68 protein-coding genes and 2 pseudogenes (1 of these 70 running past the window's edge) are annotated in these 54,836 nt (G+C 45.3%); 18 read left to right on the top strand and 52 right to left on the bottom strand.

The window, feature by feature from the left end; translation table 11 throughout:
- From QTN95_RS14535 to dusA, 3 genes are all read right to left on the bottom strand, one after another.
- Positions 1-445: the 5' portion of a TIGR04219 family outer membrane beta-barrel protein gene (locus tag QTN95_RS14535; protein ID WP_331417949.1), read on the bottom strand. 209 nt of this gene lie to the left of the window's left edge; the window shows 445 of its 654 coding nt (coding positions 1-445); the start codon lies at positions 443-445; its stop codon lies beyond the left edge, outside the window.
- 131 nt (positions 446-576) lie between these two features.
- Entirely contained in the window at positions 577-786 is a 210-nt protein-coding gene (gene pspG, locus QTN95_RS14530; protein WP_138972806.1) for an envelope stress response protein PspG, read from the bottom strand.
- A 163-nt stretch (positions 787-949) separates the two neighbouring features.
- Entirely contained in the window at positions 950-1,951 is a 1,002-nt protein-coding gene (dusA, locus tag QTN95_RS14525) for a tRNA dihydrouridine(20/20a) synthase DusA (RefSeq protein WP_331417948.1), read from the bottom strand.
- Between the two features lie 68 nt (positions 1,952-2,019).
- On the opposite strand from dusA, the pseudogene QTN95_RS14520 reads away from it, so the two are divergent.
- The 3 genes and pseudogenes from QTN95_RS14520 to QTN95_RS14510 form a co-directional block, all read left to right on the top strand.
- Positions 2,020-2,341 (top strand): annotated as a pseudogene (locus tag QTN95_RS14520) (tyrosine-type recombinase/integrase); the annotation flags it as partial.
- Positions 2,342-2,465: 124 nt separating this feature from the next.
- A complete protein-coding gene (locus tag QTN95_RS14515; protein ID WP_331417946.1) occupies positions 2,466-3,605 on the top strand; it encodes an ImmA/IrrE family metallo-endopeptidase in 1,140 nt (379 codons plus the stop codon).
- On the top strand, positions 3,602-4,105 hold the full coding sequence (locus QTN95_RS14510; RefSeq protein ID WP_331417945.1) for a DUF4411 family protein: 504 nt from the start codon (positions 3,602-3,604) through the stop codon (positions 4,103-4,105). The genes QTN95_RS14515 and QTN95_RS14510 overlap by 4 nt, the downstream gene beginning before the upstream one ends.
- A 429-nt stretch (positions 4,106-4,534) precedes the next feature.
- Here QTN95_RS14510 and QTN95_RS14505 read toward each other — a convergent pair whose 3' ends face one another.
- Positions 4,535-4,747 (bottom strand): hypothetical protein, encoded by a 213-nt coding sequence (locus QTN95_RS14505; RefSeq protein ID WP_138972798.1) that lies wholly within the window; start codon positions 4,745-4,747, stop codon positions 4,535-4,537.
- 424 nt (positions 4,748-5,171) lie between these two features.
- On the opposite strand from QTN95_RS14505, the gene zur reads away from it, so the two are divergent.
- Together zur and QTN95_RS14495 are read left to right on the top strand one after the other, a co-directional pair.
- Positions 5,172-5,636 carry a zinc uptake transcriptional repressor Zur gene (zur, locus tag QTN95_RS14500; protein ID WP_331417944.1) on the top strand — a complete coding sequence of 155 codons (465 nt, stop codon included), beginning with the start codon at positions 5,172-5,174 and terminating at the stop codon, positions 5,634-5,636.
- A gap of 16 nt (positions 5,637-5,652) precedes the next feature.
- Positions 5,653-6,114, top strand: coding sequence for a chemotaxis protein CheX (locus tag QTN95_RS14495; protein ID WP_006878545.1), 462 nt, complete (start codon positions 5,653-5,655; stop codon positions 6,112-6,114).
- A 52-nt stretch (positions 6,115-6,166) separates the two neighbouring features.
- On the opposite strand, the gene cysC is transcribed toward QTN95_RS14495, so the two are convergent.
- Genes cysC through cobA form a run of 5 tightly spaced genes read right to left on the bottom strand, consistent with a single transcriptional unit; the run spans position 6,167 to position 11,821 of the window.
- Positions 6,167-6,784, bottom strand: a complete 618-nt coding sequence (gene cysC, locus QTN95_RS14490) for an adenylyl-sulfate kinase (protein WP_331417943.1) — start codon at positions 6,782-6,784, stop codon at positions 6,167-6,169.
- Positions 6,785-6,796: 12 nt separating this feature from the next.
- Positions 6,797-8,521, bottom strand: a complete 1,725-nt coding sequence (locus QTN95_RS14485; protein WP_138972795.1) for an SLC13 family permease — start codon at positions 8,519-8,521, stop codon at positions 6,797-6,799.
- Positions 8,522-8,545: 24 nt separating this feature from the next.
- The gene (cysN, locus tag QTN95_RS14480) at positions 8,546-9,973 is read right to left on the bottom strand and encodes a sulfate adenylyltransferase subunit CysN (RefSeq protein WP_138972794.1); all 1,428 of its coding nucleotides are present in this window, start codon (positions 9,971-9,973) and stop codon (positions 8,546-8,548) included.
- A gap of 22 nt (positions 9,974-9,995) precedes the next feature.
- A complete protein-coding gene (gene cysD, locus QTN95_RS14475; protein ID WP_276608347.1) occupies positions 9,996-10,928 on the bottom strand; it encodes a sulfate adenylyltransferase subunit CysD in 933 nt (310 codons plus the stop codon).
- 29 nt (positions 10,929-10,957) lie between these two features.
- A complete protein-coding gene (gene cobA, locus QTN95_RS14470) occupies positions 10,958-11,821 on the bottom strand; it encodes a uroporphyrinogen-III C-methyltransferase (RefSeq protein WP_331417940.1) in 864 nt (287 codons plus the stop codon).
- A gap of 260 nt (positions 11,822-12,081) precedes the next feature.
- On the opposite strand from cobA, the gene cpdB reads away from it, so the two are divergent.
- The 4 genes from cpdB (at position 12,082) to QTN95_RS14450 (ending at position 16,167) form a co-directional block, all read left to right on the top strand.
- Positions 12,082-14,043 carry a 2',3'-cyclic-nucleotide 2'-phosphodiesterase gene (gene cpdB / locus QTN95_RS14465; RefSeq protein ID WP_331417939.1) on the top strand — a complete coding sequence of 654 codons (1,962 nt, stop codon included), beginning with the start codon at positions 12,082-12,084 and terminating at the stop codon, positions 14,041-14,043.
- Between the two features lie 125 nt (positions 14,044-14,168).
- Positions 14,169-14,732, top strand: a complete 564-nt coding sequence (locus QTN95_RS14460) for a Crp/Fnr family transcriptional regulator (protein ID WP_331417955.1) — start codon at positions 14,169-14,171, stop codon at positions 14,730-14,732.
- A gap of 71 nt (positions 14,733-14,803) precedes the next feature.
- A complete protein-coding gene (locus QTN95_RS14455) occupies positions 14,804-15,256 on the top strand; it encodes a GNAT family N-acetyltransferase (protein WP_138972791.1) in 453 nt (150 codons plus the stop codon).
- 2 nt (positions 15,257-15,258) lie between these two features.
- Positions 15,259-16,167 carry a DMT family transporter gene (locus tag QTN95_RS14450; RefSeq protein ID WP_331417938.1) on the top strand — a complete coding sequence of 303 codons (909 nt, stop codon included), beginning with the start codon at positions 15,259-15,261 and terminating at the stop codon, positions 16,165-16,167.
- On the opposite strand, the gene QTN95_RS14445 is transcribed toward QTN95_RS14450, so the two are convergent.
- Complete coding sequence (locus QTN95_RS14445) at positions 16,113-16,682, bottom strand: LysM-like peptidoglycan-binding domain-containing protein (RefSeq protein ID WP_331417937.1); 570 nt, start codon at positions 16,680-16,682, stop codon at positions 16,113-16,115. The genes QTN95_RS14450 and QTN95_RS14445 overlap by 55 nt on opposite strands.
- A gap of 234 nt (positions 16,683-16,916) precedes the next feature.
- Between QTN95_RS14445 and QTN95_RS14440 the strand changes: the two genes are divergently transcribed.
- Both QTN95_RS14440 and QTN95_RS14435 read left to right on the top strand, forming a co-directional pair.
- Positions 16,917-17,537, top strand: coding sequence for an FKBP-type peptidyl-prolyl cis-trans isomerase (locus QTN95_RS14440; RefSeq protein WP_138972788.1), 621 nt, complete (start codon positions 16,917-16,919; stop codon positions 17,535-17,537).
- Between the two features lie 109 nt (positions 17,538-17,646).
- Positions 17,647-18,144, top strand: coding sequence for a DUF2780 domain-containing protein (locus tag QTN95_RS14435; protein ID WP_331417954.1), 498 nt, complete (start codon positions 17,647-17,649; stop codon positions 18,142-18,144).
- A 257-nt stretch (positions 18,145-18,401) separates the two neighbouring features.
- Here QTN95_RS14435 and rplQ read toward each other — a convergent pair whose 3' ends face one another.
- The 37 genes from rplQ to kefG form a co-directional block, all read right to left on the bottom strand.
- The gene (gene rplQ, locus QTN95_RS14430; RefSeq protein ID WP_005383141.1) at positions 18,402-18,782 is read right to left on the bottom strand and encodes a 50S ribosomal protein L17; all 381 of its coding nucleotides are present in this window, start codon (positions 18,780-18,782) and stop codon (positions 18,402-18,404) included.
- Positions 18,783-18,808: 26 nt separating this feature from the next.
- Entirely contained in the window at positions 18,809-19,801 is a 993-nt protein-coding gene (locus tag QTN95_RS14425; RefSeq protein ID WP_004410407.1) for a DNA-directed RNA polymerase subunit alpha, read from the bottom strand.
- Positions 19,802-19,825: 24 nt separating this feature from the next.
- On the bottom strand, positions 19,826-20,446 hold the full coding sequence (gene rpsD, locus QTN95_RS14420) for a 30S ribosomal protein S4 (protein ID WP_138972785.1): 621 nt from the start codon (positions 20,444-20,446) through the stop codon (positions 19,826-19,828).
- A 27-nt stretch (positions 20,447-20,473) separates the two neighbouring features.
- The gene (rpsK, locus tag QTN95_RS14415) at positions 20,474-20,863 is read right to left on the bottom strand and encodes a 30S ribosomal protein S11 (protein ID WP_001118870.1); all 390 of its coding nucleotides are present in this window, start codon (positions 20,861-20,863) and stop codon (positions 20,474-20,476) included.
- An 18-nt stretch (positions 20,864-20,881) separates the two neighbouring features.
- Positions 20,882-21,238: a 30S ribosomal protein S13 gene (gene rpsM, locus QTN95_RS14410; protein ID WP_005450559.1), complete on the bottom strand. Its 357-nt coding sequence runs from the start codon at positions 21,236-21,238 to the stop codon at positions 20,882-20,884.
- A gap of 147 nt (positions 21,239-21,385) precedes the next feature.
- Positions 21,386-21,499, bottom strand: a complete 114-nt coding sequence (gene rpmJ, locus QTN95_RS14405) for a 50S ribosomal protein L36 (RefSeq protein WP_000868186.1) — start codon at positions 21,497-21,499, stop codon at positions 21,386-21,388.
- A 27-nt stretch (positions 21,500-21,526) separates the two neighbouring features.
- The gene (gene secY, locus QTN95_RS14400) at positions 21,527-22,861 is read right to left on the bottom strand and encodes a preprotein translocase subunit SecY (RefSeq protein ID WP_004410423.1); all 1,335 of its coding nucleotides are present in this window, start codon (positions 22,859-22,861) and stop codon (positions 21,527-21,529) included.
- 20 nt (positions 22,862-22,881) lie between these two features.
- Positions 22,882-23,316: a 50S ribosomal protein L15 gene (gene rplO, locus QTN95_RS14395; protein WP_138972784.1), complete on the bottom strand. Its 435-nt coding sequence runs from the start codon at positions 23,314-23,316 to the stop codon at positions 22,882-22,884.
- Between the two features lie 5 nt (positions 23,317-23,321).
- Positions 23,322-23,498 (bottom strand): 50S ribosomal protein L30, encoded by a 177-nt coding sequence (gene rpmD, locus QTN95_RS14390; protein WP_000201159.1) that lies wholly within the window; start codon positions 23,496-23,498, stop codon positions 23,322-23,324.
- A gap of 7 nt (positions 23,499-23,505) precedes the next feature.
- Entirely contained in the window at positions 23,506-24,009 is a 504-nt protein-coding gene (rpsE, locus tag QTN95_RS14385; protein WP_138972783.1) for a 30S ribosomal protein S5, read from the bottom strand.
- A 14-nt stretch (positions 24,010-24,023) separates the two neighbouring features.
- Positions 24,024-24,377 carry a 50S ribosomal protein L18 gene (gene rplR / locus QTN95_RS14380; RefSeq protein WP_038175185.1) on the bottom strand — a complete coding sequence of 118 codons (354 nt, stop codon included), beginning with the start codon at positions 24,375-24,377 and terminating at the stop codon, positions 24,024-24,026.
- Positions 24,378-24,386: 9 nt separating this feature from the next.
- On the bottom strand, positions 24,387-24,920 hold the full coding sequence (gene rplF / locus QTN95_RS14375; protein WP_269377108.1) for a 50S ribosomal protein L6: 534 nt from the start codon (positions 24,918-24,920) through the stop codon (positions 24,387-24,389).
- 12 nt (positions 24,921-24,932) lie between these two features.
- A complete protein-coding gene (rpsH, locus tag QTN95_RS14370) occupies positions 24,933-25,325 on the bottom strand; it encodes a 30S ribosomal protein S8 (RefSeq protein WP_006878391.1) in 393 nt (130 codons plus the stop codon).
- 29 nt (positions 25,326-25,354) lie between these two features.
- On the bottom strand, positions 25,355-25,660 hold the full coding sequence (rpsN, locus tag QTN95_RS14365) for a 30S ribosomal protein S14 (protein ID WP_006963211.1): 306 nt from the start codon (positions 25,658-25,660) through the stop codon (positions 25,355-25,357).
- 17 nt (positions 25,661-25,677) lie between these two features.
- Positions 25,678-26,217 carry a 50S ribosomal protein L5 gene (rplE, locus tag QTN95_RS14360; protein ID WP_005450569.1) on the bottom strand — a complete coding sequence of 180 codons (540 nt, stop codon included), beginning with the start codon at positions 26,215-26,217 and terminating at the stop codon, positions 25,678-25,680.
- A gap of 23 nt (positions 26,218-26,240) precedes the next feature.
- Positions 26,241-26,558: a 50S ribosomal protein L24 gene (rplX, locus tag QTN95_RS14355; protein ID WP_004745885.1), complete on the bottom strand. Its 318-nt coding sequence runs from the start codon at positions 26,556-26,558 to the stop codon at positions 26,241-26,243.
- Between the two features lie 13 nt (positions 26,559-26,571).
- Positions 26,572-26,943 (bottom strand): 50S ribosomal protein L14, encoded by a 372-nt coding sequence (rplN, locus tag QTN95_RS14350; RefSeq protein ID WP_004745883.1) that lies wholly within the window; start codon positions 26,941-26,943, stop codon positions 26,572-26,574.
- A gap of 164 nt (positions 26,944-27,107) precedes the next feature.
- Complete coding sequence (rpsQ, locus tag QTN95_RS14345) at positions 27,108-27,362, bottom strand: 30S ribosomal protein S17 (protein WP_138972780.1); 255 nt, start codon at positions 27,360-27,362, stop codon at positions 27,108-27,110.
- On the bottom strand, positions 27,362-27,553 hold the full coding sequence (gene rpmC, locus QTN95_RS14340) for a 50S ribosomal protein L29 (protein WP_004410456.1): 192 nt from the start codon (positions 27,551-27,553) through the stop codon (positions 27,362-27,364). The genes rpsQ and rpmC overlap by 1 nt, the downstream gene beginning before the upstream one ends.
- A complete protein-coding gene (gene rplP, locus QTN95_RS14335; protein WP_005379577.1) occupies positions 27,553-27,963 on the bottom strand; it encodes a 50S ribosomal protein L16 in 411 nt (136 codons plus the stop codon). The genes rpmC and rplP overlap by 1 nt, the downstream gene beginning before the upstream one ends.
- A gap of 11 nt (positions 27,964-27,974) precedes the next feature.
- Complete coding sequence (rpsC, locus tag QTN95_RS14330) at positions 27,975-28,673, bottom strand: 30S ribosomal protein S3 (RefSeq protein WP_114787361.1); 699 nt, start codon at positions 28,671-28,673, stop codon at positions 27,975-27,977.
- Between the two features lie 19 nt (positions 28,674-28,692).
- The gene (rplV, locus tag QTN95_RS14325) at positions 28,693-29,025 is read right to left on the bottom strand and encodes a 50S ribosomal protein L22 (RefSeq protein WP_004410462.1); all 333 of its coding nucleotides are present in this window, start codon (positions 29,023-29,025) and stop codon (positions 28,693-28,695) included.
- A gap of 10 nt (positions 29,026-29,035) precedes the next feature.
- A complete protein-coding gene (rpsS, locus tag QTN95_RS14320) occupies positions 29,036-29,314 on the bottom strand; it encodes a 30S ribosomal protein S19 (RefSeq protein ID WP_004745876.1) in 279 nt (92 codons plus the stop codon).
- A 21-nt stretch (positions 29,315-29,335) separates the two neighbouring features.
- Positions 29,336-30,160, bottom strand: a complete 825-nt coding sequence (rplB, locus tag QTN95_RS14315; protein ID WP_138972779.1) for a 50S ribosomal protein L2 — start codon at positions 30,158-30,160, stop codon at positions 29,336-29,338.
- Positions 30,161-30,176: 16 nt separating this feature from the next.
- Positions 30,177-30,479: a 50S ribosomal protein L23 gene (gene rplW / locus QTN95_RS14310; protein ID WP_093278415.1), complete on the bottom strand. Its 303-nt coding sequence runs from the start codon at positions 30,477-30,479 to the stop codon at positions 30,177-30,179.
- Positions 30,476-31,078: a 50S ribosomal protein L4 gene (gene rplD, locus QTN95_RS14305; protein ID WP_138972778.1), complete on the bottom strand. Its 603-nt coding sequence runs from the start codon at positions 31,076-31,078 to the stop codon at positions 30,476-30,478. Before rplD ends, rplW begins: the two co-directional genes overlap by 4 nt.
- A 17-nt stretch (positions 31,079-31,095) precedes the next feature.
- Positions 31,096-31,725 (bottom strand): 50S ribosomal protein L3, encoded by a 630-nt coding sequence (gene rplC, locus QTN95_RS14300; RefSeq protein ID WP_138972777.1) that lies wholly within the window; start codon positions 31,723-31,725, stop codon positions 31,096-31,098.
- 14 nt (positions 31,726-31,739) lie between these two features.
- Positions 31,740-32,051: a 30S ribosomal protein S10 gene (gene rpsJ, locus QTN95_RS14295; protein ID WP_004410492.1), complete on the bottom strand. Its 312-nt coding sequence runs from the start codon at positions 32,049-32,051 to the stop codon at positions 31,740-31,742.
- A gap of 544 nt (positions 32,052-32,595) precedes the next feature.
- Positions 32,596-33,333 carry a 23S rRNA (guanosine(2251)-2'-O)-methyltransferase RlmB gene (gene rlmB / locus QTN95_RS14290; protein WP_138972776.1) on the bottom strand — a complete coding sequence of 246 codons (738 nt, stop codon included), beginning with the start codon at positions 33,331-33,333 and terminating at the stop codon, positions 32,596-32,598.
- Between the two features lie 21 nt (positions 33,334-33,354).
- Entirely contained in the window at positions 33,355-35,799 is a 2,445-nt protein-coding gene (gene rnr / locus QTN95_RS14285) for a ribonuclease R (RefSeq protein ID WP_138972775.1), read from the bottom strand.
- A 198-nt stretch (positions 35,800-35,997) separates the two neighbouring features.
- The gene (gene motX / locus QTN95_RS14280; protein WP_331417935.1) at positions 35,998-36,636 is read right to left on the bottom strand and encodes a flagellar protein MotX; all 639 of its coding nucleotides are present in this window, start codon (positions 36,634-36,636) and stop codon (positions 35,998-36,000) included.
- A 226-nt stretch (positions 36,637-36,862) separates the two neighbouring features.
- Complete coding sequence (locus QTN95_RS14275; protein ID WP_331417934.1) at positions 36,863-38,179, bottom strand: adenylosuccinate synthase; 1,317 nt, start codon at positions 38,177-38,179, stop codon at positions 36,863-36,865.
- A 172-nt stretch (positions 38,180-38,351) separates the two neighbouring features.
- Positions 38,352-39,293 (bottom strand): isoaspartyl peptidase/L-asparaginase family protein, encoded by a 942-nt coding sequence (locus QTN95_RS14270; RefSeq protein ID WP_331417933.1) that lies wholly within the window; start codon positions 39,291-39,293, stop codon positions 38,352-38,354.
- Positions 39,294-39,394: 101 nt separating this feature from the next.
- The gene (gene slyD / locus QTN95_RS14265) at positions 39,395-39,976 is read right to left on the bottom strand and encodes a peptidylprolyl isomerase (protein WP_138972771.1); all 582 of its coding nucleotides are present in this window, start codon (positions 39,974-39,976) and stop codon (positions 39,395-39,397) included.
- Positions 39,977-40,069: 93 nt separating this feature from the next.
- The gene (locus tag QTN95_RS14260) at positions 40,070-40,264 is read right to left on the bottom strand and encodes a YheV family putative zinc ribbon protein (protein WP_138972770.1); all 195 of its coding nucleotides are present in this window, start codon (positions 40,262-40,264) and stop codon (positions 40,070-40,072) included.
- A 16-nt stretch (positions 40,265-40,280) separates the two neighbouring features.
- On the bottom strand, positions 40,281-42,077 hold the full coding sequence (gene kefB / locus QTN95_RS14255) for a glutathione-regulated potassium-efflux system protein KefB (RefSeq protein ID WP_138972769.1): 1,797 nt from the start codon (positions 42,075-42,077) through the stop codon (positions 40,281-40,283).
- Positions 42,067-42,654: a glutathione-regulated potassium-efflux system ancillary protein KefG gene (kefG, locus tag QTN95_RS14250; protein WP_331417932.1), complete on the bottom strand. Its 588-nt coding sequence runs from the start codon at positions 42,652-42,654 to the stop codon at positions 42,067-42,069. The genes kefB and kefG overlap by 11 nt, the downstream gene beginning before the upstream one ends.
- Before the next feature lie 159 nt (positions 42,655-42,813).
- Here kefG and QTN95_RS14245 point away from each other — a divergent pair, with 159 nt between their 5' ends.
- The 6 genes from QTN95_RS14245 to crp all read left to right on the top strand — a co-directional run bounded on the left by QTN95_RS14245 (position 42,814) and on the right by crp (position 48,286).
- Positions 42,814-44,736 carry an ABC transporter ATP-binding protein gene (locus QTN95_RS14245; protein ID WP_138972767.1) on the top strand — a complete coding sequence of 641 codons (1,923 nt, stop codon included), beginning with the start codon at positions 42,814-42,816 and terminating at the stop codon, positions 44,734-44,736.
- Entirely contained in the window at positions 44,733-45,212 is a 480-nt protein-coding gene (locus QTN95_RS14240; protein ID WP_138972766.1) for a TIGR02444 family protein, read from the top strand. Before QTN95_RS14245 ends, QTN95_RS14240 begins: the two co-directional genes overlap by 4 nt.
- A gap of 9 nt (positions 45,213-45,221) precedes the next feature.
- Positions 45,222-46,199, top strand: a complete 978-nt coding sequence (locus QTN95_RS14235; protein WP_331417931.1) for a hydrolase — start codon at positions 45,222-45,224, stop codon at positions 46,197-46,199.
- Between the two features lie 41 nt (positions 46,200-46,240).
- A complete protein-coding gene (locus QTN95_RS14230; protein ID WP_138972764.1) occupies positions 46,241-46,453 on the top strand; it encodes a YheU family protein in 213 nt (70 codons plus the stop codon).
- An 88-nt stretch (positions 46,454-46,541) separates the two neighbouring features.
- Positions 46,542-47,411, top strand: coding sequence for a phosphoribulokinase (locus QTN95_RS14225; protein WP_138972814.1), 870 nt, complete (start codon positions 46,542-46,544; stop codon positions 47,409-47,411).
- Positions 47,412-47,653: 242 nt separating this feature from the next.
- Entirely contained in the window at positions 47,654-48,286 is a 633-nt protein-coding gene (crp, locus tag QTN95_RS14220) for a cAMP-activated global transcriptional regulator CRP (protein ID WP_004410522.1), read from the top strand.
- A gap of 248 nt (positions 48,287-48,534) precedes the next feature.
- Here crp and QTN95_RS14215 read toward each other — a convergent pair whose 3' ends face one another.
- The 5 genes from QTN95_RS14215 to QTN95_RS14195 form a co-directional block, all read right to left on the bottom strand.
- A complete protein-coding gene (locus tag QTN95_RS14215; RefSeq protein WP_331417930.1) occupies positions 48,535-49,326 on the bottom strand; it encodes a DUF1338 domain-containing protein in 792 nt (263 codons plus the stop codon).
- A 90-nt stretch (positions 49,327-49,416) separates the two neighbouring features.
- Positions 49,417-50,874, bottom strand: a complete 1,458-nt coding sequence (astD, locus tag QTN95_RS14210) for a succinylglutamate-semialdehyde dehydrogenase (protein WP_331417929.1) — start codon at positions 50,872-50,874, stop codon at positions 49,417-49,419.
- Positions 50,875-50,912: 38 nt separating this feature from the next.
- Complete coding sequence (gene astA / locus QTN95_RS14205; protein ID WP_138972761.1) at positions 50,913-51,932, bottom strand: arginine N-succinyltransferase; 1,020 nt, start codon at positions 51,930-51,932, stop codon at positions 50,913-50,915.
- A gap of 105 nt (positions 51,933-52,037) precedes the next feature.
- Positions 52,038-53,252: an aspartate aminotransferase family protein gene (locus QTN95_RS14200; RefSeq protein WP_331417928.1), complete on the bottom strand. Its 1,215-nt coding sequence runs from the start codon at positions 53,250-53,252 to the stop codon at positions 52,038-52,040.
- Between the two features lie 401 nt (positions 53,253-53,653).
- Positions 53,654-54,241, bottom strand: a complete 588-nt coding sequence (locus QTN95_RS14195) for an aminodeoxychorismate/anthranilate synthase component II (protein ID WP_138972813.1) — start codon at positions 54,239-54,241, stop codon at positions 53,654-53,656.
- A 335-nt stretch (positions 54,242-54,576) separates the two neighbouring features.
- Between QTN95_RS14195 and QTN95_RS14190 the strand changes: the two are divergent.
- Positions 54,577-54,836 (top strand): annotated as a pseudogene (locus tag QTN95_RS14190) (S-type Pyocin domain-containing protein); the annotation flags it as partial.

The following is a 54,836-nucleotide window of genomic DNA, read 5'->3' as shown; positions in this document are numbered from 1 at the left end:
CGATGACATCGAAATTGGTGTTAGGCACCGTGATTTCTGCATAACCGTACCAAGCCCAAATGGTTTTATCAAACGTTGTGCTAGCGCTATTTTCAGGGTTGATATATTTAGTATTACCTAGGTCACTGAACGTCATACCCGCATCAAAATGCATTAAATCATGCTCCATAACACGGTAGTACAAAGTTAAATCCAGTTTATCAAAAGCCATGTAATCAGCATCAACGCTCGTGTAGCGCAGACGTGCATCAGGCACATATTTGATACCGTGTTCAACCGCTACATAAACACTTGGTGTTGTATCACCATCTCGAGTGACCTCGTTCACTTTAGTGTCTGTTAGCCACGCTTCAGCGCCAAACTTAGTTGTTAGAGAGGACTCAGCGAAAGCTGACGCAGAAACGACTGCCGCGATGGCGAATGCACTGGCGGTTTTAAAACCCATGGGATTAGTTCTCCAAGTATTCACTTCAGACAGCCCCGAATCGAGCTGCACATGGCTAGATAAGTATGATGTTCGTCAAATTCTAACATAGACATACCTCTAGCCAGTAAATATTTCTCAGTAGAGTCCTGTTATCGAGGTTGAACCACATAGTTCTTGAAGAACCAAACGCCAATAGCAATCACAATCAACCATGGAATGAGCTTGATCACTGCGCCAACCATTCCTAAAAGCACCATGACTGCCAGAGAAAAAGCAACTCCGACAAACACGGTAACCATAGTCACTCCAGTGACCAGTAATGTTGCTACAAATACCAAAATAAAGATTAGCTCAAACATATCAATCTCCTTTGTTGTTACTAACCTCTATTTCAGGATGCGTGCCAACCTTGACCAACATGCTAAGACATTGAAAATATAGAAAAATAAAAAAGAGCGCTATTAAATAGCGCTCTTTTCTTCGATAGATAATGGTAATTTTCACCAACCCCGTTGGTAATTTTTACACATTCAACTCTTTTGGAATTTTCGCTAGTGCCGCTTCGACCACTTCTATGCCCGATCCTGGCTTATGAGCGTTTTCACTAATATGGCGGCGCCACTGACGAGCACCCGGCATGTTCTGGAACAAACCCAACATATGACGAGTAATATGACCTAAGTACGCGCCATTCGAAAGCTGCTGTTCAATGTATGGATACATTTCTTCCACAACCTGAGTACGCTTTTTAATTGGCTTATCTAATCCAAAGATCTGTTGATCGACCTCAGCTAAGATATAGGGATTCTGATATGCTTCGCGCCCTACCATCACACCATCAAGATGCTGCAAGTGCTCTTTAGTCTCTTGCAGAGTTTTAACGCCACCATTCACAGCGAACACTAAATGAGAGAAGTCTTTCTTTAGTTGATATGCGCGTGGGTAGTCCAGTGGTGGGATCTCACGGTTCTCTTTTGGACTAAGGCCAGAAAGCCAAGCTTTACGGGCATGGATAGTAAATTGCTCACAACCGCCTTTCTCTGAGACGATCGAAACAAAGTCTGTCAGGAATTCATACGAATCTTGATCATCAATACCAATACGGGTCTTTACTGTTACAGGTACATCAACCACATCACGCATAGCTGCAACACAGTCTGCCACCAACTGAGGCTCGCCCATTAGACAAGCACCAAAGCGGCCATTCTGTACACGGTCAGATGGACAGCCAACGTTTAAGTTAATCTCATCGTAGCCACGCTCTGCCGCCAGTTTAGCGCAAGTAGCCAAGTCCTTAGGATTTGAACCGCCTAATTGCAGGGCAACTGGATGCTCTTCCTGGTTATATGCTAAGAAGTCACCTTTACCATGAATAATTGCCCCCGTGGTGACCATCTCTGTATAAAGCAGAGTCTCGTTAGTCAACAAGCGGTGGAAGTAACGGCAGTGTCGATCCGTCCAATCGAGCATGGGTGCAATGGAAAAGCGGTTAGCCGCGTATTTACTAGTATTGTCAGGTTTCATAAGGTGAGTCTCGCTAAACAGTGAGCATCGTGGTCAAAACAGAATCCGCGATTATACACACAGAAGAGAAAACATTCAGGAAAAAAGCAGGCAACCATATGCTTGTTCCCTTGCTCGGTGAGTCCTTCGATATTGCTAAGAGGCAACCTAAGCAGGGAGAACGCATCTTCCCTTACAACGCGCGGAGCGTTACCGCAGGTTTTCAACGTGTGCGCAATGAACTAGGTATCGAAGATTTGCGCTATCACGACCTCAGAAGGGAAGGCGCGAGCCGACTATTTGAAAAAGAGTATTCAATTGAAGAAGTTGCTCAGGTAACTGGACATAGAAACCTCAATATACTTTGGCAAGTTTACACAACTTCAGCCCGAACTATTGCATAAAAAATGACATATACGACTAAAATAAAGATTAGAGGGAATTCATCACAACTGAAAGCAATTTAGTTAGCTGATTATTCCACTGCGTGTATAATGAGCGACAATTTAAAGTATAAGGTTTATTGAATTTAGAGATGGCAAATAAAGCGTTAATTAACCCCTACATGTTAACTTGGGCACGGCAAAGAGCTGGCCTAAGCGATGACGTGCTTGCTAAAAAACTAGGGGTTAAGAAAGTCGAAAAGATTGCTATCTGGGAGAATGGGGAAGATCAACCTACATTTGGCCAAGCTCAAAAGCTAGCTCAAATCACGAGTGTCCCCTTCGGATATTTGTTTTTGGCAAACCCACCATATGAAGAACTACCTATCCCTGATTTACGAACGGTTGGCGACAGAGACATCCCAGAGATATCTTTGGAAATGCGAGACGTTATTAAGCAAGTTATGCTTAAGCAAGAATGGTATCGCGATTACTTAAAACAAATGGGTGAAGAAACACTTCCTTTTGTTGGTCGCTTCACAACTAAAAGCTCTATCAAGGAAGTCGCGCAAGATATAAGAAATGTTATTAATGTTCCAATACCTAACAAAGGTGGTTGGGAGCAGTATTATACCGAGCTTATTCAAGGTGCAGAGAATGCTCGAATCTTGGTTATGCGAAGTGGCATTGTAGGGAACAATACTCATAGAAAGCTTGAAGTAAGTGAATTCAGAGGCTTTGCTCTTTGTGACGAGCTAGCTCCTGTTGTTTTTATAAACAGCTCTGACGCTCCTGCTGCGAGACTCTTTACCCTAATTCATGAATTAGCCCATCTTTGGATTGGTAGCTCTGGTGTTTCTGACACTAAAGAAAGTGACGCTCAAAATGAAGAAATGTTCTGCAACTCTGTCGCTAGTGAATTTTTAGTTCCAAGCGAAGACTTTGAAGCCATATGGAATAATAACTCTCCACTAGATACAAATCTTACGCAGGTATCTACAACATTTCATGTAAGTAAAATTGTTGTTGCTAGAAAAGCTCTTGGATTCGGTTACATAACTAAAAAACAATACTGGAGTTTCTATAACTCTGTAATAAAAGCCTTTCGAGATAAAAAAGGTGGGGGTAGCGGTGATTTCAACAGAAACGCTGGCGCTAAAAACAGCCACTTATTCTCTAGTGCAGTAGTAGCTGAAGCGTTAAGCGGCAGAATGCTGCTAAGGGATGCTGGTCAATTGCTAGGCATCAAGCCAAACAAAATAAAAACATATGCGAGTACACTTAGCCTATGAACTACCTGCTAGACGCTAACACTTTCATCGAAGCAAAAAACAGATACTATTCAATGACTATTTGCCCTGGATATTGGCAGTGGATATTGGATTCTAATATCAAGTTTGGTGTGTCTAGTATAGATTTTGTAAAAACAGAGCTAGTTGCGGGCAATGATGACCTATCTACATGGGCAAAGGATCACTATCATATTTTTGCCTCGATAGATGATGAAGAAACTCAGTTAGCTTTTGTGGACGTAGTTAACCACGTCATGTCACTTCAAGACATGCGCCCTGGAACCCATGAAGAGTTTCTGCGAGGTGCAGACCCTTGGCTTATTGCTAAAGCAATAGCAACAAAAGCCACTATTGTTACTCACGAAAAGCTAGATCGTAAGATTAAAAAGAAAATACTGATACCAAATATATGTGAAGCATTCGGTGTACAGTACATCAATACTTTTGAATTGTTAAACGAGTTAGAGGCCTGTTTTGTAATATCTCCCGAAGCAGCATGATTTTTTAGGACCAGCAACCCCCGCTACTGGCGCACCAACAATAGATCGATTTGAAGTAGCTGAGCAGGGCCTCGGGATTATCTGTGCGGGCAAGCGCGTTCGTAAATCACTAGATGTATGTGAGTTCAATATCGTTTAAATATGACTATAACTTCTCCCCTAGAGCCTCGCACCAATATCTACCTGCAGTGGGACTATTTTCCCATGTTGATAGCCCCCTAGGCTCTAACGACCCTTCCTTTTTAATAGTATAGCCTTTCTTAAGCTGCCCATTAGCCTTTCGCCCTTTACATTTGCAGTACTTGCTTATGCGTTTTCGTCGTCTAGCCATACCAATTAAAGTGTATAAGAGCATGCCACCATGACGTAGTGATTGGATCAACACTGTGTCGAAATAAAAAAGGCCAACCCTTCGGTTAGCCAACATTTTTATAGTGTAAGACTGGGATACTCCAAGATCAATTCGTTGTCAGTGAACGTACAAACCGAGAAATAGTTAAAATACTGCACAAGCTCTCTACGGTCTGATTCAGTCATCGCTTCTTCCAATGCTACACTGGTTCGGTGTAATCCGTGTAGCCTATCGTTACTGATTTCAGCATGAATGCTATCGACCAACGTCCTTAAGTTTGATCTATCCATAAGTCTCAACCTAGCCTCTGTTGATGAATCAAAGCTGATATAAATATGTGAAACCATCTCCATATTGTCAATACAGTCAATAAAAAATAAAACTAACGAGGTAGCGTGTTAATTTCTATCATCAATGGACTGCAATCTGGGCAGCAAATTGGTTTGTCGCGAAACCAGCTCTCTGAGCTGACTAAGGCACTGGAAGAATTTGATTTTGAGCGCGGTTTACAGATCTTGGACACAAGCCTGCGATGAGAAGTGAGTAAAATGCTGTAATTTGTATCGTTTTTATTGTAGATAATGTAACTTATGCCATTAAAGTCAGGCTACTACTATTCATCCTTCGAATAAGTAACCTGCTGACATAGCGAATTGATATTACCTACAGAGCGACGATAAACCGCAAGAAATGGTATATTATTAAAAATGTCCATTGGTAACGGTGATAAGTTTGGACCAGCAGTTAGTAAAGCAAATAGAAGATATATGTGCAGCCAGAGGCGTAAGGCTTACCGCCCAACGCAAAAGAGTGTTTGAGCTGATTTGCTCAAGTCCAAAGGCTGCAAGTGCTTATGAGCTTTTAGACGAGTTAAAAGTAAGTGAACCCCAGGCCAAACCACCTACTGTGTATCGAGCCTTGGACTTTTTGCTCGAACAGGGATTCATCCACCGTGTTGAATCAACCAACAGCTATATTCAATGCTGCTCCTGCAATGCCCATAAGCATCACTCGCATCTTTTGATTTGCGACAGATGCAGCAACGTTATTGAACTGCAAGATGATAGTTTGGTAGCCTTGCTAAAGAAGAATGCGGAATTACATGGTTTTTCCATCAACAATCACGTTATTGAATCACATGGTATTTGTCAGTCATGTGCCTCTGACAAAGCGAAATAAGATATAGAAGAAGATTATGCGCGCTGAATTTGTAAACCCGTTTTTAGCTTCATTGATGAATGTTTTGAAAACGATGGCTTCACTGGAATTGAAGCCACAGAAACCTCGTGTCAAAAAAGATGAAATTGCACGTGGAGATGTTTCAGGTTTAATCGGGATGGTAGGTCCGCAAAGCCGCGGTTCTATGTCGATTACTTTCGATGAAAACCTCGCTCTTGAAATTATGCAGAATATGCTTGGTGAACGCCCTAATGGGCTGAACGATGAAGTGACAGACATGGTGGGTGAAATCACTAACATGGTGACGGGTGGTGCAAAACGTATCCTAGCCGAAAGTGGTTTTGATTTTGATATGGCGACGCCTGTCGTTGTCTCTGGTAAAGGCCACACCATCCGTCACAAGTGCGAAGGTTCTATCATTATCATGCCGTTCACTTCTCAATGGGGTAACGCATTTATTGAGATCTGTTTTGAATAACCCTTAACAGATAAACAAATAAAAAACGCTTCTCTAGAGAAGCGTTTTTTATTTATGCAATCACCTTACGGGCTTTCAATACTTGTAAGCAGTCATCAACCAGCTCATCAATTGACTTCTCACCAGCCCGAAGATCAATTTCTGGATTGAGTGGTGCTTCATACTCAGAATCGATACCAGTAAAATTAGTAATCTCCCCTGCACGCGCTTTTTTATACAGACCTTTAGGATCCCTTTGTTCACACACTTCCAATGAAGTATTGACGAACACTTCTAAAAACTCGTCCTCTGGCAGCATTTCACGTACCAACTGCCTCTCTGCACGATGAGGAGAAATAAAAGCGGACAAGACGATCAAACCAGCATCCGCCATCAGCTTAGCCAATTCACCGATGCGACGGATGTTTTCACGGCGATCTTGCTCAGAGAACCCGAGATCACTACACAAACCATGACGAACATTGTCTCCATCTAACAAGTAAGTGTGATGCCCCAATTCAGCCAAACGCGTTTCTAGAGCACCTGCGACGGTCGACTTACCTGCGCCAGACAAGCCAGTAAACCAAAGCACAACGGGTTGCTGTCTTTTGAGTTTGGCGCGAAATTCTTTGTCAATCGAGTGATGATGCCAAACAACATTTTCGTCTTTAGTCGGTGTTTCCGTAGTCATAATTGAGTCCTTTTAAAACGGAAAGAAGAGTGGAATCAGCGTTAACACCAACACGGAGTAAACAATCGATAAAGGAATTCCCACTCGAACATAATCAGTAATTTTGTAATTTCCTACGCTATAAACCAAAAGGTTAGTTTGATAACCGTAGGGTGAAATAAAGCTCGCACTTGCACCAAACAACACCGCCATAATAAATGGCATAGGATCGACCCCGTAGCCCAAAGCCATACTGTAACCAATTGGAAATGCTAATGCGGCCGCAGCATTGTTAGTAACAAGTTCAGTTAAAATAAGAGTAAGCAAGTAAGTCGCAACCAAAGCACCAAAGACTCCCCACCCATTGAATCCTTCAATAAACATCTGACCCAAACTGACCGATAAACCGGATGACAACATCAGTTGTGCGATTGACAGCGCCGAACCAACGATCACAACAATATCGATGGGAAAGCGTCTACGCAATTCGGCAAGTTGGATGACGCCAGAAAAGAGCGCCGCTAAAAGAAAGACGGACAAACCTTTTATCAATGGAAACAAGTCAAGCAAAGCTAAGGATATGACACCAGCAAAACCCAATAACACACAAGTCGATTTATTCGTGTCTAGACGAGCACTTGAACCAAGCGCATTGATCAACACAAACTCTTTGCGATGGGCTTGTCTCTCTTGTTCAAAACGCTTACCAGGAACAAGTACTAAGGTATCCCCTGCATTTAGAGTGATATTCCCCAAGCCACCTTGCAAACGCTCGTGGCCACGACGAATAGCTACCACTACTGCATCAAATCGATCTCTAAAATGACTCGATTTCAGCGTCTTATTACAGAAACTGGCCGAAGAGCTGACAACGACTTCAACAAACCCTTGTCCATTAAGGTGGTGTTGACCAAATAGGGTTAAACCTTGAATCTCCTGTAAAGTGGCGACACTTTCGATATCACCACAAAACAACAATCGGTCACGAGCTTGAAGGACAAAATCAGGTTCGACCGAAGGCATAGTCTGACCATCACGAACCACTTCAGCCAAGAACAACTTACGTAACGCACGTAGGTTGTTTTCACTGATGCTCCGTCCAACTAGCGGCGAACCAGGCTCGACGCGCGCTTCTAAGAAATAAGGCAGCTCATCCTGTGTATGATCTTCATAATCAGGCAGAAAGTAACTCATGGGGATCAAGATCATCAAGCCACCAAGCAGCACAGACAAACCGATCAACGTGGGGGCAAAAAAACCTAAACTCGGCAAACCGGCATCTTCAACAAAGCTATTGATGATCAAGTTTGTGGATGTACCGATCAAAGTGAGCGTACCACCCAAAATCGCCGCATAAGAGAGAGGGATCAACAGTTTAGATGGGGCATGCTGCTGATTGCGCTTAATGGCACCAATCAGAGATACTACCACTGCGGTGTTATTGGTAAATGAAGAGAGTAACGCGGTTGAAATTCCAAGTTTTGCAACCACAGTGGCTAGACGACCATTAGACAATGAACGACTGACCCAACTCACCAAACGCGTTTTCTCCAATGCTGCTGAAGCCAAAATCAGCAGCACCAAAGTCAGTAGAGAAGAGTTAGTAAAATTCGTGGCAACATCACCGAGCTCAATCATTCCGCCAAGAAAAGCAATGAATGCTGCACCTGCGAAGATATAACTCGGTTTAATCCGCGTAGCCAACAGGCAGGTTACTATGCCTAATAATATTGCTAACACAAATCCTTGTTGCCACATATTACTTCCCTACCAGTAAGACGGTTACTTAAGTAACTGACTGATATCTTTTGATTCCCAGTGTGGGAAATGCTTGCGGATTAACGCGTTAAGTTCGATCTCAAATGCAGAGAAATCACCGACTTTCGTTTCCACCTGAGTCAAGCTTTCACGTACCAAGCCAGCACCAACTGTCACATTGGTTAAGCGGTCAATAATGATAAACCCACCAGTATCTTGGCATGAGGTGTAGCTATCGAGTGCCACTGACTCAGTCAGCGTCCATTCACACAAACCGATACCGTTGAGTGGTAATTCAACCGCACTATGGGTTGAAAGGTTATTGATGTCATACTGATGACGAATGGACTCAACACGACCCACTGTTTTCTTGCCAGCAATCTTGATGTCATACTCACGCCCCGGCTGAAGCGGTTGCTCTGTCATCCAAACCACATCAGCTAGGAGATGGTTACTCGATTCAATCTGCGCCTTTTCTAGAACAATTAGATCACCACGGCTAACATCAATTTCGTCTTCCAAAGTGAGCGTCACTGCCAGTCCAGCTTGTGCCTGCTCTAGGTCGCCATCAAAAGTCACAATACGAGCAACTTTCGATGTTTTGCCTGAAGGTAACGCCTTAACCTCATCACCAACGTTGATAGAACCTGACGCAATCGTGCCAGAGAAACCACGGAAATCTAGGTTTGGTCGATTCACATACTGGACTGGGAAACGGAACTCACCAACGGCCTTGTCACGATCAACGTTTACCGTTTCAAGGATCTCAAGCAAAGATGGACCTTCGAACCAACTCAAGTTCTCACTTGCATCTACAACATTGTCACCCTCTAAAGCCGACAGCGGTAAAATCTGAATATCGATTTCACCCTGTAGATTCTTAGAAAACTCCAAATATTCGTCGCGGATCTGTTCAAATCGTTGCTGTGAGTAGTCGACAAGATCCATTTTGTTCACGGCAACAACAAAGTGTTTTAAACCCAATAGATTTGAGATAAACGAATGACGACGAGTTTGATCCAACACACCTTTACGTGCGTCAATTAAGATCACCGCCAGATCACACGTTGATGCCCCTGTTGCCATATTGCGTGTGTACTGTTCATGCCCCGGGGTGTCGGCAATGATGAACTTACGTTTTTGGGTAGAGAAGTAACGGTACGCGACATCAATCGTGATCCCCTGCTCTCGCTCTGCCTGTAATCCATCGACCAACAACGCTAGGTCAGGACGCTCGCCAGTTGTGCCCACACGTTGACTGTCGTTATGTACGGCCGCTAACTGATCTTCATAGATCTGCTTTGAGTCATGCAGTAATCGGCCGATTAAAGTACTTTTGCCATCATCTACTGATCCACAGGTAAGGAATCTAAGCAGTGATTTGTATTGATGCTGTGTAAGGTAACCTTCGATACCTAGCTCTTCTAATTGAGCTTCTACTACGCTGTTCATGTTTCTTTCCTTAGATCCTAAATTAGAAGTAGCCTTGACGTTTTTTCAGTTCCATCGATCCAGACTGATCGTGGTCGATCGCGCGGCCTTGACGTTCACTCGATGTTGCCACCAACATCTCTTCAATAATGCCAGTTAACGTATTCGCATCTGACTCAATCGCCCCCGTAAGCGGGTAGCAGCCAAGAGTACGGAAACGTACGCTCTTCTCTTCAATCACTTCTCCCGGCTCTAACTTCATACGATCATCATCCACCATGATCAGCATGCCATCACGCTCAACAACAGGACGCTTTTCTGCTAGATACAGCGGAACAATGTCGATGTTCTCCAAGTAGATGTATTGCCAGATATCCAGTTCAGTCCAGTTCGATAGCGGGAAGACACGAATGCTTTCACCTTTGTTGATCTGACCGTTGTAAGTACGCCATAACTCTGGACGTTGATTCTTTGGATCCCAAGTGTGGTTCTTATCGCGGAACGAATAGACACGCTCTTTAGCACGTGATTTCTCTTCATCTCGACGAGCTCCACCAAAAGCCGCATCAAAACCATATTTATTCAGAGCCTGTTTCAGGCCTTGTGTTTTCATAATATCGGTATGCTTAGATGAGCCGTGCGTAAACGGACTACATCCCATCGCTAAACCTTCAGGGTTCTTATGCACCAAAAGCTCAAAACCATACTTTTCAGCCGTACGATCACGAAACTCAATCATCTCTTTAAATTTCCAGTCAGTATCCACGTGCAGCAGCGGGAACGGGATCTTTCCTGGGTAGAAAGCTTTGCGAGCGAGATGCAACATTACCGACGAATCTTTACCGATCGAGTACATCATCACTGGGTTATCAAACTCAGCCGCCACTTCACGGATGATATGAATACTCTCCGCTTCGAGTTGCTTGAGGTGGGTTAAACGTTCTTGGTCCATGTTAGTGCTTCCTTTACGGCTCAATACGAGCTTCTGACTAATCAAATAATGAGTTATGCGAATTGGCGCTGTTGTACGCTAGGCTGTGGAGTGAACCACGCCAGCTTGTCTGACAGTGACACCACTTCACCAATGACGATGAGAGACGGCGATTGCGCGTCTTTTGCAAGTTCAGCCAGTTGAGATAGCTGACCTTTGAATATTCTTTGGGTTGACTGAGTCCCACGCTCAATAATGGCGATTGGAGTCTCAGGGCTACGGCCGTGCTCAATCAACTGATGCTCAATATAGTCAGACTTCATTAAGCCCATATAGATCACCAGCGTTTGGTTGCCGCGAGCCAACGTAGACCAGTCCATCTGGTCACTTTCTGCTTTCAAATGCCCTGTTATAAACATTGCTGATTGAGCGTAATCTCTATGGGTTAACGGTATGCCCGCATAAGCTGTCGCACCCGCTGCGGCGGTAATACCAGGAACAACATGAAAAGAAACTCCAGCGTCCGCCAATACTTCAAGCTCTTCACCACCGCGGCCAAAAATAAACGGATCACCGCCCTTGATGCGAGCGACACGGTGACCTTGTTTAGCAAAGTCCACCAATAGCTGATTGGTTTTTTCTTGAGGGACACTATGGTGGCCAGCGCGCTTACCAACACACACCGTAATCGTGTCACTAGGAAGGAGAGACATAATGTCTTCAGAAACAAGATAGTCGTATAGCACGACATCCGCTTGCTGTAAGAAACGCATTGCCTTCAGCGTTAGCAACTCTACGTCACCAGGGCCTGCACCGATAAGTGCTACTTCACCTTTACCGAGCACGCTGCGACCAAAAGTATTTAAATCCATCTGATTGCTACGCTGTGCACGTTGAGCGTTCAAAGGGAATTGAGAAACGGTTTCCTTGCGAGCCATAATGTCATCCTTCAATGTCTATGGAAGCATTATGTATCTGTATCTTTATTACCTGAAATTCTAAAATTTCATTTTTTATATCAATTTCTGATAAGAACAATAAACCGTACCATATTCCCTTTATCGAATTTTGAGAGATTCTTTGCATAACACCAATACATAACTGCTCTAGATCACAATTAATTACCTAGTGAAACAATTGTTTCACTTCATTTTGTTAAATTAGACGGGTCTTATTTAACGCTATCGGAGCTTAAAAAATGAAAGCAGCAGTGAACCCCCTGTCTCTTGCAGTACTTGGTGGTATGTTGGCCATGGCTGGTCCAGTAATGGCAGATACGATCAAACTTCGTATTGTCGAAACGACTGATATTCACACTAACGTCATGGACTATGACTACTACAAAGACAAGCCATCGCAACAGATTGGTCTTACTCGCACTGCTACTCTGGTTAAACAAGCTCGTGCCGAAGTAGAAAACAGTGTACTTGTTGATAATGGTGACCTAATTCAAGGCAGCCCTATGGGAGACTATATGGCAGCGAAAGGCATTGAAAAAGGCGAGGTACACCCAGTATACAAAGCGATGAACCAGTTGAATTACGATGTGGGTAACATTGGTAATCATGAGTTTAACTACGGTTTAGAGTTCCTTGCAGAAACTATCAACGACGCTGATTTCCCTTATGTCAGCGCAAACGTATTCGACAAGAAAACTGGCGAGCATTACTTCAAACCATACATCATTAAATCTCATACATTTAAAGACGTTGATGGCGTAGAACACGAAATCAAAGTGGGTTACATCGGCTTTGTTCCACCGCAAATCATGGTGTGGGATAAGAAAAACCTAGAAGGCAAAGTCTTCGCTAAAGACATCAAAGAAACGGCTGATAAGCTAGTGCCTCAAATGAAAGCTGAAGGTGCCGACGTCATCGTTGCGATTCCGCACTCTGGCGTATCTTCAGACCCACATAAAGTAGGTGCAGAAAACTCTACTTACTACCTTTCTCAAGTAGATGGTATCGACGCGATTGCTTTTGGTCACTCTCATGCTGTATTCCCAGGAAAAGGCTTCGATAACATTCCAGGTATTGATAACACAAACGGTACCATCAATGGTGTAGCTGCAGTTATGCCAGGTCGCTGGGGTAGCCACGTTGGTGTCATTGATCTTGAACTGAAAGAAAAAGACGGTAAATGGACGGTTGTAAAAGGCCAAACTGAAGCTCGTCCGATCTACGACAAGAAAACAAAAACTTCACTTGCAGAAGCAGATGCTGAGATGGTTAAAGCGCTTGAAGCTGACCACAAAGGGACTCGCGATTTCGTTAACCAGCCAATCGGTAAAGCTAACGACGTGATGTACAGCTTCTTAGCATTAGTACAAGACGATCCAACAGTACAAATTGTTAACCTTGCACAAAAGGATTACGTTGAGCGCTTTATCCAAGGCGATCCTGACCTAGCAGACATTCCTGTTCTTTCTGCTGCTGCACCATTTAAAGCTGGCGGTCGTAAAAATGATCCGGGTAACTTCACTGAAGTCGAATCTGGTCAGTTGACTTTCCGTAACGCAGCAGACCTTTACCTATACCCGAACACTCTCGTGGCGATGAAAGTAACCGGCACTGAAGTGAAAGAGTGGTTAGAGTGTACAGCGGGTCAGTTTAAGCAAATTGATATCAACAGCACTGAGCCACAAAGTCTGATTGACTGGGATGGTTTCCGTACCTACAACTTCGATGTTATTGATGGCCTGAACTATCAAATTGATGTCACTAAGCCGGCGAAATATGACGGCGACTGCAAGGTGATCAACGAAGGTGCTGAACGTATTGTTAATCTTACTTATCAAGGTAAGCCAATCGATATGAAGCAAGACTTCATCATCGCGACAAACAACTACCGTGCATACAGCAATAAGTTCCCTGGCACAGGCTCTGATTTTGTCGCGTTTGACTCACCAGATGAAAACCGTTCAGTAATCGCGGCTTACATTACTCGCGTAAGCAACGAAAAAGGTGAATTCACGCCAAGCGCAGACAACAACTGGTCATTTGCACCAATTAAGTCAGATAAGAAACTGGACATCCGTTTTGAGACTTCACCAAGTGATAAGGCGGCGAAGTTCATCGAAGAAAAAGGCCAGTATCCAATGAAACGCATCGGCACTGATGATGTAGGTTTCGCGGTTTATCAAATCGACCTTCAGAAATAACCCTCTTTTCCATTGAAACAAAGCCGCACTGTTCGTTGCGGCTTTTTTTTCATCACAGGTCAATGGTAGCGAGTTGGGGAAGTGCGCTAGAATCTCTACCTATCCCATTCAAAGATAAACACGCCATGTTTGAAAACTTTCGACAGCAATTGACCCACAATGGATTTACCAGCCAAGAAGTTGATCAACTGATTCTGTCAGCACGACAACTTGAGCTGCCGACCCGTCATATCCTGCTACATCAAGGGCAGGTGGCAGAAGAGATCTATTTTCTCGTATCAGGTATCTGTCATTCATGTTACTTGACGGAAAAAGGCAAAGAGTTCAGCAAAGAGTTCTATTGGGAAAATGACTGGCTTATCGGTTTTGAAAGCCTAATCAAACAGCAGGCCTCACCTTATCTACTCGAATCTCTTACGCCCTGCACCATGATTTCTCTCCCTATTGCCGCCCTCCGTCAGTGGCGAGATGAAAAACACAGCATTTACCTAAAGCTGCTCGAAACTCAGTTAATGTATAAAGAAAACAAAGAACGATTTATGCTGCTCTACAGCCCGGAGGAACGTTACCAACTTTTCTGCCAGCATTACCCCGAATTGCTTGAACGGCTCAATGACTATCAAGTCGCTGCTTACCTAGGCATCACACCAATCAGCTTGAGTCGTATCAAAAATCGCCACCAAAATTAACAATTGTTAATGTCGCCAAGCGATTGAGTTGCTACATTCGCCTTAACAGATATCAACAAGGCAAAACACCTATGGTCACTTGGCTACTAACTCCCTTTTCACAGCTGACAACCACTCAGCTTTATCAACTACTTAAACTCAGAGTGGATGTATTTGTCGTTGAGCAAACATGCCCATACCCCGAGCTGGATGACAAAGATCATCAAGAGGGTGTATATCATCTACTTGGTTATAAAGATGGGCTGTTGGTTGCGTGCGCTCGGTTGATACCGAAGGGATTAAGCTATCCAAGTGTCAGCATTGGACGCGTTGCTACCTTAGCAAGCCATAGAGGTGGCGGGCTTGGCCATCAGTTACTCAAGCAAGCATTGGCTGGGTGTGAATCTTTGTGGCCAGGAGAGAAAATAGAGATTGGTGCACAAGAGCATCTGGCTGACTTTTATCAGCAACATGGCTTTGTCCAAACCTCAGATATGTATCTTGAAGACGATATCCCACATATTGATATGAAGTTGGACAAATAGACGTGGCAGCTTCAGCGACCTATGTCGCGATCCTCCTGCTTATCGTAGGCAACTTAGCGGCATCTTTGTCTGATGTCGCAGTAAAATTACTGGATGGTGATGTGTCTACCTTCCAGTATGTTTTCGTTCGCCAACTGCTTTCAACTTTAGTGATCTTTCCCTTTTGGTGGCAACAAAAGCCGACTCAGAAAAAGCTCTATAGCCCAGGTCTCAACTTATTCCGTGCACAACTGATATTGATTGGCAGTGGATGCATGGTCATTGCCATCACTCACCTGACCCTAGCGACGGCAAACGCAGTCTTTTATGCCGCCCCTTTATTGATGCTACCGCTAGCTGTATTGCTTCTAGGAGAGAAAATCGCTTGGACGCGTGCGGCCGCATCACTGTTCGGTTTTGTCGGTGTATTAGTGGTTCTCAGGCCTTCAGAATTTCATTGGGCGGCGACGTTTGCCTTAGGAACAACGTTAACTCTGGCACTCTTCAACGTCACTGCGCGTAAATTACCGGCGGAACAGACCATCATCAGCACGTTATTTTGGACATCATTGCTATCTCTGCCTCTCTCATCGGTATTAGCCTTGATTTACTGGGCGCCGATAACCTATCAGCAAATCATGCTGATTTTGGCAAGTGCTGGATTAATTTTGAGTTACAACGGATTGGCGGTCATGGCTTATCGACGAGCGCCAGCAAGCCAGATTTCTGTAGCAGAAAATTCAGGGTTAGTATTCGTCGTTATTATTGGCGTGGTTTATTTTGACGAAGTGCCAGACTGGCTGACAGTGATAGGGATAACCATGATTATGCTACCCCTTGCCCCGTGGCAAACACTGATAAAAAGCGGAAGGATGAGTTACTTACTGCGACCAAAGCCACCGTCAGAAAGACGGAAGAACATAACAGACTGATTGTTCTTTTCGAGTTGAAGGATATCCAATTGCCCATTCTCCGCTAACTTAAAGCGGACAAGCTGCCCTTGCTTAATTTGGCTTAGAGGTTTGTCCGCACCTTCTACTTTTACTAAAGCGTTGAGATCCGCCATTGCTAAACCATTGCTGCGAAACACTTGCGCCAATGTATCACCACTCTTAACCTGATACTCCTTCCAAGTGTCAGAAGCCAGTGATTGCTGCTGTCTGCTTTGTTGCTCGCTCAAACTACGTGTATCAATGTCAATCTCGACTCGTTGGACTGGCGAGGTTTGTAATTTAGTACCACCCGTCGAATCGGGTAACGGAATCACCAATAAAACCAGCAAGACAGGCACTAAGATCATTAAACCACGTTGGTGAAGTTTAGGAAGCAGGTTCCAGCGTTGTAGGACTGCACCCTTTAGTTTGAGCCAATCAATAGCACTAAACTTTTTCTTCACTACATCAACGTAATCAACTTGCTGCTGTTTTTTCTTTTTTCTGCGATTCATCGCACCTTGTCTCCAAACGGGTTTCGCTCTAAGTATAAAAAACCAAGCCCCCATGAGTATAGGAATTTTCGCTCAACAAAGTAATCGCTGGGTCAAAACTTGCTATCAAGTCATAGAAAGTCGATCTTAATCTCACATTCCCCTACTCGACAGACTATATGGGAACGACCGTTTCATCATAGCGCCATTACTGGTATCCTTTACTGCTTTATACACCATACAAAGAGAGACATCATGTCTGAAGTTAAATTTGACACTGTAGAGCAAAAAGCTAGCTACGGTATCGGTCTACAGATGGGTCAGCAACTTGCTGGTTCTGGTCTAGAAGGTCTAAACGTAGACGCCATCGCTGCCGGTATCGCTACAGCACTAGTTGGTGAGCAACCAGCTATCGAAATCGACGAGATCAACAACGCTCTTCAAGAGCTACACACTCGTGTTGAAGCTGCACGCCAAGAAGCAGCAAAGGCAGCTGCTGCAGACGGCGAAGCGTTCCTAAAAGATAACGCTCTACGTCCAGAAGTAACGGTTCTTGAATCTGGTCTTCAATACGAAGTGATCACTGAAGGTACTGGTGAAATCCCAACTTCAGACAAGCAAGTTCGCGTTCACTACCACGGTGAGCTAACTGACGGTACCGTTTTCGACAGCTCAGTATCTCGCGGTCAACCAGCTGAGTTCCCAGTGACTGGCGTTATCAAAGGTTGGGTTGAAGCACTACAACTGATGCCTGTTGGTTCAAAGTGGAAACTATACATCCCACAAGATCTTGCATACGGTGAACGTGGCGCTGGCGCTGCAATTCCACCATTTGCAGCTCTAGTATTTGAAGTAGAACTACTAGATATCCTTTAATTTCCAGCAAATTAAAGCGAACAAAACGGCGGCCATTGTGTCGCCGTTTTTTATGTATGATACTTATTCGACAGATCTATCAATGATCTCGTTTTATTAAGGAAAGAAGATAAATAAGAAAATTGTACTGGTAGCGATCGTGAGCATGGCGTTAATGGGATGCCAAACTAAATCAGGTAGCAACACCAACGCAGGCAGTGATAATGCCTACAGCAGCTTAGCAAATGCCGCTTTAATGGGCGCGGTTCAGACATGGTCTTCACAAAATAGAGGCAGCACCGATTTAGTTTCTACACTGCAAAATAGTGCCAACATTTCTTCTGAACAAGCCATTGGCGGTCTAGGCTCAATGTTAGCGCTGGCGCAAAACTCGCTTAATAGCAGTCAAAGCAATGAAATGGCGGGGTTGATATCTGGTTTTGACTCTCTACAATCAAGCGGCTTAACAGCAATGATTGCCAATAATGAAACAGTTAAAAGTGCATTCTCAGCATTAGGCATGGACCCATCGCTCATCTCTACCTTTGCTCCAATTATTATCAGCGCACTGCAGAGCCAAGGAGCAAGTAATGGACTGCTGGATAGCTTAGGGGCTGTTTGGCAGTAGCGAGTAGCGAGTAGCGAGTAGCGAGTAGCGAGTAGCGAGTAGCGAGTAGCGAGTAGCGAGTAGCGAGTAGCGAGTAGCGATAAATTTGAAGGGTTGGCACACTAGGTCAATCTTTTTTATACCGCGATAGTTGGGCGACTATCTCAAGCACTTTTCGGCAACAAACATTCCATTAGAAAATAAATCCGATACGTTTATGTCTGCCAGAAACAAAAAAGCCGAGCATATGCTCGGCTTTTTCGTTCGTACGAACCTGATTACTCAGCAGCTTCTTCAGCAGCTGGGCGATCTACAAGCTCAATGTAAGCCATTGGAGCTTTGTCACCAGCACGGAAGCCAGCTTTTAGGATACGAGTGTAACCGCCCTGACGAGCAGCGAAACGTGGACCTAGTTCGTTAAATAGTTTTGCAACTACTTCGTTGTCACGAGTACGTGCAAATGCTAGACGACGGTTAGCAACGCTGTCAGTCTTAGCTAGTGTAATCAAAGGCTCAACTACGCGACGTAGCTCTTTTGCTTTTGGCAGTGTAGTCTTGATAACTTCATGACGTACTAGAGAGCTAGCCATGTTGCTAAACATCGCTTTACGATGTGAGCTGTTGCGGTTGAGTTGACGACCACTCTTACGATGGCGCATGACCTAATCCTTCTAACTATTATCGATTAATCTTCAGCGATAGACGCTGGTGGCCAGTTCTCAAGGCGCATGCCAAGAGAAAGACCACGTGATGCAAGTACGTCTTTAATCTCAGTAAGAGATTTTTTACCAAGGTTAGGCGTTTTAAGTAGCTCAACCTCAGTACGCTGTACAAGATCACCGATGTAGTGAATCGCTTCTGCTTTCAGACAGTTAGCAGAGCGAACTGTTAGTTCAAGATCGTCTACAGGACGCAGTAGGATCGGATCGAATTCTGGCTTCTCTTCCTTCTCCTCAGGTACACGTACATCACGAAGATCTACGAACGCATCCAATTGTTCAGCTAGGATAGTAGCTGCACGACGGATTGCTTCCTCAGGGTCTAGAGTACCGTTCGTTTCCATGTCGATAACAAGCTTGTCTAGGTCTGTACGCTGCTCTACACGAGCCGCTTCAACAGAGTAAGCAATCTTGTCTACTGGGCTGTACGTAGCGTCAACCAGTAGGCGACCAATAGGACGCTCATCTTCTTCAGTATGGATACGAGCCGAAGCTGGAACATAACCACGACCACGTTCAACTTTGATACGCATTGCGATCTCAGCGTTGTCATCTGTTAGGTGACAAATTACGTGTTCAGGGTTAGCGATCTCTACATCACCATCATGGGTGATGTCACCTGCAACCACAGGGCCCGAGCCTGATTTATTCAAAGTAATGAACACTTCATCTTTGCCTTCGGCAACGCGTACAGCAAGACCTTTAAGGTTAAGTAGGATTTCAAGAATATCTTCTTGAACGCCTTCTTTAGTGCTGTACTCATGAAGTACGCCTTCGATTTCTACTTCTGTTACAGCACAACCTGGCATAGAAGATAGAAGAATACGGCGAAGTGCATTACCAAGAGTATGGCCAAAACCACGCTCTAATGGCTCAAGAGTTACTTTTGCGTGAGTCGTGCTAACCTGTTCGATGTCAACAAGACGTGGCTTAAGAAATTCTGTTACAGAACCCTGCATTGTGTCCTCTCTTTAGTTTAAACCTTACTTAGAGTAAAGCTCGACGATCAATTGTTCGTTGATGTCAGCAGATAGATCTGAACGCTCAGGCAGACGCTTGAACGTACCTTCCATCTTACCACCATCTACTTCAATCCAAGTTGGTTTTTCACGTTGTTCAGCAACTTCTAGAGCAGCCTTGATACGAGATTGCTGTTTAGCTTTCTCGCGGATAGAAACAACGTCATTAGCCGCAACATTGAAAGAAGGAACGTTTACAACTTTACCGTTAACTAGGATAGCTTTGTGGCTAACTAGCTGACGTGCTTCTGCGCGAGTTGCACCAAAGCCCATGCGGTAAACTACGTTATCAAGACGACCTTCAAGAAGCTGAAGTAGGTTTTCACCAGTGTTGCCTTTTAGGCGAGCAGCTTCTTTGTAGTAGTTACGGAATTGTTTTTCTAGAACGCCGTACATACGACGAACTTTTTGCTTCTCACGAAGCTGAACGCCATACTCAGATAGACGACCGCGACGAGCGCCGTGTACACCTGGTGCGTTATCAATTTTACACTTGGTATCGATCGCGCGTACACCAGACTTAAGGAATAAGTCAGTACCTTCGCGACGGCTAAGCTTCAGCTTAGGACCCAAATATCTTGCCATGATCTTTCTCCAGTAATCTAAAAAACGTTATACACGACGTTTCTTAGGTGGACGACAACCGTTATGAGGGATTGGTGTAGCATCAACGATGTTTGTGATGCGGAAACCAGCAGCGTTCAGTGCGCGAACAGTAGATTCACGACCTGGACCTGGACCCTTAACCATAACTTCCAAGTTCTTTAGACCGTACTCTTTAGCCATTTCAGCACAACGCTCAGCAGCAACCTGTGCAGCGAACGGAGTAGACTTACGAGAACCACGGAAACCTGAACCACCTGCAGTAGCCCATGCTAGAGCGTTACCTTGACGGTCAGTAATAGTTACGATTGTGTTATTGAAAGAAGCATGGATGTGCGCAACGCCATCTGCAACTTGCTTGCGTACGCGCTTACGAGCGCGAGTTGGTTGTTTAGCCATTGTACTCTACCTTCCCGATTATTTCTTGATCGGCTTACGCGGACCCTTACGGGTGCGAGCATTGGTTTTAGTACGCTGTCCACGTAGTGGTAGACTGCGACGATGACGAAGACCACGGTAACAGCCAAGGTCCATAAGACGCTTGATGTTCATTGATACTTCACGACGTAGATCACCTTCTACAGTGTACTTAGCTACACCATCACGCAGTTGATCGATCTGCTCTTCAGTTAGTTCACTGATCTTAACATCTTCAGCAATGCCCACTTCAGCTAGGATAGCTTGAGAGCGAGTCTTACCGATGCCGTAGATCGCAGTTAGTGCGATTACAGCATGTTTTTGATCAGGAATGTTAATGCCTGCAATACGGGCCATTATTCACTCCTAGTGTTTCATAAAAGAATTAGCCGCAGCAAAGCCCGTTTCGGATACGCTGCGGAATACTACTTCTTTTGCACGCAAAAGGTAGGCCGAGGAATATACTCGACACTACCTTATATTTCAAGTAAAAATTTCTGCTAATTAGCCTTGGCGCTGCTTGTGCTTTGGCTCACTGCAAATCACGCGAACGACACCGTTACGCTTGATAACTTTACAGTTACGGCAGATTTTTTTAACGGAAGCACGAACTTTCATTGCTAAACTCCGTAAATGAAACCTAAATTAACGACCGTAGCCTTTTAGGTTTGCCTTTTTCAACACAGAATCATACTGTTGAGACATCAGATGAGTCTGTACCTGTGCCATAAAGTCCATAATTACAACAACTACGATAAGTAGCGATGTACCGCCGAAGTAGAAACGTACGTTCCACGCGACCATCATGAACTCCGGAATCAGACAGATAAAGGTAATGTAAAGCGCACCAGCAAGGGTTAAACGCGTCATTACTTTATCAATATACTTAGCTGTCTGCTCACCTGGGCGGATGCCGGGTACGAATGCACCTGACTTCTTCAAGTTATCTGCTGTTTCACGCGGGTTGAATACCAACGCCGTGTAGAAGAAACAGAAGAAAATTATCGCTGCTGCATAAAGCATTACATACAGAGGCTGACCTGGGCTAAGAGCCAAAGACACGTCAGTTAACCAACCGAACGCGCTGCTCTCACCATTCTGACCAAACCACTGAGCCAGTGTTCCTGGGAACAGGATAATGCTTGACGCAAAGATTGCTGGAATAACACCTGCCATATTAATTTTAAGTGGCAAGTGAGTGCTTTGTGCAGCAAATACCTTACGACCTTGTTGACGCTTCGCGTAGTTTACAACGATTCGACGTTGACCACGCTCCATGAAAACAACGAAGTAGATAACTGCAAAAGCAAGTACAGCAATCAACAACAGAAGAAGTACATGCAATTCACCTTGACGCGCTTGCTCGATTGTTTGACCGATTGCAGAAGGCAATCCAGCAACAATACCTGCAAAGATAAGTAACGAAATACCGTTACCAATTCCACGCTCAGTAATTTGTTCACCTAACCACATTAGGAACATGGTGCCGGTTACTAAACTTACGGTAGCAATAAGCGTAAACATGGTTTGGTTGATAACAACCAGATTATCGACCATGTTCGGTAGGCCTGTTGCGATACCTATAGCCTGGAATGTTGCAAGTACAAGCGTGCCGTAGCGTGTGTATTGGCTGATCTTACGACGGCCTGCTTCACCCTCTTTTTTGAGTTCAGCTAACGCTGGATGAACTACAGTTAGCAGTTGGACAACAATAGATGCCGAAATATACGGCATGATGCCCAACGCTAATATAGATGCACGCTCAAGAGCACCACCGGAGAACATGTTAAACATTTCTACGATGGTACCTTTTTGCTGTTCGAACAAATCGGCAAGTACAGCAGCGTCAATACCAGGAATCGGCACGAAAGAGCCGGCTCGGAATACTAAAAGTGCACCAATTACGAATAATAAGCGCGACTTTAGTTCACTTAAGCCGCTCTGAGCACTACGAAAATCTTGTCCTGGTTTCTTAGCCATCTGTACCTCGTTCCTCGAGATTATTCCTCGATTTTACCGCCTGCAGCTTCGATTGCAGCTTTAGCGCCTTTAGTCACACGTAGACCTTTAACAGTCACTGCTTTGTTAATTTCACCAGATAGAACAACTTTTACGAATTCGATGTTCTTAGTGATAACGTTAGCAGCTTTAAGGCTGTTTAGATCTACTACGTCACCAGTTACTTTCGCTAGCTCAGCTAGACGAACTTCAGCAGACACTAGGCTCTTACGAGAAGTGAAACCGAATTTTGGTAGACGTTGTTTTAGAGGCATCTGACCGCCTTCAAAACCTGGACGAACAGTGCCGCCAGAGCGTGACTTTTGACCTTTGTGGCCGCGGCCACCAGTTTTACCTAGGCCAGAACCGATACCACGACCTACACGTTTAGCAGTAGTCTTAGCACCAGCAGCTGGTGATAGAGTATTCAAACGCATTCTGATTACTCCTCAACTTTAACCATGTAGTAAACCTTGTTGATCATACCGCGTACGCACGGAGTATCTTCAAGTTCTACTGTGTGGTTGATTTTACGAAGACCTAGACCACGAAGCGTAGCTTTGTGCTTAGGTAGACGACCAATTGAGCTTTTAGTTTGAGTTACTTTAATAGTTGCCATGGTGTTCTTACTCCGAAATAGATTCAACAGTTAGACCACGTTTAGCAGCAACCATCTCTGGTGACTTCATGCTACCTAGTGCATCGATCGTAGCACGAACGATGTTGATAGGGTTCGTAGAACCGTATGCTTTAGATAGAACGTTGTGTACACCAGCAACTTCTAGTACTGCACGCATCGCACCACCTGCGATAACACCAGTACCTTCAGCAGCAGGCTGCATGTAAACTTTAGAGCCCGAATGGCGACCTTTCACTGGGTGGTGAAGGGTACCTTCGTTAAGCGCGACCGTAGTCATGTTACGACGAGCTTTTTCCATTGCTTTTTGGATCGCTGCAGGTACTTCACGAGCTTTGCCGTAACCGAAACCTACACGACCGTTACCGTCACCAACTACTGTTAGCGCAGTAAAGCTCATGATTCGACCACCTTTAACCGTTTTAGAAACGCGGTTAACTGCGATTAGCTTTTCTTGCAAATCATTCGCTTGAACTTGTTGTTCTTTAGCCATCTTCCAACCCTACCTTAGAATTTCAGACCAGCTTCGCGAGCAGATTCTGCTAGCGCCGCCACTCGACCGTGGTATTGGAAACCAGAACGATCAAATGCAACTGCTTCTACGCCTTTTTCAAGAGCGCGCTCAGCAACAGCTTTACCTACTGCTTTAGCTGCATCGATGTTACCAGTGTTCTTAACTTGCTCACGGATCGCTTTTTCTACAGTAGAAGCTGCTGCGATAACCTCAGAGCCGTTAGCTGCAATAACCTGAGCGTACACGTGACGAGGAGTACGGTGTACTACTAGGCGAGTTGCACCCAGTTCTGCAATCTTACGACGTGCGCGTGTAGCACGACGGATGCGAGATGCTTTCTTATCCATAGTGTTACCTTACTTCTTCTTAGCTTCTTTAGTACGCACATTTTCATCTGCGTAACGAACACCTTTACCTTTGTAAGGTTCAGGCTCACGGTAAGAACGAATGTCAGCCGCAACCTGACCAACAAGTTGTTTGTCACAACCAGTGATCACGATTTCAGTTTGGCTTGGACACTCAGCTTTAATACCCTCTGGCAATTCATGCTCAACAGGGTGAGAGAAGCCTAGAGTTAGACCTACAGCGTTGCCTTTGATAGCAGCACGGTAACCAACACCCTTAAGGGTAAGCTTCTTAGTAAAGCCTTCAGTAACGCCAACAACCATGTTGTTAACTAGAGCGCGAGCAGTACCTGCTTGAGCCCATGCGTTAACTACACCTTCGCGTGGACCGAAAGTAAGATTGTTTTCTTCCTGAGCTACAACTACTGCGTCGTTAAGAACGCGAGATAGTTCGCCTTTAGCACCTTTTACAGTGATTTCTTGGCCGTTTAGTTTCACCTCTACGCCAGCTGGAATAGCGACAGGTGCTTTTGCAACACGAGACATATTCTACTCCTATTACGCTACGTAGCAGATGATTTCACCACCAAGACCTGCTTTACGTGCAGCACGGTCTGACATAAGACCCTTGGAAGTTGAAACGATAGCAACACCAAGACCACCCATTACAGAAGGAAGTTCATCTTTCTTCTTGTAAACACGTAGACCTGGACGAGAAACACGTTTAAGTTGCTCGATTACTGGTTTAGCTTGGAAGTACTTAAGAGTAACTTCAAGCTCAGGTTTAACTTCGCCTTCAACAGCGAAATCAGTGATGTAACCTTCAGCTTTTAGTAGTGCAGCAATTGCAACTTTAAGCTTTGAAGAAGGCATTTTAACAGCAACTTTGTTTGCTGCCTGACCGTTACGAACGCGGGTCAGCATATCCGAAATCGGATCTTGCATGCTCATATGATTTACTCCAAATGATTAAGTGGCAATTACCAGCTAGCCTTACGAAGACCCGGAATCTCGCCTTTCATGCAAGCTTCACGAACCTTAATACGGCTTAGACCGAACTTACGTAGGTAACCGTGTGGACGACCAGTTTGGTTGCAACGGTTGCGCTGACGTGATGCACTTGAATCACGTGGAAGAGATTGCAGTTTAAGAACCGCATTCCAACGATCTTCTTCTGATGCGTTTACATCGCTAATGATAGCTTTAAGCGCTGCACGCTTTTCAGCGAACTTAGCTACAAGCTTCGCACGTTTTGCTTCACGTGCTTTCATTGAATTTTTAGCCATAACAGTAACCCTTCACCTTACTTACGGAATGGGAAGTTAAAGGCAGCCAGCAGAGCACGGCCTTCCTCATCAGTACCAGCAGACGTCGTAATAGTGATGTCTAGACCGCGTACTCGATCAACTTTATCAAAGTCGATTTCCGGGAAGATGATTTGCTCGCGAACGCCCATGCTGTAGTTACCGCGTCCGTCAAAAGACTTAGCGCTAACGCCACGGAAGTCACGTACACGTGGAAGAGCGATTGAAATTAAACGCTCAAGAAAATCCCACATACGTTCGCCACGCAAGGTTACTTTACAACCGATAGGGTAGCCTTCACGGATTTTGAAACCTGCAACAGATTTACGCGCTTTAGTGATAAGTGGCTTTTGACCAGAGATCGTTGCCATATCAGCAGCTGCGTTTTCTAGCAGTTTCTTATCGTTGATTGCTTCACCAACACCCATGTTTAGGGTGATTTTCTCGATTCTAGGGACTTGCATGACGCTTGTGTAGCTAAACTGTTTGGTCAGTTCAGCGACTACAGACGACTTGTAGTAATCATGCAGTTTCGCCATAGTAGAACTCCAAATTACTTCTATTAGTTAGAAACGATTTCGTTGTTAGATTTAAAGAAACGAACTTTCTTACCATCTTCAAAACGGAAACCGATACGGTCAGCTTTACCAGTAGCTGCGTTAAAGATTGCAACGTTAGAAGCATCAATAGCTGCTTCTTGTTCAACGATGCCACCTTGTTGACCTAGAGCCGGAACCGGCTTTTGGTGCTTCTTAACAAGGTTGATACCTTCAACGATAACTTTACCAGTTGCTAGAACCTTAGTTACTTTACCTTTCTTGCCTTTGTCTTTACCAGCAAGAACGATTACTTCGTCATTACGACGGATTTTAGCTGCCATTTCTACGTGCTCCTTACAGAACTTCTGGAGCCAGTGAAACGATCTTCATGAACTTATCGCCACGAAGCTCACGTGTCACAGGGCCAAAGATACGTGTACCGATAGGTTGCTCAGTATTGTCATTAAGCAATACACAAGCATTACGGTCGAAGCGAATGACAGAACCGTCTGGACGACGAACGCCTTTGCGAGTGCGCACGACAACCGCCTTCAGAACATCACCTTTCTTAACTTTACCGCGAGGAATAGCTTCCTTCACAGTAACTTTGATGACGTCACCGATATGTGCATAACGGCGGTGTGAGCCACCCAGGACCTTAATACACATTACCTTGCGCGCGCCAGAGTTATCAGCTGCGTCAAGTGTACTTTGCATTTGGATCATTGTTAGTGCTCCGCTAAATATTAATAACTAGACCCATCACGGGTCGGGCTGCCTCTTTAAAAGGGACGCGAATTGTACCACCCTTTTTTGTGATTGGGTAGTCAAAAAATAAACGGCCCCAAAATAATTTTGGAGCCGTTTAATTTCATAGAATTAGCTAAGGATTAACCTTTCACTTTTTCTAGAACTTTTACCAAAGTCCAAGACTTAGTCTTAGACAGTGGACGACACTCTGCGATTTCAACTTTGTCGCCTAGGCCACATTCGTTGTTTTCGTCATGTGCGTGTACTTTAGTCGTACGCTTTACGAATTTACCGTAAATTGGGTGTTTAACCATGCGTTCGATAGCAACAACGATAGACTTGTCCATCTTGTCGCTAACTACACGACCTTGTTGAGTACGTTTTACTTCGCTCATTATGCGCCTGCCTTCTCAGTCAAAACAGTTTTCACACGTGCGATATCACGGCGTACAGCTTTCAGAGTATGAGTTTGCTGTAGCTGACCAGTTGCAGCTTGCATGCGCAAGTTGAACTGTTCGCGTAGCAAATTCAATAGCTCAGCGTTAAGCTCTTCAACGCTTTTCTCGCGTAGATCTTGTGCTTTCATCACATCACCTGCTTAGTTACAAATGTAGTTTTGAATGGCAGTTTGCGAGCCGCTAGACGGAACGCTTCACGAGCCAATTCTTCAGGTACACCACCCATTTCGTACATAACCTTACCAGGTTGGATTTGGGCTACCCAGTACTCAACGTTACCTTTACCCTTACCTTGACGAACTTCAAGTGGTTTTTCTGTGATAGGTTTGTCTGGGAACACACGGATCCAGATTTTACCTTGACGCTTAACGTGACGTGTCATTGCACGACGTGCCGCTTCGATTTGACGAGCAGTTAGACGACCACGGCCTACAGCTTTAAGACCGAATTCGCCGAAGCTTACATCAGTACCTTTAGCTAGACCACGGTTACGACCAGTCTGAACCTTACGGAACTTAGTACGTTTAGGTTGTAGCATCTGTCGACTCCTTACTTACGGCCTTTGCGCTGCTTCTTAGGCTTATCGCCTTTAGGCTCTACAGCGTTAGCTGCTGGCATACCGCCTAGAATCTCACCTTTGAAGATCCAAACTTTAATGCCGATCACACCGTATTGGGTGTGAGCCGAAGAAGTTGCGTAATCAATGTCAGCACGTAGAGTGTGTAGAGGTACACGACCTTCACGGTACCACTCAGAACGTGCGATTTCAGCGCCGCCTAGACGACCGCTTACTTCTACTTTGATGCCTTTAGCGCCTAGACGCATAGCGTTTTGTACCGCGCGCTTCATAGCACGACGGAACATAACACGACGCTCTAGCTGAGACGCGATGCTATCACCAACAAGCTGTGCATCTAACTCAGGTTTACGTACTTCAGCGATGTTAATTTGCGCTGGTACACCTGCGATTTTAGCTACAGCTGCACGTAGTTTTTCTACGTCTTCACCTTTCTTACCGATTACTACGCCTGGACGAGCAGTGTGAATAGTCACACGGATGCTCTTAGCAGGACGCTCGATAACGATGCGTGAAAGTGATGCTTTTTTCAGTTCACTTGTAAGGAACTGACGTACCTTGAAGTCGCCGTCTAGGTTGTCAGCGAATTCTTTGGTGTTAGCAAACCATGTAGCATTCCAAGGCTTAACGATGCCTAAACGAATACCATTAGGATGTACTTTTTGACCCATTGCTTACTCTCCTAGTCTCTTAGCGATCTGCTACAACAACAGTGATGTGGCTTGAACGCTTCAAGATACGATCCGCACGACCTTTAGCACGAGGCATAATACGCTTCATGATTGGGCCTTCATCTACGAAGATTTTTGCGACATTTAGATCGTCAATATCTGCGCCTTCATTGTGCTCCGCGTTAGCGATAGCTGACTCAAGAACTTTCTTGATCAGTTCAGCAGCTTTTTTGTTGCTGAAAGTCAGGATTTCTAGAGCCTGGTCTACAGATTTTCCACGAATTTGGTCCGCAACTAAGCGAGCTTTCTGAGGCGAAATGCGAGCAAAGTTATGTTTAGCTAGTGCTTCCATCATCTACTCCTTAACGCTTCTTAGCTTTCTTATCCACGACATGGCCGCGGTAAGTACGTGTTGGTGCGAATTCACCCAGTTTGTGACCGATCATTTCTTCGGTTACGAATACTGGTACGTGCTGACGACCATTATGGACAGCGATGGTCAAACCGATCATCGTAGGGATGATCATTGAACGACGGGACCAAGTCTTAATAGGCTTTTTGTCTCCGCTTTCCACCGCTTTCTCTACCTTCTTCAGCAAGTGTAGGTCAATAAATGGACCTTTCTTGAGAGAACGTGGCATGGCGATTCCTCTTTAAATAGATTACTTGTTACGACGACGTACGATGTACTTGTCAGTGCGTTTGTTCTTACGAGTCTTGAAGCCTTTAGTTGGCTGACCCCATGGTGAAACTGGGTGACGACCACCAGAAGTACGGCCTTCACCACCACCGTGTGGGTGGTCTACTGGGTTCATCACAACACCACGAACGGTTGGACGAACACCGCGCCAGCGGTTAGCACCAGCTTTACCAAGTTCACGTAGCATGTGCTCAGAGTTACCAACTTCACCGATTGTTGCACGGCCTTCAGATAGTACTTTGCGCATTTCGCCAGAACGTAGACGGATAGTTACGTATGCACCGTCGCGAGCAACGATTTGAGCATATGCACCAGCCGAACGAGCTAGCTGACCACCTTTACCAGGTTTTAGTTCAACGTTGTGTACAGTTGAACCTACTGGGATGTTACGCATTGGTAGAGTGTTACCAGCTTTGATTGGTGCATCAACACCAGACTGGATAGCATCACCAGCTTGAACACCTTTAGGTGCTAGGATGTAACGACGCTCACCGTCTGCGTACAGAACTAGAGCGATGTTAGCGCTACGGTTTGGATCGTATTCTAGACGCTCAACTTTCGCTGGGATACCGTCTTTAGTACGTTTGAAGTCAATTACACGGTAGTGGTGCTTGTGACCACCGCCGATGTGACGTACTGTAATACGACCGTTGTTGTTACGACCACCATTCTTAGAGTTTTTCTCTAGAAGAGGTGCGTATGGCTTGCCCTTGTGTAGGTCAGCGTTAACAACTTTAACAACGTGACGACGACCAGGGGAAGTCGGCTTACATTTAACAATAGCCATTTCTCAACTACTCCTGTTATTCCGCGCCGCCAACGAAGTCAAGATCTTGACCTTCTTTCAAAGTAACGTACGCTTTCTTAACGTCGCTGCGGCGACCTTGGCGTAGACCTTGACGTTTGGTCTTACCCTTATTGATAAGAGTATTTACAGACTTAACTTCAACTTCAAATAGCTTTTCTACAGCTGCTTTGATCTCTTTTTTAGTTGCATCTTTAGCTACTTTGAAAACGATAGTGTTCGCTTTCTCAGCTGCCATAGTTGCTTTTTCAGAGATGTGCGGTGCACGTAGAACTTTTAGGATACGCTCTTCAGTGATCATGCTAGCATCTCCTCAACTTGCTTAACTGCGTCTGCAGTCATTACAACTTTGTCGAACGCGATTAGAGACACTGGGTCGATACCAGCTACGTCACGTGCGTCAACTTTGTATAGGTTACGAGCAGCTAGGAATAGATTTTCATCTACTTCGCTAGTCACGATTAGAGCGTCTGTTAGCTCAAGCTCTTTCAGCTTAGCTACAAGCTCTTTAGTTTTTGGTGCTTCTACTGAGAAGTTATCAACAACGATTAGACGCTCTTGACGAACTAGCTCAGAAAGAATGCTCTTCATAGCACCACGGTACATTTTTTTGTTTACTTTTTGGCTGTGATCTTGTGGTTTCGCAGCAAAAGTAACACCACCTGTACGCCAGATTGGGCTACGAATTGTACCAGCACGAGCACGGCCAGTACCTTTTTGACGCCATGGCTTAGCGCCACCGCCAGATACTTCAGAACGTGTTTTCTGAGCACGTGTACCTTGACGAGCACCTGCTGCGTATGCAACAACTACTTGGTGTACAAGAGCTTCGTTAAACTCACGTCCGAAAGTAGTTTCGGAAACAGTTAGTGCATCAGCACCTTTAACCATTAGTTCCATTACTTACTCCTGAGACGTTATGCTTTAACAGCTGGTTTAACGATCACGTTGCCGCCAGTTGCGCCTGGGACTGCACCTTTAATAAGAAGCAGGTTGCGCTCAGCGTCAACACGTACGATCTCTAGGTTTTGAGTCGTTACACGCTCAGCACCCATGTGACCTGCCATTTTCTTGCCTTTAAATACGCGACCTGGAGTCTGACATTGACCGATAGAACCAGGAGCACGGTGAGACAATGAGTTACCGTGAGTAGCATCTTGAGTGCGGAAGTTCCAACGCTTAACAGCGCCTTGGAAACCTTTACCTTTAGATGTACCAGTAACGTCTACTTTCTTAGTATCGTTGAATAGTTCAACTGTTAGCTCAGCGCCAACTGCAAACTCTTCACCGTTTTCCAAACGGAATTCCCAAAGACCACGACCAGCTTCAACACCTGCTTTAGCAAAGTGACCTGCTTCTGGTTTAGTTACGCGGTTAGCTTTCTTAGCACCAGTAGTAACCTGGATTGCTGCGTAGCCATCTGTCTCAAGAGTTTTAACTTGAGAAACACGATTAGCTTCAACCTCAACAACTGTTACTGGGATAGAAACGCCTTCTTCAGTAAATACGCGGGTCATGCCCACTTTACGACCGATTAGACCAATCATTCTTCTAATCTCCCTTAACCTAGGCTAATTTGAACGTCAACGCCCGCAGCAAGGTCTAGACGCATTAGAGCATCAACAGTTTTGTCTGTTGGCTCAACGATGTCGATTAGACGCTTGTGAGTACGGATTTCGTACTGGTCACGTGCTTTCTTGTTAACGTGTGGAGAGATAAGAACTGTGAAACGCTCTTTACGAGTAGGTAGTGGGATTGGACCACGAACCTGTGCGCCAGTGCGCTTAGCTGTTTCAACGATTTCCGCTGTAGAAGCATCGATTAGTTTGTAATCGAAAGCTTTTAGGCGGATACGGATACGTTGGTTCTGCATGAGACAGAGCTCCAATATTAAAAATTACACAAACAATATCGCCACTCAGACTCGTTAAAACGAGAGAATGCCGATTGATTTATGTGAAACCGTAGCATCCAAGATTAGGACGCATTGTCAGTTAATTTTCGATCAACCATCCCTACATGTCAGAGTCACCTCTGGGAATAGTTATTCCGAAGAATAGATAGCTAATTGTATTAACCGCGAACATAAGCTGAGTTTACATTACCTGACAAATCAATAAGATAAGTCAGCTCCTCGCTGCTCATTGGTTCACAACTGGCTTAACCAGTGCGCTGCATTATACAGATCACAGTTTTAGTTGGCGAGATGCGAGATGCGAGATGCGAGATGCGAGATGCGAGATGCGAGATGCGAGAAAGTTTTGAAGGGTTGACAGTGCGGGTCAACCCTTTTCTTTTAAATTCAGACAATTAGACTGAGAGACTAGCCTGCACTGCCTGCAACTTTCGACTCGCTCACCACAAGTTCCTCTCGAAGGACGAAGCCCGCTCTCGGAGCGAAGCGTTCTAGTCTCTCGCTATGCGAGTCTCTGGCGTACCGCTTCAAACAAACAAATGCCTGAAGCAACTGATACGTTCAAGCTTGAAACGGTTCCGGCCATAGGGATTTTAATCAGGTCATCACAGGTTTCGCGCGTTAGTCGGCGCATGCCGTCACCCTCAGCCCCCATAACAATAGCAAGTGGGCCAGTCAGTTTCGCTTGATAAATGTCATGAGTCGCTTCACCCGCAGTGCCTACAAACCAAATGCCCTGCTCTTGTAGCGTACGCATTGTACGAGCGAGGTTTGTAACTCGAACTAGCGGTACCATTTCAGCCGCACCACAAGCCACTTTACTTACTGTCGCCGTAATGTTGGCAGAGCGGTCTTTAGGCACAATCACCGCAGCCACGCCAGCCGCGTCAGCATTACGCAAACAAGCACCTAGGTTATGCGGATCAGTGACACCATCTAACACCAATAAAAGCGGGGCTTCGTGTTGAGCAAGGATGTCATCAAGGTCATGTTCGTTGAGCTGTTTCGCTGGCTTAACACGAGCCATAATACCTTGGTGGTTTGCCCCACTCGCTTTTTCGTCCAATGTTTTGCGCGTCATCTGTTGGATCGAAACACCACACACGTTAAGTTCATTGAGGATCGGCATCAGGCGATCGTCTTGGCGACCTTTAAGCACAAACGCTTCAATAAAGCGCTCTGGTTCACGACTTAGTACTGCTTTAACTGCGTGAATACCGTAAATATATTCGTTACTCATTTAAAAACCTGTTCGTTTAGTTCACTGTGCTGCTTTTTTGCTACGTTTGGTCTTCTTCGGCTTATTGCCAGCTTTCTTCTTGCGAGCTTTTGTCACCTTAGGCTTTTTCGCTGCCTCTTTAGGTTCAGGTCGCTTAGTCGGCTCGACTTCAGCCGCCGCTCGTCCACCCTTGGTCGCAACACGTTTTTTCTCTTTGGCTTTTCTCTTTGCCTCTGCGACACGTTTCTTGGCCGTCTTTCCTTCGCCGCGTAGCTTACGACTTGTTTCTACTAATTCAAAGTCTATTTGTCTGTCATCCAGATTGACCGACAGGACTTTCACTTTGACCGCATCACCCAAGCGATAAATCGCACCAAAGCTTTCACCGATAAGTCTTTGACCGATCGGATCAAATTGGTAGTAATCATTAGCAAGTGCCGAAATATGCACTAAACCATCAATGTGCAAATCCGTTAAACGAACAAAGAATCCAAAACCGGTAACATTGGCAATAACGCCTTCTAGCTCTTCACCGACGTGATCTTGCATGTATTCACATTTCAGCCAATCAGAGACTTCACGAGTCGCATCGTCAGCTCGTCGCTCTGTCATCGAACACTGCTCACCGTAAAAATCCATATCATCGAATGAGTAGTGGTATCCCCCTGTCGGTGTCCAACGGTCTTGATTACGCCCCTCTTCTTTCGCGATGAGATACTTGATTGCACGATGTAACAATAAGTCTGGGTAGCGACGAATAGGAGAGGTAAAATGCGCGTAACGTTTCAGTGCCAAACCGAAGTGGCCACAGTTATCCGCGTTGTACACCGCTTGCTTCATTGAACGAAGCAACATGGTTTGAATGAGCTCCCTGTCTTGACGCTCAGCAATCTGTTTAACCAGATCAGCATAGTCTGTTGGTGAAGGCTCCAAACCACCATTGAGGTGCAAGCCCAACTCGCCTAAGAAATCGCGGAAACCTTGTAGGCGAAGCTCACCTGGAGATTCATGAATACGATACAGTGCAGCTTCTTTTGCTTTCTCAACCAAAGATGCTGACGCGATGTTGGCCAAAATCATGCATTCCTCGATGAGCTTATGCGCATCGTTACGAATGACGGGCTCAATACTCTCAATCTTGCGCTCCGCATTGAAAATGAACTTGGTTTCTACCGTTTCGAATTCAATCGCACCACGGTTATCGCGAGCGCGTTTCAGAACTTTATACATTTTGTGCAGTTCTTCTAGGTGAGGAACTAATGGCTCATAACGAGTTCGTAGTTCTTCATTTCCTTCAAGAATGTCATGCACCTTGCTGTAAGTCAGACGAGCATGAGAGTTCATCACCGCTTCGTAGTGTTTGTAGCCCGACAGCTTACCGGACTCTGATATTGTCATTTCACACACCATACACAAGCGGTCAACCTGTGGGTTAAGTGAACAGAGACCATTTGACAGTACTTCTGGCAACATAGGTACAACTTGCGATGGGAAGTAAACTGAGTTACCACGATTTGTTGCTTCTTTATCTAAAGCGGTATCTGGTCTTACGTAGTAGCTCACATCTGCGATGGCGACCCATAAACGCCAACCGCCACCTTTTTTCGCTTCACAGTAAACGGCATCATCGAAGTCACGCGCATCTTCGCCATCGATTGTCACGAGTGGCAGCTCACGGAGGTCAACACGCCCTACTTTGGCTTCTTCAGGCACTTCTTCGCCTAAGTTGGCAATCTGCTTATCAACAGCCTCAGGCCATTCGTGAGGGATCTGATGTGTACGAATCGCAATTTGTGTCTCCATACCCGGCGCCATGTTTTCGCCAAGTACTTCAATAACCTTACCCATCATACCTCGTGAGCGCGTTCCGCGATCGGTGATCTCGATAACAACGACATTACCCATACGTGCACCTGCACGTAAATCGTTCGGGATCAGAATGTCCTGTGAGATTCGTGAGTCATCAGGCACAACATATGAGTAGCCATATTCCATAAAGAAACGTCCTACTATTTGCGTCTGACGCTCTTCTAAAACGCGAACTAACCGACCTTCCTTACGTCCGCGCTTAGAGTTTTCTGTTGGCTGAACCAGTACATAATCACCGTGGATGATATTTTTCATTTGGTGATGAGGCAGAACAATATCATTATCCTTGCCCACACTGCCTTCTGGACGAACCCAACCATGACCATCTTTGTGGCCAATTACGTAGCCCTTCACCATCTCCAGTTTTTCTGGCAAGGCGTAGCACTGACGACGCGTAAAGACCAGTTGTCCATCACGCTCCATCGCACGCAGTCTACGACGCAGACCTTCATAGTGCTCTTCTCCATTCAACTGCAATGCGTCAAATAGATCATTGCGGTTCATGGGAACACCCGCTTGATGCAAAAACTCAAGAATAAACTCTCGGCTTGGGATTGGGTTTTCGTAGTTCTCCGACTCACGATCTGCAAATGGGTCGTTAGGAATAATGTCTGACATAGGCGCGCCTAATAAAGGAAGGAATTTAAATCTAGTATATCTGACTCACTGATTAAGCTACAGGTAAGTCGAAACAAATTCTTGAAATTTCACTGCCTTTTCATCAGCACTATGGTTTGCTAAAAAACAACAATGCCCAGCGAAAGCTAGGCATTGTGTTGTTAGGTTATGGTCACCGGAGTGCAATCGGATAACTCTCTACCAGAAAGTGCCGCGCTTCTTAGCTCGGGCAACAATGTTCTGCGGCATTCGTCGCTCTAATCCCTGCCTAAGTACACTAATACGCTTATGGGTTCGCTGGTCTGCCGTCACCGAATTATAAAGCCAGCGATAAGCATCTTCGTAATCAAGTGGACTCCCATAATCACGCAGCAATAGCTCCGCCAAATGAATACGAGCATTGAGGTTCCCCATCGATGCCGCTTCACGCAAATATGGAATCGCACGTTCTTTATCTTGCTGAACTAATGTTCCACGAGAATAGTAACGACCAATTTGTTCAAGTGCGGCGGGCAAACCTTGATGAGCAGCATTTTCCATGTAATAGAGACCTAGCTCTACATCCTGATCAACACAGACCCCCCACGCTAGCATATCTCCGTATAAAAACTCATACGCAGGTAAGCTAATGCGAGTCGCACGTGCAACAATATCCTCAACAAGCTGGCAGTTATCGGCTTTAACGCGTTCTAAATGCTGGTTGTTGTTGATAAGGTTAATTAGTTCGGCTTCGGTATAAATTGGTATCGGCTCACCGATCTCAGACAACTCATTTGCCTGTACCACTGAGGCACTAAACGCCAACACCATCGAAGCAGCTAATTTTCTTAGCTTCATTTTCTGCACTCTTAACTTCGACTATGGACACTAACCCAAGGTCAGCATCAGATTTGCCACTTACGCGGCAAGCTTGATACTAGTATCGGCAATTGGTGCTAACTCTTTAATCAAAATTGCCGCTCTATGGCAAATTGTTGCCATAAGTATCGAGAATCGCAAGAAAAATAGATATAAAAAAACCGGTGCTTAGCACCGGTTTCTAATAACTGATAACAATCAATAATTAAGATTCGAATGGGTGAACCTTGATGATTGTTTCGTTACGGTCAGGACCAGTAGAGATGATATCTACCGTTACGTCTGTTAGCTCTTCAATACGCTTGATGTAATCTAGAGCCGCTTTTGGTAGCGCATCAATAGATGTCGCGCCAAATGTGTTCTCTGACCAACCTGGCATAGTTTCGTAGATTGGTGTCGCTTCTTCAAATGCTTCTGCAGCCATTGGAGAAACTTCTAGGATAGAACCATCTTTCATCTTGTAGCCAGTACAGATTTTTAGCTCTTCCAAACCATCTAGAACGTCTAGTTTAGTTAGACAGAAACCAGAAATAGAGTTGATTTGTACCGCACGGCGCATTGCAACAGCATCGAACCAACCAGTACGACGTAGACGACCCGTTGTCGCGCCGAACTCTTGACCAACACTACCAAGGTGCTTACCTACTGGGTCTTGCTTATCTAGACCATCGTAAAGTTCTGTTGGGAATGGACCAGAACCTACGCGAGTACAGTACGCTTTAGTAATACCAAGAATGTAACCGATGTGACGAGGACCGAAACCAGAACCCGCAGCAACGCCACCAGCAGTTGTGTTAGAAGAAGTTACGTATGGGTATGTACCGTGGTCGATATCTAGTAGTGTGCCTTGAGCACCTTCAAACATGATCTTGTCGCCGCGCTTACGTGCTGCATCAAGTTCATTAGTTACGTCGATAACCATAGAAGTAAGTAGGTCAGCGTAACCCATGCATTGCTCTAGAACTTCGTCATAGCTTACTGTTTCAGCTTTGTAGAAGTGCTCTAGCTGGAAGTTATGGAATTCCATTACTTCTTTTAGCTTCTCTGCGAATACTTCTTTATCGAATAGGTCGCCAACACGTAGACCGCGACGAGCAACTTTATCTTCGTAAGCTGGACCGATACCACGACCCGTTGTACCAATTGCTTTGTTACCACGAGCGATTTCACGCGCTTGGTCAATAGCGATATGGTAAGGAAGAATTAGAGGACAAGCTTCAGAAACGAAAAGACGCTCACGCACCGGAATACCGCGCTCTTCTAGAGGCTTCATTTCTTTAATTAAAGCTTCAGGTGATAGTACAACACCATTGCCGATAACACATTTGATGTTATCGCGAAGGATACCTGATGGAATCAAGTGAAGAACGGTTTTTTGACCGTCAATGACTAGAGTGTGGCCTGCATTGTGACCGCCTTGGTAACGAACCACATATTTTGCATCTTCAGTTAAAAGGTCAACAATTTTACCTTTACCTTCGTCACCCCATTGGGTGCCTAGAACGACTACGTTATTTCCCATCTTTCCAGTTCTGATTGCTAGTTAAAAATGGATTCTAGCACCGAATCACATTTCTTGCAGTCATTTTTTAATCATGCAAGTGTAATATGGTGCTATTCCATTAGAGATTAATATAAGGCCGAAATAAATCAGTCCGTTAGGTAAACTTTTAGAGCTATCGTCTTTTTTTGGGCTATTCATCAGCATAGATTTTAACGGTCAAATCACCATTAACATCGATACCTGCGCGATACATTCCCGAGCTATTCATCGAGTAATGTAGCTCTCCTTGAGCATCAACTGCGATTAAGCCGCCTTCCCCACCCATTTGTTTTAATTCACCCTGAATAACGGTTTCACACGCGGTATGAACATCTTGTTTCAAATAACGCATTCTAGCTGCTACATCACCAGCGACCGTTTTACGAATAAAGTATTCACCCATACCGGTTGTTGAGACCGCAACATTACCATTCTCTGCGTAAGTTCCCGCACCAATGATCGATGAATCACCAACACGACCATACTTTTTGTTGGTGATGCCACCAGTGCTTGTCGCTGCGGCTAGATTTCCATACTGATCTAAGGCCACGGCGCCAACGGTGCCGTATTTTTTATCATCTGGGTATTTAGATTCTGAGAGAGCAAAGAGCCCTTTCTCTTTCATTGACAGTAGCTGCTCATAGCGACGCTCGGTGAAAAAGTAGTCTTGCTCGGTATACTCATAGCCGAGTTCAAAAGCGAACTCCTCTGCTCCGTCGCCAATCAGCAATACATGATTGCTGTTTTTCATAACATCACGCGCAAGCTCAATGGGATTGCGAACATGACGAACTCCAGCAACAGCGCCTGCATCTAGCTCTTTACCGTGCATGACTGAAGCATCCATTTCAACCATCTCTTTGTGGGTCAATACAGATCCTCTACCAGCGTTGAAGTTTACCGAATCCTCTAAAGCCTTAACCGCAGCGACGACCGCATCTAGTGCATCGCCTGATTCGAGTAGTATTTTATGACCAGCACGAACAGACGTTTCTAGATCGGCCAAAATCGAAGCTTTCAGCTCTTCACTCATCTGCTCACGTAAAATAGTCCCTGCACCGCCATGAATAGCGATAGAGAAAGGTTGAGTCATCGTCGATATCTCCAGTACATCTCGCGGGTTTAATCATAAAAAAAGGCGCTTCCCAACATAATGGGAAACGCCTTCTCTAACGCTTAGCTAGACACTAACAATTAGTGTGAGCCACAGCTACCGCCACCGCAGCAGCCATCTTTTTTCTCAGCACCGTGGTCATGACCTTCGCCACCACAACAGCCACCCTCGTGGTCATGGTCATGACCACAGCCACCCGCTTGATGAACGTGACCGTGTTCGATTTCTTCTTGAGTCGCTTCACGTACCGCTACAACTTCCACGTCAAATGTTAGCGTTTGACCTGCAAGCATGTGGTTGCCATCAACAACCACTTCATCGCCATCAACTTCTGTTACTTCAACAGGGATTGGACCTTGGTCTGTATCCGCTAGGAAACGCATACCTACTTCAATCTGGTCAACACCTTGGAATACTTCCGCTGGAACGCGTTGTACTAGTGCGTCGTTGTGCTCACCGTAAGCTTCTTCTGGAGAAACTGTCACAGAGAACTTAGCACCTGCTTCTTTACCTTCTAGCGCTGTTTCAAGACCAGTGATTAGGTTGTCATTGCCGTGAAGGTAATCTAGTGGCGCTTCAGCTGTAGATTGATCAACGACTACACCGTCTTCCAGTTTTACTTGGTAAGCAAGACTTACAACTACGTTCTTTTCAATTTTCATATTGACTCCAAGGAGGATAAAGGACCCTAACATTCGTTAGTGTCGGCATACTTTCTACGGGGCATATTATGGGGATGATTTAGAGAAACACAATCAATCCGGCTTAAAAATACCGATCATATTTTGCCCACCATGGTCGCTACTATCAACCGATTGTGGTGTACGTTGATCCTGATGACCGCACTCAACACACTCTACTAATTCAATATTATTCTCTATCCACCAGCGTAAAGTGTCTTGTTGTGAACACTTTGGACAACTAGCGCCTGCGATAAATCTTTTCTTCATTTCTCTCGTTTCACTGTTAATCCCAGAAGTTTTTTGATTGCTGATCGTTTTCTAACTCACGACCAAAAATCTCTTCCAGTTCTTTTCGGGCTTCTTTGGCTCTTTGGGCCAATTGTTTATCATCATTATGCTGAGGAAGCAGCTCTTTCAGCATAGCATTATCAAGTTTTCTAAAGTGAGCTTCCGCTCTCTTTGCCTGATATGGGTGCATACCTAAACTAACGAGAGCCTGTCGACCAAGATCAAGCGCCCCTAAGAAGGTCTCACGGGAATAACTGTCAACACCTTGGCTCAGTAATTGGTATGCCTCAACACGACTTCGTGCTCGGGCTAATAGTTTCAAGCGCGGAAAATGCGTCTGACACAATCCAATAATCTTCATGATTTCATCAGGTGAATCGGTACAGATTATCATTGCCTCAGCTTTATCCGCACCGGCAGCTCTTAATAAGTCAAGTTGGGTCGCGTCACCATAAAATACTTTGTAGCCATATTTACGCAGTAACTTAATCTGGCTCGCATCACTTTCGAGTACCGTCACTTTAATTTTGTTGGCATACATCAGACGGCCGACAATCTGCCCAAAACGCCCAAAGCCCGCAATAATCACTCTTGGCTGCTTGTTGACGACATCACTTTGCAACCTACCCTCAAGGTCGGTGTTAAGTCCTCGTGCATACCAGCGGCTTTGTGCCATCAATAATAATGGCGTCGTGACCATGGATAAACTGACCACCACCAAAAGAAACGCGGTTTGCTGTTGGTCGAGTAATCCTTCACTACTTGCTGCGGTAAAAATAACGAATGCGAACTCGCCACCCTGACTAAGAATTGCCGCCATTTTGCTGCGAGATTTCGCTCGACTACCAGACAAACGCGCAAGTAGGTAAAGAATCAGACCTTTTACAACCACTAAACCAATGACCGCAGACAGCACGGCAATGGGTTGCAAAGCCAACAGACCAAGATTCACCGCCATACCAACAGCGATAAAGAACAACCCAAGCAACAGCCCTTTGAACGGTTCGATGGCAATTTCTAGCTCGTGTCGATACTCACTTTCCGCCAAGAGAACCCCGGCAAGAAACGTCCCCAACGCCATAGACAGACCAAGTTGCTTCATTGATAAGGCAATGCCAATCACAAGCAGTAATGCAGCTACGGTAAAGAGTTCACGTACACCACTGAGTACAACATATCGAAACAGAGGTCTCAGTAGGAAGTGGCCGCCAATTAATAACCCCCCTACGCCTGCAAGCATCCATATCGCATCAAGCCAATCTCCGGCGGTATTCCCAGCTAAGACAGGAAGCAGTGCAAGCATTGGGATCACAGCAATGTCTTGAAATAGTAAGACCGCAAAACCTGATTGACCTGTTTCACTGCCTCCCAAACCTTGCTCTTCAATGACTTTTAAGGCGATAGCGGTGGATGACAACGCGAGTCCCATGCCAATAGTTAAACTGGTTTGCCAAGATGCTCCCACAACATAGGCAACGCTGGCGATGACTGAGGTTGTCACCACGACTTGTGCACCACCTAATCCAAGGATAGGGCCTTTCATTTGAAGCAGTTTTTTCGGATTTAATTCGAGTCCAATCAGAAACAGCAGCAACACCACGCCAAACTCAGCAAAATGAAGAATAGCGTCGACATCTTTGATTAAACCAAGCCCCCACGGGCCGATGGCAACACCCGCCAATAGATAGCCAAGAACGGAACCGAGACCAAGTCGTTGAGCAAGAGGAACAGCAACAACAGCTGCGGTCAGAAAAATAACGCTACTCTGTAGAAAATCATTCTCAAGCGCCATTTTCACCTCCCACCATCTCCGCCACTTCACTCCGAAGTGGATCACTCAGCCATAGGCGGTAACGCTCAGCATGCTGACAACGTTCCATTTCAGACACATTTCGTGCCCAGTACAAGACCAGTGGTTCTATCCAATGCATCTGGCACAAGGCCGCCGTCAATTCAAATGGTTGCAAAATTTCCGATAGCGGGTAGCGGTTATAACCTGTCTTACCGAAAGCTCCTTCTTGGCCCCCCGTCGTGATCACGCTTCGCCAATATTTACCCTTTAAAGCTTCACCTTTACCAAAGGCAAAGCCTTTTCCAATAACACGGTCTAGCCACTCTTTAAGCAACGCAGGACAGGAATACATAAAGAGCGGATGGTGGAAGACAATCACATCATGCTCAGCCAGTAATTTTTGTTCAGCACTGACATCAACAAAGAAGTCTGGATAATGTGCATAAAGATCGTGCACAGTGACGTGATCAAGCGATTCTATTTTCTTGATCATCATTTGGTTAGCCACAGACGTTTGTGACTCAGGGTGAGCATACAACACCAATACCTTGGGCTTATCGGAGGATAGAGTTTGCATTCGTTCGACAGCAATCCTTTTACTGTTTATAGCCTACTAAGCATTATTTATCGTTATCAGTTTGTTATACGTTGTTAGTCGTGATAACGCAATGATCGACATAGCTTGTTAAGTGCCCTACTATTCGACGCAATACGAGTAACGACAAAGTAAAAGATTATGATTACCTTCTCTGGCATCCAGCTTCTTCGCGGTGGTAAACCACTTCTTGAACAAGCTTCAGCAACCATCCAGCCTGGCGATAAAGTCGGTTTGGTCGGAAAAAATGGTTGTGGTAAATCGACACTATTCGCCCTGATCAAGGATGAACTTTCTATTGATGCGGGTAACTTTAGCAAACCCGCACATTGGGAGATGGCTTGGGTAGCACAGGAAACCCCAGCGTTAGAGCGCAGCGCCATTGAATACGTCATTGATGGTGACCGAGAGTATCGCCGTCTAGAATCGGAGTTACTCGATGCTGAGCAAAAAGATCACGGCACATTGGTCGCTGAAATACATGGTCAAATAGAAACCATTGGCGGCTACAGCATTCGTGCTCGAGCAGCGGAGCTTCTTGATGGTCTTGGTTTTAGCCAGCAGCAAATGAGTTGGAACTTAACTCAGTTCTCCGGCGGCTGGCGTATGCGTCTTAACTTGGCACAAGCTCTTCTATGTCGCTCAGATCTACTGCTACTCGATGAGCCAACCAACCACTTAGACCTTGATGCGGTTATGTGGCTAGAACGTTGGCTACAAAATTACCCAGGTACGCTGGTTCTTATCTCTCACGACCGAGATTTCTTAGATCCTATCGTAGGTCGAATCATCCACGTCGAGAACCAAAGACTAAATGAGTACACGGGTAACTACTCATCATTTGAAGAGCAACGTGCTCAAAAACTGATTCTGCAACAAGCTCAGTTTGAGAAACAGCAGAAGCAGATGTCCCACATGCAAAGCTACATTGACCGTTTCCGCTACAAAGCCTCGAAAGCGCGTCAAGCTCAAAGCCGAATCAAAGCGCTGGAGCGCATGGAGAAAGTTCTGCCCGCACAGTTGGATAACCCATTCAGTTTCCAGTTCCGCGATCCTGATGCACTTCCTAACCCAATCATCATGATGGACGAAGTCTCGGCGGGATATAGTGACAATCTGATTTTAGAAAAGATTCGCCTTAACTTGGTGCCTGGTAGTCGAATTGGCTTACTTGGACGTAATGGTGCGGGTAAATCGACCCTGATTAAGCTCCTTTCTCGAGAACTCAAACCTCAAGGTGGTGACTTAACCTACTCTCAAGGGGTTAAGATTGGCTACTTTGCGCAGCATCAGCTAGAAACTTTGCACCCAGAGGAAACCCCTCTGCAACACATGATGCAAATTGCGCCTGACAAAAACGAACTCGAGCTACGTAACTACCTCGGCAGTTTTGGCTTTCAGGGTGATAAAGCACTAGAAAAAGTAGCCCCCTTCTCTGGCGGTGAAAAAGCGCGTCTTGTTCTCGCTCTGATTGTTTGGCAAAAACCAAACCTTTTACTTCTCGATGAACCAACCAACCACCTCGATCTCGATATGCGTCAAGCCTTAACTATGGCGCTACAAACGTTTGAAGGCGCAATGGTCATTGTTTCCCACGACCGCTACTTACTTCGTGCGACAACAGACGATCTTTACTTGGTTCACGATCGCCAAGTGGCTCCATTTGATGGTGACCTAAACGATTACTACAAGTGGCTGACTGAACAACAAAAATCGGAACGCCGTGAAGCGCAAGCACAACAACCAGAGAAAAAGTCTGAAAACAGTGCGGCGGCGAAAAAAGACCAAAAACGCCGTGAAGCAGAATTTCGCAAACAGACTGCACCTATTCGCAAAAACCTGACAAAACTTGAAGAGAAAATGGATAAGTTGGGAGAAGCCTTGGCACAAGCAGAGGCCCAATTATCAGATAACTCACTTTATGACGCCGAAAATAAAGCTAAACTTAACCAAGTACTAGCACTTCAAGCAGAAAGTAAAAGCTTGCTTGAAGAGGTCGAAATAGAGTGGATGGCTCTACAGGAAGAGCTAGAGCAGATGGAACAGGAGTTCAATAGTCAATGAGTTCAAAGCCCGCCTCAATTTCTCTAACACTCGAACGCTTATGGCAATTTAGCCTACAGTACTATAGCGTGCGAGAAGTAAAAGAGGCGTGCTTACATCTGCAAAACCAATTTAAAGGCAACGTTAACCTACTGTTGTTACTCAAGTGGCTTGATGAACAGCAGGTCTGCTTTGGCGAAGAGGACTGGCATCGCGTAGAAGAGTGTTTAGGCCGTTCCGAAGCCTTACTTCTGAGCTATAGGGAGTTACGACGTAAGTTGAAGTTCCACCTACCTGATACTCTGTATCGCGAGTCACTCCAATTTGAGTTGCAACTAGAAAAGCAGCAACAATCCGATCTGGTTGACTGTATTAACACCATCGAATTGAGTACGAATCACGCAGAACCCCTGACCTTGCGCTACTGCCGTCAATTAGGTGGCGAACAACTCTATTCAGCCTTTGCCGACCCCATAGACAACATTGCCAACCTGTAGAGAGCCTTTATGACTCAATTTGTTGCTGCTAAAGGATTAACAAATCCTCACCTACAAACACTCGCACCGCGATTTATTCGGAAGAAAGCCTTATTTGAACCCGTCTGGCAAACTTTAGATACGCCTGATGGTGACTTTCTTGATATTGCTTGGAGTGAAAACGTCGATCAGCAATCAAACACTGATAAGCCTATTTTTGTTCTTTTTCACGGCTTGGAAGGCTGTTTTTACAGTCCGTATGCGAATGGTCTAATGGATGCCTTCGCCAAACAAGGTTGGCTCTCTGTGATGATGCATTTTCGTGGCTGTAGTGGTAAGCCCAACAGACTCGCCCGCGCCTATCACTCCGGCGAGGTGGAAGACGCACGCTTTTTCTTAGAGCACCTCAACCAACGTTTCCCAACACAGACCAAGGTCGCGGTTGGCATTTCTTTGGGTGGAAATATGCTGGCCAACTATCTCGCTACCTACAACAGCCAGCCTTTACTCGATGCCGCAACCATTGTTTCTGCGCCACTCGACCTATCGGCCTGCTCAGAACGTATCGAGCAAGGCTTTTCCAAGTTGTACAAAAGCTATTTGCTGTCATCGCTAAAGAAAAACGCTCTACAAAAACACCATCTGTTAAAAGGCGAGTTGGGATTGAGCTATCAGAATATCAAGCGTGTCACTAAATTGTACGAGTTCGATGACCTTATCACCGCACCTTTGCATGGTTTCAAAGATGCAGCCGATTATTATCACCAGTGCTCAGGGATACATCGACTCAAAGAAATCACGCTGCCAACACAGATCATCCACGCCAAGGATGACCCGTTCATGACCGAAGATGTCATCCCCAAATACGTGCTGCCCGATAACATCGACTATCGGCTGTTTGAACAAGGTGGCCATGTGGGATTTGTTACAGGTAGCGCACTCAAGCCAAGATTTTGGTTAGAAGAAGCTCTGCCTGCCTACTATGAAAGTCTTGCCGCTTCGGCATAATAGCGCGCACAATTCACCGAACATAAAATGAAGAGGTCTTTATGATCGTCCCATGGCAACAAATTGCACCGGAGACACTGGAGAATCTGATACGCGAGTTTATTCTTCGCGAAGGAACAGACTATGGTGATGTCGAAGTTTCACTACAAGACAAAGTTGACCAAATCCACTCTCAACTAGAGTCAGGGGAAGCGGTTGTGGTTTATTCAGAACTGCATGAAAGTGTCGATATCCAACTAAAGAACCGTTTTTGATTTAGAGAACTGCATACAGTCAATGTCTGCTAAAGCATGTTATAGTGGGCATTGATTCATGGAATGTAACTTACAGACAAGGTTTGTCATGTCCGCTAAACACCCTATTATTGCCGTGACTGGTTCATCTGGCGCTGGCACAACGACTACCTCGGAAGCCTTCCGCAAAATGTTCAATATGATGAACGTTAAAGCCGCGTGGGTCGAAGGGGATAGCTTCCACCGCTTTACTCGCCCTGAAATGGATGTCGAAATCCGTAAGGCTCGCGAGCAAGGCCGTCACATCAGTTACTTTGGCCCACAAGCGAACGACTTTGGTGGCCTAGCCGAGTTTTTCCGTAAATACGGACACGAAGGTAATGGTCAGGTACGTCGCTACCTCCATACGTTTGACGAGGCAGTACCTTATAACCAGATGCCCGGTACTTTTACGCCTTGGCAAGACCTACCCGAAAACTCCAATGTACTCTTTTATGAAGGGCTACACGGGGGGGTGGTAGATGGTGACGTTAACGTCGCACAACATGTCGACTTTCTAATAGGCATGGTGCCGATCGTCAACTTAGAATGGATTCAAAAGTTTGTTCGTGATACTCGCGATCGCGGTCATTCTCGTGAAGCCGTCATGGACTCAATAGTACGTTCAATGGACGACTATCTAAACTATATTACTCCACAGTTTTCCCGAACTCATATCAACTTTCAGCGCGTTCCAACCGTTGACACATCAAACCCTTTAAATGCGAAAGGGATACCGAGTTTGGACGAAAGTTTCGTTGTCATTCGACTTCGTGGTATCAAGAATGTCGATTTTCCATACCTACTGGCTATGATTGATGGTTCGTTTATGTCACGCCACAACACCATTGTTGTACCAGGCGGAAAAATGAGTTTTGCGATGGAATTAATTGTTCGCCCTATCCTGCAACAATTGATAGAAACGGGCAAAATCGGTTAAGACTCACAACTAGAACACGATTACTTTTCATACCGTGATCATGTGCACAGTTTTGCGTGCCAAAAAGCCTGTTGTACCCGATTAAAATCAAGAAATCATGCTAGAAAAAGGATACTATTTGTAACCGACACATAAGTTGGCTTGCAGCATTTATAAAGTGCTCTTATCCTAGTAGGTCTTAATTAAGGCTTAGCTTAAACATGGAAAGCGGCAAGCGTACCCTGCAGAGGAAGTGAGATATTATGGTTCTAGGTAAACCTCAAACCGACCCAACATTAGAGTGGTTCCTTTCACATTGTCATATTCATAAGTACCCTTCAAAAAGCACGCTAATTCACGCGGGCGAGAAAGCGGAAACTTTGTACTACATTGTTAAAGGTTCTGTTGCGGTTCTTATCAAAGACGAAGAAGGTAAGGAGATGATCCTTTCTTACCTAAACCAAGGTGACTTCATCGGTGAACTTGGTCTATTCGAAGAAGACCAAGAGCGTACCGCATGGGTTCGAGCAAAATCTCCTTGTGAAGTTGCGGAAATCTCATTCAAGAAGTTCCGTCAGCTTATCCAAGTGAACCCAGATATCTTAATGCGCCTTTCAGCGCAGATGGCAAGTCGTCTACAAGTGACGAGCCAAAAAGTGGGCGATCTAGCATTCCTAGACGTAACGGGTCGTATTGCTCAAACGCTACTAAACCTAGCGAAGCAACCTGATGCAATGACTCACCCAGATGGCATGCAAATCAAGATCACTCGCCAAGAGATTGGTCAAATCGTTGGCTGTTCTCGCGAAACAGTTGGCCGTATCTTGAAGATGCTTGAAGAGCAGAACCTAATTTCTGCACACGGTAAAACAATCGTTGTTTACGGTACTCGTTAATTTCGATTAAGCACTAAATTATAAAAGCCACCAATGGAAACATTGGTGGCTTTTTGTTTTCGAGAATCGAGAAAATTATGGCTTATTGGGGACTAGTTTCGTCAACACCTTTAACCACAAAGCTGTTATCAACTTCTACCCGCCACTATCTTTTGAAGCCCCATCTCGGAACGCAGTGTTCTCGAAGGGCGCAGCCCGTTCTAAATGCTCGCAGGACGAAGTCCGGTCTCGACTCTCGCTTCTGCTCTTTACCCGTTAGTGCTTTCGAAGATCTTGTCAGCAGACGCTGCCACAAATCCTGGGTAAAGCTCACCATTAGGCATTGGGTAACGTTTAGCAAACTCGTAGAAGCCTCCAGGGATGATTTCACTACCTTCAGTAAACTGAACCGGCACTTTATCAGCCATCGTTGAAGATTGCTCAAGCAACACTTCTGGCGTGCCTTTTACTTCACCACCAAACTCATTGATAGTAAAGCCGGCAGAGCGCAGATGATCATTCACACCTTTCACTTCATCAAAAGCATTAAGCTGGTTCACACTTACGGTAAAGTGGTTTGCTCCGTAGCCATGTGCCGCTAACCAAGCCGCGTATTCGCTTTCTTTAGCCAGCGTCTGGTAATCCGCATGACTAATATCCCATAGTCGGCCACCATACAAGAACTCATGACCTTTTAGCTTATCGGTGTCTACTTGCTCGACTAGCTTGGTAACAATCGCTTGAAGTTCACTAGAACACTCATCAACTTTTAGTTCACTGATAAATACTTTTGGCTGTTTTGGATCGGGATGTTCAAAATGTTTCGCCGCGAGCTTTTTGCTTTCAAAAACGTAATCGCCACACGGCTTGTAGCCAGCATCTAGAAAAGGTTGTGCTAGAGTCGCGATACCTAACGGCTCAACGTTGAAAGTACGTAATGCAATATGGTCATTGATCAATGCTTCGTCTTCTTGCAGAAGTTGGTGTACTTTTTCAGCAGAGGGACACAAGCGTTGAATATAGTCATTCCATAACTGCTGGAATAAAACATCTGGCGTCATAACGCCTCCTTGTATAGGGGTTGTTTACGTTCAAAAATGCCTCCTGGCTCAGGGAGGCAAAAAGGGAAATATCTAATCGAACTTCACGCTCTACAGTTCAACACCTGGGCTTAATGTTTCAGGAAGAAGTGTCTCGCCACCTTCCATCGAAGCCATTGGGTACGCACAGTAATCCGCTGCATAGTAAGCACTTGGTCTTAGGTTGCCAGAAGCGCCTGGACCACCGAACGGTGCATCACCACTTGCTCCAGTTAGCTGACGGTTACGGTTAACGATGCCTGCACGAATATGGTCAACAAAGTAGTTCCACTCGCTATCGTCTGTCGAGACTAGGCCAGCAGATAACCCAAAGCGTGTGTCGTTGGCAAGTTCAACCGCTTTTTCCAGACCTTGGTAGCGTACGACCTGTAGCAGAGGGCCAAAGTACTCTTCATCAGGTAGCTCTGCAATCGCAGTAACGTCAATAATACCCGGAGTAACAAAGGCGGCTTCACCCGCTTTCGCTTCAACCAAACTGACACCACCCAGTGTTTGCAAGTTTGCCTGTGCAGCAAGGATAAAGTCTGCCGCTGCTTTAGAAATCTGCGGCCCCATGAATGGTGCAGGTTCTGCGAATGGCTGATCGACGCGAATCTTATTGGTCGCTTGTACAAGCTTATTGACCAATAGATCACCCTTCTCACCAACAGGAACATATAGGCGACGAGCACATGTACAACGCTGGCCAGCACTAATGAATGCAGATTGAATAATGGTATAAACCGTTGCGTCCAGATCACCGTAATTTTCAGAGATAACCATAGGGTTGTTACCCCCCATCTCTAGAGCCAGCATTTTGCCCGGCTGACCTGCGAACTGACGGTGAAGGATGTGACCAGTATTGGCACTGCCCGTAAAGAGAACGCCATCTAGCCCTTTAGAACTGGCTAGAGCGATACCTGTCTCTTTCGCACCTTGGACAAGGTTGATGACACCTTTTGGCAAGCCAACCTGATCCCACAGCTTCATGGCAAATTCACCCGTAAATGGCGTCTGCTCAGAAGGTTTGAATACAACTGTATTACCTGCAAGCAATGCAGGCACGATGTGACCATTTGGTAGATGACCTGGGAAGTTGTATGGACCAAACACAGCCATCACGCCTAGTGGACGGTGACGCAAAACAATTTGGTTACCCGCAGCTTCACGCTGTGCTTCGCCAGTACGCTCATGATAAGCACGGATCGAAATTGCGATCTTGCCAGCCATTGCTGCTGCTTCAGTACGAGTTTCCCAAATTGGTTTACCCGTTTCTTTCGCGATAATCTGCGCGATTTCTTCGCTGTTCTCTTTTACCTTTTCGGCAAAAGCGAGTACGAAGGCTTCACGTTCTTCAAAACTTAGTTTTTTCCAGCCAACAAATGCATTACGCGCGGCAGAAACCGCCTGTTCAACTTGCTCTGGCGTTGCACTCTCGCCCTGCCAGATTACTTCGTTGTTGTAAGGGCTGGTTGAGTTCATTGACTCACCCAGACCTGCTACCCACTCTCCGGCAATCCAATGTGTCATAATATGTTCCTTCAGATTCTGCGTAATATCTGGCTCTATTACTGAGCCAACATGCGAACGAATTCGCCTTCACCAACTCTCAGCGCGTGCGCCACTTCTGGAGAAAGAATAACTGTCTCTGAAGCTTGGTCATAAGCGGCTTTCGTTGCCGTCGCGCGGAAATCTTCAAACGAAGTGTTTGAGATTAAGTAGTCTTGAGAACTTGAATGTTCCGCGATCGTCACTTTGGCTCGGAAGGAGTGACGCACCGATTCAATATTGCGCACATCACACTCTACCGTCGGGCCGCCATCGAAGATGTCGACGTAGTTACGGCAAGTAAAGCCCTCTTTCTCTAATAAGCGTAAAGCGGGTTTAGTATTTTCGTGTACTTGACCAATCACTGCCTGTGCTTCTTTACTTAGCAAGTTGATGTAGATTGGTAGTTTAGGCATTAGGTCAGCGATAAAGCCTTTCTTACCTATACCTGTAAGGTAATCCGCCATTGTGAAGTCAATGGAGAAGAAATGTTCTTGTAGCCATTGCCAGAATGGTGAGTTGCCTTCTGCATCTGAGACGCCGCGCATTTCAGCAAATACCGTTTTCGAGAAACGGTGTGGATGCTCAGCCATCATTAAAAAACGACATTTAGACATTAAACGACCATTCAAACCACGACGGAAGTCTGGGCGTAAGAACAGAGTACAGATCTCGCTACAACCCGTGTAGTTGTTACCAAATGTCAGCAGCTTCACGACGTTGTTTACGCCTAGCTTAGCTGATGCGTGAACGATGGTACTAATATGGTATGAGTAAAAAGGAACATCCCAACCGATGGACGCTTCGATACCTGTACAACCAGCAACTTCGCCAGTCTCACTATCAAAGCCAACCATTAGATAACCTTCGTCACCCGGTGAGGTTACGTCAGGCTTAGTAAAGCTGTACTCTGAATGAGTAATTCTGTTTTTTAACAGTTCTTCGTTAATTGGTAGAGATGTGAATCCGTGACCAGATTCCACTGCGCACGTGTGCAGCGCATCGTAGTCCGACATTGCGATAGGGCGAACAACCAGCATCGATACTCCCTCCTGATGCAAGTAACTTAAGTTTCGAGTCGAAAAGTAGCGAGTAACGAGACTAGAAACCGCTATCTCGCTACTCGTAACTCGAAGCTTTTATTCTTATTTAACTAGCGTCGCTAGAGCTTTATCCAGTCTTGCTAGACCTTCTTCAATTTCTTCTTTAGTGATGACTAGTGATGGGGTGAAGCGAACAACGTTTGTTCCTGCTACCAGCACCATTAGACCTTCTTTGCCCGCCGCAACAAGTACGTCACGAGCACGACCTTGCCATTCATCATTCAATGCCGCACCAAGCAGCAGACCTTTACCACGAACTTCAGAGAACATGTTGTACTTGTCGTTCAGTTTCGCTAGTCCTTCACGGAACAAAACTTCACGCTCTGCAACACCCGCTAATGTTTCTGGTGCGCTCACCACATCCACGACGGCTTCAGCAACGGCACACGCTAATGGGTTACCGCCATATGTAGAACCATGAGTACCCACTTTCAGATGTTGAGCTAGCTCTGTCGTCGTTAGCATTGCGCCGATAGGGAAACCGCCACCAAGCGACTTCGCTGTGCTCAGGATATCTGGCGTTACGCCTAGACCTTGGTATGCGTAGAAATGACCGGTACGGCCATTACCTGTTTGTACTTCATCGAAAATAAGTAGAGCATTGTGTTTATCACACAATTCACGAACCGTTTGAACAAATTCATCGGTTGGAGAGATGATGCCACCTTCGCCTTGCAGTGGCTCCATCATGATTGCACACGTACGATCTGAGATATGCTCACGTAGAGCTTCTACATCATTGTATGGTAGGTGTGTAACATCGCCTGGTTTAGGACCAAAACCGTCCGAGTATGCCGCTTGACCACCCACAGTTACCGTAAAGAATGTACGACCGTGGAAGCCTTGTTTGAAGGCGATAATTTCTGATTTTTCTGGACCAAACTTATCTGCTGAGTAACGACGGGCAAGCTTCAGAGCTGCTTCGTTGGCTTCTGCGCCAGAGTTCGCGAAGAATACTTTTTCCGCAAAGCTCACCTCTGTTAGCTTTTTCGCTAAACGCAGAGCTGGCTCATTAGTCATAACATTACTTAAGTGCCAAATCTTCTGAGCTTGATCAGTCAGTGCATTGACCATCGCTGGGTGACAATGACCTAAGCAGCTCACGGCAATACCACCCGCAAAGTCGATATATTCTGTGCCTTGCTGATCCCAAACTCGAGCACCCTCGCCTTTGACTGGAATCATTTCCATTGGGTTATAACAAGGTACCATTACCTCATCAAACAAACCGCGTTCTACTTTATTTTGTTCAGTCATTGCACATTCCCTCTAGATACCGCATGCATAGCGAATATGGTGTCCTTACTTCCAATCAATGAAATAAGATATTGTTTTGCCATTAAGCAATCACGGCATTGTATTTACATTTAATTAACCATTTCAATAGTGATTTATTCTTTTTAGCACCCGATACGGAGCCCAATACTCATCACCTCTGAGTATTTATGCATCACGCTGCGACTTTTATGAAGCAATATATTCTTATAGGTGCGATAAGCTATGGTTAATCATAGTTCGGATAAGGGGTCTAACGTAGGCGAGGTAAAGATCACGCATACTTTTTCACATAATATTCGCGATGGGAAATATGAAAGAAATGTTAAGAAAAGTGATCTAAGTCCGGCTTTGTCTGGATAAGATAAAGAGAAATAGAGCGTTTAAATCGGTTTTCGAGCGAGAAAGTTAGCCAAGATCTGGTGTCCCTGCTCCGTTTTAATCGACTCAGGGTGAAACTGAACTGCATCAATCGGTAAAGACTTGTGCTGGTAACCCATGATCTCATCCATTGAACCGTCTTCGAACTCGGTCCAAGCGGTCAGCTCAAAACAGTCAGGTAACGTTCCGTTTTTCACCACCAATGAATGGTATCGAGTGACCGTCAGCGGATTATTCAAGCCAGCAAAGACACTGCGATCGTTATGGCGAATTGGCGAGGTTTTACCATGCATCACCTGACGCGCTCGCACAACTTCACCACCAAACACTTGCGCAATCGCCTGATGTCCCAAGCAAACACCTAGAATCGGTAGCTTGGTTGAAAAGTGTTTGATCGCATCTAGAGAGATACCCGCCTCATTGGGAGTACAAGGCCCTGGAGATATAACCAAATGAGTCGGGGCTAAGGCTTCAATTTCATCAAGGGTGATTTCATCATTGCGCACAACTTTAACCTCTGCACCCAGTTCACAGAAGTACTGGTAAAGGTTGTAAGTAAAGGAGTCGTAATTATCGATAATCAGCAGCATGACTTCAGGACTAGCGTTGACAAATTTAGTGGTTAAGGGCGGGTATTGTGCAATATGAGGAAAGAAAGGCAAGCGTTATCATAAAGGTAATTTCCGACTCAACTACCAATGAAGCGTAAAAGCCCCTACAAGTCGATATGATTTTTATGATGAAAAACGTAGAACAGATTAACCGAGCAGTGTACGTGTCATTTTTTATAAAGTATTGATACAAAGGAAGTTTAATTGCGACACATGTGACATCTATTCAATTGATTTTATATCTGAACTATGGATATAAAAGCACAAGCTAGGTAACCTTTGAGTCACTCATAAACAACTCAATATGGCATAGCGTGGGGTATAAGACCGTTAAACTTATCCATTTGATGGCGCACGAATTTCAGCAAGTGGAAGGGGATTTTGACTCATTGTCTGAAAGTGAACTCAAAGAGGTAACCCCATCCGGCATGGGATATGAGCGATTTATTGAGCAATTACAGCAAGGCCATTTGCTGCTACTCAATGATTCTCCGCGAGTTCCGCTGTTGATAAAAGAGAGCGATGGCTTAGATCATTCAGATTGGGAGTTAAATCCCCATGTTCGCGACAACCT

Origin of the sequence: Vibrio sp. M260112, from assembly GCF_036533775.1 — a bacterium.
Classification (GTDB): Bacteria; Pseudomonadota; Gammaproteobacteria; order Enterobacterales; family Vibrionaceae; genus Vibrio.
The sequence above is the reverse complement of the archived record's forward strand: the minus strand, read 5'-3'. Positions and strand labels throughout refer to the sequence as shown.

Excerpts from the sequence above, each read along its gene's own strand:
- pspG (WP_138972806.1), bottom strand. The coding sequence starts at position 786 with ATGTTTGAGCTAATCTTTATTTTGGTATTTGTAGCAACATTACTGGTC.
- dusA (WP_331417948.1), bottom strand. The coding sequence starts at position 1,951 with ATGAAACCTGACAATACTAGTAAATACGCGGCTAACCGCTTTTCCATT.
- QTN95_RS14515 (WP_331417946.1), top strand. The coding sequence starts at position 2,466 with ATGGCAAATAAAGCGTTAATTAACCCCTACATGTTAACTTGGGCACGG.
- QTN95_RS14510 (WP_331417945.1), top strand. The coding sequence starts at position 3,602 with ATGAACTACCTGCTAGACGCTAACACTTTCATCGAAGCAAAAAACAGA.
- QTN95_RS14505 (WP_138972798.1), bottom strand. The coding sequence starts at position 4,747 with ATGGATAGATCAAACTTAAGGACGTTGGTCGATAGCATTCATGCTGAA.
- QTN95_RS14495 (WP_006878545.1), top strand. The coding sequence starts at position 5,653 with ATGCGCGCTGAATTTGTAAACCCGTTTTTAGCTTCATTGATGAATGTT.
- cysC (WP_331417943.1), bottom strand. The coding sequence starts at position 6,784 with ATGACTACGGAAACACCGACTAAAGACGAAAATGTTGTTTGGCATCAT.
- QTN95_RS14485 (WP_138972795.1), bottom strand. The coding sequence starts at position 8,521 with ATGTGGCAACAAGGATTTGTGTTAGCAATATTATTAGGCATAGTAACC.
- cysN (WP_138972794.1), bottom strand. The coding sequence starts at position 9,973 with ATGAACAGCGTAGTAGAAGCTCAATTAGAAGAGCTAGGTATCGAAGGT.
- cobA (WP_331417940.1), bottom strand. The coding sequence starts at position 11,821 with ATGGCTCGCAAGGAAACCGTTTCTCAATTCCCTTTGAACGCTCAACGT.
- cpdB (WP_331417939.1), top strand. The coding sequence starts at position 12,082 with ATGAAAGCAGCAGTGAACCCCCTGTCTCTTGCAGTACTTGGTGGTATG.
- QTN95_RS14460 (WP_331417955.1), top strand. The coding sequence starts at position 14,169 with ATGTTTGAAAACTTTCGACAGCAATTGACCCACAATGGATTTACCAGC.
- QTN95_RS14455 (WP_138972791.1), top strand. The coding sequence starts at position 14,804 with ATGGTCACTTGGCTACTAACTCCCTTTTCACAGCTGACAACCACTCAG.
- QTN95_RS14445 (WP_331417937.1), bottom strand. The coding sequence starts at position 16,682 with ATGAATCGCAGAAAAAAGAAAAAACAGCAGCAAGTTGATTACGTTGAT.
- QTN95_RS14440 (WP_138972788.1), top strand. The coding sequence starts at position 16,917 with ATGTCTGAAGTTAAATTTGACACTGTAGAGCAAAAAGCTAGCTACGGT.
- rplQ (WP_005383141.1), bottom strand. The coding sequence starts at position 18,782 with ATGCGCCATCGTAAGAGTGGTCGTCAACTCAACCGCAACAGCTCACAT.
- QTN95_RS14425 (WP_004410407.1), bottom strand. The coding sequence starts at position 19,801 with ATGCAGGGTTCTGTAACAGAATTTCTTAAGCCACGTCTTGTTGACATC.
- rpsD (WP_138972785.1), bottom strand. The coding sequence starts at position 20,446 with ATGGCAAGATATTTGGGTCCTAAGCTGAAGCTTAGCCGTCGCGAAGGT.
- rpsK (WP_001118870.1), bottom strand. The coding sequence starts at position 20,863 with ATGGCTAAACAACCAACTCGCGCTCGTAAGCGCGTACGCAAGCAAGTT.
- rpsM (WP_005450559.1), bottom strand. The coding sequence starts at position 21,238 with ATGGCCCGTATTGCAGGCATTAACATTCCTGATCAAAAACATGCTGTA.
- rpmJ (WP_000868186.1), bottom strand. The coding sequence starts at position 21,499 with ATGAAAGTTCGTGCTTCCGTTAAAAAAATCTGCCGTAACTGTAAAGTT.
- secY (WP_004410423.1), bottom strand. The coding sequence starts at position 22,861 with ATGGCTAAGAAACCAGGACAAGATTTTCGTAGTGCTCAGAGCGGCTTA.
- rplO (WP_138972784.1), bottom strand. The coding sequence starts at position 23,316 with ATGCGTTTGAATACTCTATCACCAGCTGCTGGTGCTAAGACTACTGCT.
- rpmD (WP_000201159.1), bottom strand. The coding sequence starts at position 23,498 with ATGGCAACTATTAAAGTAACTCAAACTAAAAGCTCAATTGGTCGTCTA.
- rpsE (WP_138972783.1), bottom strand. The coding sequence starts at position 24,009 with ATGGCTAAAGAACAACAAGTTCAAGCGAATGATTTGCAAGAAAAGCTA.
- rplR (WP_038175185.1), bottom strand. The coding sequence starts at position 24,377 with ATGGATAAGAAAGCATCTCGCATCCGTCGTGCTACACGCGCACGTCGT.
- rplF (WP_269377108.1), bottom strand. The coding sequence starts at position 24,920 with ATGTCTCGTGTTGCAAAAGCACCTGTCGCTATTCCAGCTGGCGTAGAG.
- rpsH (WP_006878391.1), bottom strand. The coding sequence starts at position 25,325 with ATGAGCATGCAAGATCCGATTTCGGATATGCTGACCCGCGTTCGTAAC.
- rpsN (WP_006963211.1), bottom strand. The coding sequence starts at position 25,660 with ATGGCTAAAAATTCAATGAAAGCACGTGAAGCAAAACGTGCGAAGCTT.
- rplE (WP_005450569.1), bottom strand. The coding sequence starts at position 26,217 with ATGGCGAAACTGCATGATTACTACAAGTCGTCTGTAGTCGCTGAACTG.
- rplX (WP_004745885.1), bottom strand. The coding sequence starts at position 26,558 with ATGGCAGCTAAAATCCGTCGTAATGACGAAGTAATCGTTCTTGCTGGT.
- rplN (WP_004745883.1), bottom strand. The coding sequence starts at position 26,943 with ATGATCCAAATGCAAAGTACACTTGACGCAGCTGATAACTCTGGCGCG.
- rpsQ (WP_138972780.1), bottom strand. The coding sequence starts at position 27,362 with ATGAGCGAAGTAAAACGTACTCAACAAGGTCGTGTAGTTAGCGACAAG.
- rpmC (WP_004410456.1), bottom strand. The coding sequence starts at position 27,553 with ATGAAAGCACAAGATCTACGCGAGAAAAGCGTTGAAGAGCTTAACGCT.
- rplP (WP_005379577.1), bottom strand. The coding sequence starts at position 27,963 with ATGCTACAACCTAAACGTACTAAGTTCCGTAAGGTTCAGACTGGTCGT.
- rpsC (WP_114787361.1), bottom strand. The coding sequence starts at position 28,673 with ATGGGTCAAAAAGTACATCCTAATGGTATTCGTTTAGGCATCGTTAAG.
- rplV (WP_004410462.1), bottom strand. The coding sequence starts at position 29,025 with ATGGAAGCACTAGCTAAACATAACTTTGCTCGCATTTCGCCTCAGAAA.
- rpsS (WP_004745876.1), bottom strand. The coding sequence starts at position 29,314 with ATGCCACGTTCTCTCAAGAAAGGTCCATTTATTGACCTACACTTGCTG.
- rplB (WP_138972779.1), bottom strand. The coding sequence starts at position 30,160 with ATGGCTATTGTTAAATGTAAGCCGACTTCCCCTGGTCGTCGTCACGTT.
- rplW (WP_093278415.1), bottom strand. The coding sequence starts at position 30,479 with ATGATCACTGAAGAGCGTATCCTAAAAGTTCTACGTGCACCGCACATC.
- rplD (WP_138972778.1), bottom strand. The coding sequence starts at position 31,078 with ATGGAACTAATGGTTAAAGGTGCTGATGCACTAACTGTTTCCGAAACT.
- rplC (WP_138972777.1), bottom strand. The coding sequence starts at position 31,725 with ATGATTGGTCTAATCGGTCGTAAAGTGGGCATGACCCGCGTATTTACT.
- rpsJ (WP_004410492.1), bottom strand. The coding sequence starts at position 32,051 with ATGCAGAACCAACGTATCCGTATCCGCCTAAAAGCTTTCGATTACAAA.
- rlmB (WP_138972776.1), bottom strand. The coding sequence starts at position 33,333 with ATGAGTAACGAATATATTTACGGTATTCACGCAGTTAAAGCAGTACTA.
- rnr (WP_138972775.1), bottom strand. The coding sequence starts at position 35,799 with ATGTCAGACATTATTCCTAACGACCCATTTGCAGATCGTGAGTCGGAG.
- motX (WP_331417935.1), bottom strand. The coding sequence starts at position 36,636 with ATGAAGCTAAGAAAATTAGCTGCTTCGATGGTGTTGGCGTTTAGTGCC.
- QTN95_RS14275 (WP_331417934.1), bottom strand. The coding sequence starts at position 38,179 with ATGGGAAATAACGTAGTCGTTCTAGGCACCCAATGGGGTGACGAAGGT.
- QTN95_RS14270 (WP_331417933.1), bottom strand. The coding sequence starts at position 39,293 with ATGACTCAACCTTTCTCTATCGCTATTCATGGCGGTGCAGGGACTATT.
- slyD (WP_138972771.1), bottom strand. The coding sequence starts at position 39,976 with ATGAAAATTGAAAAGAACGTAGTTGTAAGTCTTGCTTACCAAGTAAAA.
- QTN95_RS14260 (WP_138972770.1), bottom strand. The coding sequence starts at position 40,264 with ATGAAGAAAAGATTTATCGCAGGCGCTAGTTGTCCAAAGTGTTCACAA.
- kefB (WP_138972769.1), bottom strand. The coding sequence starts at position 42,077 with ATGGCGCTTGAGAATGATTTTCTACAGAGTAGCGTTATTTTTCTGACC.
- kefG (WP_331417932.1), bottom strand. The coding sequence starts at position 42,654 with ATGCAAACTCTATCCTCCGATAAGCCCAAGGTATTGGTGTTGTATGCT.
- QTN95_RS14245 (WP_138972767.1), top strand. The coding sequence starts at position 42,814 with ATGATTACCTTCTCTGGCATCCAGCTTCTTCGCGGTGGTAAACCACTT.
- QTN95_RS14240 (WP_138972766.1), top strand. The coding sequence starts at position 44,733 with ATGAGTTCAAAGCCCGCCTCAATTTCTCTAACACTCGAACGCTTATGG.
- QTN95_RS14235 (WP_331417931.1), top strand. The coding sequence starts at position 45,222 with ATGACTCAATTTGTTGCTGCTAAAGGATTAACAAATCCTCACCTACAA.
- QTN95_RS14230 (WP_138972764.1), top strand. The coding sequence starts at position 46,241 with ATGATCGTCCCATGGCAACAAATTGCACCGGAGACACTGGAGAATCTG.
- QTN95_RS14225 (WP_138972814.1), top strand. The coding sequence starts at position 46,542 with ATGTCCGCTAAACACCCTATTATTGCCGTGACTGGTTCATCTGGCGCT.
- crp (WP_004410522.1), top strand. The coding sequence starts at position 47,654 with ATGGTTCTAGGTAAACCTCAAACCGACCCAACATTAGAGTGGTTCCTT.
- QTN95_RS14215 (WP_331417930.1), bottom strand. The coding sequence starts at position 49,326 with ATGACGCCAGATGTTTTATTCCAGCAGTTATGGAATGACTATATTCAA.
- astD (WP_331417929.1), bottom strand. The coding sequence starts at position 50,874 with ATGACACATTGGATTGCCGGAGAGTGGGTAGCAGGTCTGGGTGAGTCA.
- astA (WP_138972761.1), bottom strand. The coding sequence starts at position 51,932 with ATGCTGGTTGTTCGCCCTATCGCAATGTCGGACTACGATGCGCTGCAC.
- QTN95_RS14200 (WP_331417928.1), bottom strand. The coding sequence starts at position 53,252 with ATGACTGAACAAAATAAAGTAGAACGCGGTTTGTTTGATGAGGTAATG.
- QTN95_RS14195 (WP_138972813.1), bottom strand. The coding sequence starts at position 54,241 with ATGCTGCTGATTATCGATAATTACGACTCCTTTACTTACAACCTTTAC.